At 61.5% G+C, this 55,406-nt stretch carries 56 protein-coding genes (1 of these 56 running past the window's edge); 29 read left to right on the forward strand and 27 right to left on the reverse strand.

All coding sequences use genetic code 11. The features are described 5' to 3' along the window. Positions 1 to 171: 171 nt before the first annotated feature. Entirely contained in the window at positions 172 to 990 is an 819-nt protein-coding gene (locus tag ACZZ0Q_RS15930; protein ID WP_463541626.1) for a substrate-binding periplasmic protein, read from the reverse strand. Between the two features lie 162 nt (positions 991 to 1,152). Next, complete coding sequence (gene moaA / locus ACZZ0Q_RS15935; RefSeq protein WP_463542309.1) at positions 1,153 to 2,157, reverse strand: GTP 3',8-cyclase MoaA; 1,005 nt, start codon at positions 2,155 to 2,157, stop codon at positions 1,153 to 1,155. Positions 2,158 to 2,460: 303 nt separating this feature from the next. On the opposite strand from moaA, the gene ACZZ0Q_RS15940 reads away from it, so the two are divergent. Beyond that, positions 2,461 to 3,099 (forward strand): TetR/AcrR family transcriptional regulator, encoded by a 639-nt coding sequence (locus ACZZ0Q_RS15940; protein WP_463541625.1) that lies wholly within the window; start codon positions 2,461 to 2,463, stop codon positions 3,097 to 3,099. 194 nt (positions 3,100 to 3,293) lie between these two features. Here ACZZ0Q_RS15940 and ACZZ0Q_RS15945 read toward each other — a convergent pair whose 3' ends face one another. Continuing rightward, entirely contained in the window at positions 3,294 to 3,725 is a 432-nt protein-coding gene (locus tag ACZZ0Q_RS15945) for a GlcG/HbpS family heme-binding protein (protein ID WP_122451365.1), read from the reverse strand. A gap of 327 nt (positions 3,726 to 4,052) precedes the next feature. Here ACZZ0Q_RS15945 and gcl point away from each other — a divergent pair, with 327 nt between their 5' ends. From gcl to ACZZ0Q_RS15975, 6 genes are all read left to right on the forward strand, one after another. Continuing rightward, the gene (gene gcl / locus ACZZ0Q_RS15950) at positions 4,053 to 5,828 is read left to right on the forward strand and encodes a glyoxylate carboligase (protein ID WP_463541624.1); all 1,776 of its coding nucleotides are present in this window, start codon (positions 4,053 to 4,055) and stop codon (positions 5,826 to 5,828) included. Between the two features lie 160 nt (positions 5,829 to 5,988). Then, complete coding sequence (gene hyi / locus ACZZ0Q_RS15955) at positions 5,989 to 6,771, forward strand: hydroxypyruvate isomerase (protein WP_463541623.1); 783 nt, start codon at positions 5,989 to 5,991, stop codon at positions 6,769 to 6,771. 11 nt (positions 6,772 to 6,782) lie between these two features. Then, complete coding sequence (locus ACZZ0Q_RS15960; protein ID WP_122451362.1) at positions 6,783 to 7,673, forward strand: 2-hydroxy-3-oxopropionate reductase; 891 nt, start codon at positions 6,783 to 6,785, stop codon at positions 7,671 to 7,673. A 239-nt stretch (positions 7,674 to 7,912) separates the two neighbouring features. After that, positions 7,913 to 9,187: a glycerate kinase type-2 family protein gene (locus ACZZ0Q_RS15965; protein ID WP_463541622.1), complete on the forward strand. Its 1,275-nt coding sequence runs from the start codon at positions 7,913 to 7,915 to the stop codon at positions 9,185 to 9,187. Next, complete coding sequence (gene pyk / locus ACZZ0Q_RS15970; RefSeq protein ID WP_463541621.1) at positions 9,184 to 10,629, forward strand: pyruvate kinase; 1,446 nt, start codon at positions 9,184 to 9,186, stop codon at positions 10,627 to 10,629. Before ACZZ0Q_RS15965 ends, pyk begins: the two co-directional genes overlap by 4 nt. Before the next feature lie 252 nt (positions 10,630 to 10,881). After that, on the forward strand, positions 10,882 to 11,778 hold the full coding sequence (locus ACZZ0Q_RS15975) for an urea transporter (RefSeq protein WP_463541620.1): 897 nt from the start codon (positions 10,882 to 10,884) through the stop codon (positions 11,776 to 11,778). Positions 11,779 to 11,961: 183 nt separating this feature from the next. On the opposite strand, the gene ACZZ0Q_RS15980 is transcribed toward ACZZ0Q_RS15975, so the two are convergent. The 6 genes from ACZZ0Q_RS15980 to dinG all read right to left on the reverse strand — a co-directional run bounded on the left by ACZZ0Q_RS15980 (position 11,962) and on the right by dinG (position 20,456). Beyond that, the gene (locus tag ACZZ0Q_RS15980; RefSeq protein WP_122451358.1) at positions 11,962 to 12,426 is read right to left on the reverse strand and encodes a glycine zipper 2TM domain-containing protein; all 465 of its coding nucleotides are present in this window, start codon (positions 12,424 to 12,426) and stop codon (positions 11,962 to 11,964) included. A 102-nt stretch (positions 12,427 to 12,528) separates the two neighbouring features. Continuing rightward, complete coding sequence (gene pdxH, locus ACZZ0Q_RS15985) at positions 12,529 to 13,176, reverse strand: pyridoxamine 5'-phosphate oxidase (RefSeq protein WP_463541619.1); 648 nt, start codon at positions 13,174 to 13,176, stop codon at positions 12,529 to 12,531. Between the two features lie 48 nt (positions 13,177 to 13,224). Continuing rightward, a complete protein-coding gene (locus ACZZ0Q_RS15990) occupies positions 13,225 to 14,202 on the reverse strand; it encodes an OmpA family protein (RefSeq protein ID WP_463541618.1) in 978 nt (325 codons plus the stop codon). 231 nt (positions 14,203 to 14,433) lie between these two features. After that, positions 14,434 to 15,582: a serine hydrolase domain-containing protein gene (locus ACZZ0Q_RS15995; RefSeq protein ID WP_463541617.1), complete on the reverse strand. Its 1,149-nt coding sequence runs from the start codon at positions 15,580 to 15,582 to the stop codon at positions 14,434 to 14,436. A 99-nt stretch (positions 15,583 to 15,681) separates the two neighbouring features. Next, on the reverse strand, positions 15,682 to 18,252 hold the full coding sequence (locus ACZZ0Q_RS16000) for a beta-agarase (RefSeq protein ID WP_463541616.1): 2,571 nt from the start codon (positions 18,250 to 18,252) through the stop codon (positions 15,682 to 15,684). A 59-nt stretch (positions 18,253 to 18,311) separates the two neighbouring features. Beyond that, entirely contained in the window at positions 18,312 to 20,456 is a 2,145-nt protein-coding gene (dinG, locus tag ACZZ0Q_RS16005; RefSeq protein WP_463541615.1) for an ATP-dependent DNA helicase DinG, read from the reverse strand. A 101-nt stretch (positions 20,457 to 20,557) separates the two neighbouring features. Here dinG and ACZZ0Q_RS16010 point away from each other — a divergent pair, with 101 nt between their 5' ends. After that, positions 20,558 to 21,022, forward strand: a complete 465-nt coding sequence (locus ACZZ0Q_RS16010; RefSeq protein ID WP_463541614.1) for a DUF2269 family protein — start codon at positions 20,558 to 20,560, stop codon at positions 21,020 to 21,022. 82 nt (positions 21,023 to 21,104) lie between these two features. On the opposite strand, the gene ACZZ0Q_RS16015 is transcribed toward ACZZ0Q_RS16010, so the two are convergent. The 4 genes from ACZZ0Q_RS16015 to ACZZ0Q_RS16030 form a co-directional block, all read right to left on the reverse strand. Next, positions 21,105 to 21,884 (reverse strand): collagen-like protein, encoded by a 780-nt coding sequence (locus ACZZ0Q_RS16015; protein ID WP_463541613.1) that lies wholly within the window; start codon positions 21,882 to 21,884, stop codon positions 21,105 to 21,107. After that, positions 21,877 to 22,215: a DUF1145 domain-containing protein gene (locus ACZZ0Q_RS16020; RefSeq protein ID WP_463541612.1), complete on the reverse strand. Its 339-nt coding sequence runs from the start codon at positions 22,213 to 22,215 to the stop codon at positions 21,877 to 21,879. The genes ACZZ0Q_RS16015 and ACZZ0Q_RS16020 overlap by 8 nt, the downstream gene beginning before the upstream one ends. 142 nt (positions 22,216 to 22,357) lie before the next feature. Next, complete coding sequence (locus ACZZ0Q_RS16025; RefSeq protein WP_463541611.1) at positions 22,358 to 23,020, reverse strand: OmpA family protein; 663 nt, start codon at positions 23,018 to 23,020, stop codon at positions 22,358 to 22,360. Between the two features lie 184 nt (positions 23,021 to 23,204). Beyond that, complete coding sequence (locus tag ACZZ0Q_RS16030; RefSeq protein ID WP_122496753.1) at positions 23,205 to 23,903, reverse strand: PA1041 family peptidoglycan-binding anchor lipoprotein; 699 nt, start codon at positions 23,901 to 23,903, stop codon at positions 23,205 to 23,207. Positions 23,904 to 24,034: 131 nt separating this feature from the next. Here ACZZ0Q_RS16030 and ACZZ0Q_RS16035 point away from each other — a divergent pair, with 131 nt between their 5' ends. Then, positions 24,035 to 24,532, forward strand: coding sequence for a DUF6231 family protein (locus tag ACZZ0Q_RS16035; RefSeq protein ID WP_463541610.1), 498 nt, complete (start codon positions 24,035 to 24,037; stop codon positions 24,530 to 24,532). Positions 24,533 to 24,537: 5 nt separating this feature from the next. Further along, positions 24,538 to 25,032 (forward strand): YchJ family protein, encoded by a 495-nt coding sequence (locus ACZZ0Q_RS16040; RefSeq protein ID WP_463541609.1) that lies wholly within the window; start codon positions 24,538 to 24,540, stop codon positions 25,030 to 25,032. Positions 25,033 to 25,122: 90 nt separating this feature from the next. On the opposite strand, the gene ACZZ0Q_RS16045 is transcribed toward ACZZ0Q_RS16040, so the two are convergent. Then, on the reverse strand, positions 25,123 to 25,683 hold the full coding sequence (locus ACZZ0Q_RS16045) for a hypothetical protein (protein ID WP_463560745.1): 561 nt from the start codon (positions 25,681 to 25,683) through the stop codon (positions 25,123 to 25,125). Positions 25,684 to 25,827: 144 nt separating this feature from the next. On the opposite strand from ACZZ0Q_RS16045, the gene ACZZ0Q_RS16050 reads away from it, so the two are divergent. From ACZZ0Q_RS16050 to ACZZ0Q_RS16065, 4 genes are all read left to right on the forward strand, one after another. Then, entirely contained in the window at positions 25,828 to 26,322 is a 495-nt protein-coding gene (locus ACZZ0Q_RS16050) for an LEA/WHy family protein (protein ID WP_463541608.1), read from the forward strand. A gap of 7 nt (positions 26,323 to 26,329) precedes the next feature. Beyond that, the gene (locus ACZZ0Q_RS16055; protein WP_463541607.1) at positions 26,330 to 26,536 is read left to right on the forward strand and encodes an SEC-C metal-binding domain-containing protein; all 207 of its coding nucleotides are present in this window, start codon (positions 26,330 to 26,332) and stop codon (positions 26,534 to 26,536) included. A gap of 311 nt (positions 26,537 to 26,847) precedes the next feature. After that, entirely contained in the window at positions 26,848 to 27,495 is a 648-nt protein-coding gene (locus ACZZ0Q_RS16060; RefSeq protein ID WP_463560747.1) for a glutathione binding-like protein, read from the forward strand. Positions 27,496 to 27,591: 96 nt separating this feature from the next. Continuing rightward, on the forward strand, positions 27,592 to 30,120 hold the full coding sequence (locus ACZZ0Q_RS16065) for a penicillin acylase family protein (protein ID WP_463541606.1): 2,529 nt from the start codon (positions 27,592 to 27,594) through the stop codon (positions 30,118 to 30,120). Between the two features lie 377 nt (positions 30,121 to 30,497). Here ACZZ0Q_RS16065 and ACZZ0Q_RS16070 read toward each other — a convergent pair whose 3' ends face one another. Together ACZZ0Q_RS16070 and speE are read right to left on the reverse strand one after the other, a co-directional pair. Continuing rightward, positions 30,498 to 32,591, reverse strand: coding sequence for an LTA synthase family protein (locus ACZZ0Q_RS16070; protein ID WP_463541605.1), 2,094 nt, complete (start codon positions 32,589 to 32,591; stop codon positions 30,498 to 30,500). Between the two features lie 220 nt (positions 32,592 to 32,811). Next, positions 32,812 to 33,672 carry a polyamine aminopropyltransferase gene (speE, locus tag ACZZ0Q_RS16075; RefSeq protein WP_463541604.1) on the reverse strand — a complete coding sequence of 287 codons (861 nt, stop codon included), beginning with the start codon at positions 33,670 to 33,672 and terminating at the stop codon, positions 32,812 to 32,814. Between the two features lie 195 nt (positions 33,673 to 33,867). Here speE and ACZZ0Q_RS16080 point away from each other — a divergent pair, with 195 nt between their 5' ends. Beyond that, positions 33,868 to 34,758: a DNA-3-methyladenine glycosylase family protein gene (locus tag ACZZ0Q_RS16080; RefSeq protein WP_463541603.1), complete on the forward strand. Its 891-nt coding sequence runs from the start codon at positions 33,868 to 33,870 to the stop codon at positions 34,756 to 34,758. 3 nt (positions 34,759 to 34,761) lie between these two features. Continuing rightward, complete coding sequence (locus ACZZ0Q_RS16085; protein WP_463541602.1) at positions 34,762 to 35,235, forward strand: methylated-DNA--[protein]-cysteine S-methyltransferase; 474 nt, start codon at positions 34,762 to 34,764, stop codon at positions 35,233 to 35,235. Between the two features lie 11 nt (positions 35,236 to 35,246). Here the strand turns inward: ACZZ0Q_RS16085 and ACZZ0Q_RS16090 are convergent, their stop codons facing one another. The 7 genes from ACZZ0Q_RS16090 to aroC form a co-directional block, all read right to left on the reverse strand. Then, complete coding sequence (locus ACZZ0Q_RS16090) at positions 35,247 to 35,438, reverse strand: PLDc N-terminal domain-containing protein (RefSeq protein WP_122451337.1); 192 nt, start codon at positions 35,436 to 35,438, stop codon at positions 35,247 to 35,249. Positions 35,439 to 35,541: 103 nt separating this feature from the next. Beyond that, on the reverse strand, positions 35,542 to 35,763 hold the full coding sequence (locus ACZZ0Q_RS16095; RefSeq protein WP_463541601.1) for a hypothetical protein: 222 nt from the start codon (positions 35,761 to 35,763) through the stop codon (positions 35,542 to 35,544). A 92-nt stretch (positions 35,764 to 35,855) separates the two neighbouring features. After that, on the reverse strand, positions 35,856 to 36,539 hold the full coding sequence (gene mtnC, locus ACZZ0Q_RS16100; RefSeq protein WP_463541600.1) for an acireductone synthase: 684 nt from the start codon (positions 36,537 to 36,539) through the stop codon (positions 35,856 to 35,858). 155 nt (positions 36,540 to 36,694) lie between these two features. Continuing rightward, the gene (locus tag ACZZ0Q_RS16105; protein WP_122451334.1) at positions 36,695 to 37,240 is read right to left on the reverse strand and encodes a 1,2-dihydroxy-3-keto-5-methylthiopentene dioxygenase; all 546 of its coding nucleotides are present in this window, start codon (positions 37,238 to 37,240) and stop codon (positions 36,695 to 36,697) included. Next, entirely contained in the window at positions 37,237 to 37,872 is a 636-nt protein-coding gene (locus ACZZ0Q_RS16110) for a methylthioribulose 1-phosphate dehydratase (protein ID WP_463541599.1), read from the reverse strand. Before ACZZ0Q_RS16110 ends, ACZZ0Q_RS16105 begins: the two co-directional genes overlap by 4 nt. Then, entirely contained in the window at positions 37,869 to 39,065 is a 1,197-nt protein-coding gene (locus tag ACZZ0Q_RS16115; protein ID WP_463541598.1) for an MFS transporter, read from the reverse strand. The genes ACZZ0Q_RS16110 and ACZZ0Q_RS16115 overlap by 4 nt, the downstream gene beginning before the upstream one ends. Before the next feature lie 58 nt (positions 39,066 to 39,123). Beyond that, positions 39,124 to 40,215 (reverse strand): chorismate synthase, encoded by a 1,092-nt coding sequence (aroC, locus tag ACZZ0Q_RS16120; protein WP_463541597.1) that lies wholly within the window; start codon positions 40,213 to 40,215, stop codon positions 39,124 to 39,126. 130 nt (positions 40,216 to 40,345) lie between these two features. Here aroC and ACZZ0Q_RS16125 point away from each other — a divergent pair, with 130 nt between their 5' ends. Together ACZZ0Q_RS16125 and ACZZ0Q_RS16130 are read left to right on the forward strand one after the other, a co-directional pair. Next, a complete protein-coding gene (locus ACZZ0Q_RS16125; protein ID WP_463541596.1) occupies positions 40,346 to 41,302 on the forward strand; it encodes an alpha/beta hydrolase in 957 nt (318 codons plus the stop codon). 97 nt (positions 41,303 to 41,399) lie between these two features. Beyond that, on the forward strand, positions 41,400 to 42,218 hold the full coding sequence (locus ACZZ0Q_RS16130; protein ID WP_463541595.1) for a hypothetical protein: 819 nt from the start codon (positions 41,400 to 41,402) through the stop codon (positions 42,216 to 42,218). A 170-nt stretch (positions 42,219 to 42,388) separates the two neighbouring features. Here the strand turns inward: ACZZ0Q_RS16130 and prmB are convergent, their stop codons facing one another. Continuing rightward, positions 42,389 to 43,303 carry a 50S ribosomal protein L3 N(5)-glutamine methyltransferase gene (gene prmB / locus ACZZ0Q_RS16135; RefSeq protein ID WP_463541594.1) on the reverse strand — a complete coding sequence of 305 codons (915 nt, stop codon included), beginning with the start codon at positions 43,301 to 43,303 and terminating at the stop codon, positions 42,389 to 42,391. Positions 43,304 to 43,485: 182 nt separating this feature from the next. On the opposite strand from prmB, the gene ACZZ0Q_RS16140 reads away from it, so the two are divergent. The 6 genes from ACZZ0Q_RS16140 (at position 43,486) to ACZZ0Q_RS16165 (ending at position 46,921) form a co-directional block, all read left to right on the forward strand. Continuing rightward, positions 43,486 to 44,079, forward strand: coding sequence for a cysteine hydrolase family protein (locus tag ACZZ0Q_RS16140; RefSeq protein WP_463541593.1), 594 nt, complete (start codon positions 43,486 to 43,488; stop codon positions 44,077 to 44,079). Positions 44,080 to 44,187: 108 nt separating this feature from the next. Continuing rightward, positions 44,188 to 44,508: a hypothetical protein gene (locus ACZZ0Q_RS16145; RefSeq protein WP_122496719.1), complete on the forward strand. Its 321-nt coding sequence runs from the start codon at positions 44,188 to 44,190 to the stop codon at positions 44,506 to 44,508. A gap of 70 nt (positions 44,509 to 44,578) precedes the next feature. After that, positions 44,579 to 45,136: a Smr/MutS family protein gene (locus ACZZ0Q_RS16150; RefSeq protein ID WP_463541592.1), complete on the forward strand. Its 558-nt coding sequence runs from the start codon at positions 44,579 to 44,581 to the stop codon at positions 45,134 to 45,136. An 88-nt stretch (positions 45,137 to 45,224) separates the two neighbouring features. Next, positions 45,225 to 45,770, forward strand: coding sequence for a GTP cyclohydrolase I FolE (gene folE, locus ACZZ0Q_RS16155; RefSeq protein WP_122451324.1), 546 nt, complete (start codon positions 45,225 to 45,227; stop codon positions 45,768 to 45,770). A 209-nt stretch (positions 45,771 to 45,979) separates the two neighbouring features. Further along, positions 45,980 to 46,456: a bacteriohemerythrin gene (locus ACZZ0Q_RS16160; RefSeq protein ID WP_463541591.1), complete on the forward strand. Its 477-nt coding sequence runs from the start codon at positions 45,980 to 45,982 to the stop codon at positions 46,454 to 46,456. Between the two features lie 93 nt (positions 46,457 to 46,549). Then, entirely contained in the window at positions 46,550 to 46,921 is a 372-nt protein-coding gene (locus ACZZ0Q_RS16165; protein ID WP_463541590.1) for a glutathione S-transferase N-terminal domain-containing protein, read from the forward strand. Between the two features lie 9 nt (positions 46,922 to 46,930). Here the strand turns inward: ACZZ0Q_RS16165 and ACZZ0Q_RS16170 are convergent, their stop codons facing one another. The 3 genes from ACZZ0Q_RS16170 to ACZZ0Q_RS16180 are packed head-to-tail and all read right to left on the reverse strand — an operon-like array spanning position 46,931 to position 48,890. Then, positions 46,931 to 47,164 carry an anti-sigma factor family protein gene (locus ACZZ0Q_RS16170; protein ID WP_463541589.1) on the reverse strand — a complete coding sequence of 78 codons (234 nt, stop codon included), beginning with the start codon at positions 47,162 to 47,164 and terminating at the stop codon, positions 46,931 to 46,933. Next, positions 47,158 to 47,769, reverse strand: a complete 612-nt coding sequence (locus ACZZ0Q_RS16175; RefSeq protein ID WP_463382173.1) for an RNA polymerase sigma factor — start codon at positions 47,767 to 47,769, stop codon at positions 47,158 to 47,160. Before ACZZ0Q_RS16175 ends, ACZZ0Q_RS16170 begins: the two co-directional genes overlap by 7 nt. Further along, positions 47,769 to 48,890: a beta-ketoacyl-ACP synthase III gene (locus ACZZ0Q_RS16180; protein WP_463541588.1), complete on the reverse strand. Its 1,122-nt coding sequence runs from the start codon at positions 48,888 to 48,890 to the stop codon at positions 47,769 to 47,771. Before ACZZ0Q_RS16180 ends, ACZZ0Q_RS16175 begins: the two co-directional genes overlap by 1 nt. Positions 48,891 to 49,126: 236 nt before the next feature. Between ACZZ0Q_RS16180 and ACZZ0Q_RS16185 the strand changes: the two genes are divergently transcribed. The 5 genes from ACZZ0Q_RS16185 to ACZZ0Q_RS16205 form a co-directional block, all read left to right on the forward strand. After that, on the forward strand, positions 49,127 to 50,383 hold the full coding sequence (locus tag ACZZ0Q_RS16185) for a serine hydrolase (protein ID WP_463560750.1): 1,257 nt from the start codon (positions 49,127 to 49,129) through the stop codon (positions 50,381 to 50,383). A 284-nt stretch (positions 50,384 to 50,667) separates the two neighbouring features. After that, positions 50,668 to 51,414, forward strand: a complete 747-nt coding sequence (locus ACZZ0Q_RS16190) for a gluconate 2-dehydrogenase subunit 3 family protein (RefSeq protein WP_463541586.1) — start codon at positions 50,668 to 50,670, stop codon at positions 51,412 to 51,414. Positions 51,415 to 51,420: 6 nt separating this feature from the next. Continuing rightward, positions 51,421 to 53,184, forward strand: coding sequence for a GMC family oxidoreductase (locus tag ACZZ0Q_RS16195; protein ID WP_463560752.1), 1,764 nt, complete (start codon positions 51,421 to 51,423; stop codon positions 53,182 to 53,184). Beyond that, a complete protein-coding gene (locus ACZZ0Q_RS16200; RefSeq protein WP_463541584.1) occupies positions 53,181 to 54,401 on the forward strand; it encodes a c-type cytochrome in 1,221 nt (406 codons plus the stop codon). Before ACZZ0Q_RS16195 ends, ACZZ0Q_RS16200 begins: the two co-directional genes overlap by 4 nt. A gap of 190 nt (positions 54,402 to 54,591) precedes the next feature. Next, positions 54,592 to 55,406 carry the 5' portion of an enoyl-CoA hydratase/isomerase family protein gene (locus tag ACZZ0Q_RS16205; RefSeq protein WP_463541583.1) on the forward strand. The gene runs 7 nt beyond the window's last position, so 815 of the gene's 822 nt are visible here — the first part of the coding sequence; its start codon is at positions 54,592 to 54,594; its stop codon lies beyond the right edge, outside the window.

The raw sequence follows: 55,406 nt of genomic DNA on the forward strand, positions 1-55,406 counted from the left end.
GTTGTTGGCCGATGTGCCCGTTTGGGCTTCATCGACCGCTCGCAAAAATGGACGTGACCCGTTGCGTAAAGGTTCAGGCCATTCGCCGACCGGTACGCGCGGAAGGCAACCGACGACCGCGCTAAAACGCAGGCGCAGCGCGGCCTCTAACCGCTTGTCAGGGCCGCAGGTTCACGGCGCCGGTTTGGCTTTCTGACGCTTGAGAAAATCCACTTTCCACTGTTCCAGCCCCATGAATTCCGAGTCGAGATTGGCCTCGACCTGGTACTTGTCTTTGAGCGCAGCGATAGCCTCGTGTTGCTCGGCGAGGAACTGGTCAAAGCGCTGAATCAGCTCGGGATGCTTGCTGCTCGACAGGTGAAAGGTGCCGCGCGTGTACGGCAGCTTGGAATCGAACACCAACGCACCGGGACGGGCGCGAATGTTGTCGAGGTAATAGGTGGCGACCACCACGTTGAAGTAGGCGCCATCGGCTTCTTTTTTCAGCGCCAGCTTGATCATCGCGGGCAAATCGTCGCCCTCAATCAGGCGCGTTTGCTTGGCCTCGATGCGGGTCTGATAGGCCCACGGCGTCCAGCCGTTAACGATGGCCAGCCGCTGCAAGGTAGCGACGCCCTGCCCTTGCTGCTTGGGCGGCACCAGCACGCCGTCCACGTAATTCACCACGGCCTGGCTATAGCGCAGGGTTTTGCCGGCCTTTTGCTCCTGCGCCCAGGTGCTGTTGTCCGGGTACTTGAAATCCACTTCACCCTGCAGCAACGCCGGCAGCAAACGCTCGACCGGCAACGGCCGGTACTCCAACTGCACGCCGGCTTTGGCGGCAAACAGGTCAAGCACTTCCCGGGCAAAGCCGGAATAGTTGCCCTGTTTGTCGGTGGCGTAGTGCGGCAAGAACGGCGTGTTTTCCACGCCGACCACGTAGGTTTGGGCGTGGGCGCTGGTAGTGATTAATAGCGCGGCGATGGCGGTGCAAACGAGCTTCGGTTTCACGGCAGTTTTCCTGTTTTTGTTTTTGTGGAAGGGACGGCACCCTGCGCGCCAGCAGGATCAATGGTGTTTCCAGGAATCGAGGCTAAAGCCTCTCCCACAAAGTCAGCTCGGGCCTGTAGGAGAGGCTTCAGCGTCGAGCTTTTCATTTCCCGTATTGGCAGTTCAGCCGCCAGTCATGCTCATAAACCGCAGCACTTGCACTTGCTCGGCTTGGTCGAAGTGATGGCGTTCGGGCTTGAGTTGCAGGGCGCTAACCAGCGCCTGACGCAAGCGCTCGCTGTCGCCGGGATGGGCACGCATGAGGCCTTTCAAATCGAGGGCGCCTTCGTGACCGAGGCACAGCACCAGCTTGCCCTCGGCGGTCACGCGCACACGGTTGCAGTCGCCGCAAAAGTTGTGACTGTGCGGCGAGATAAAACCGACCTGCGTGTCGCTACCAACCACCTGCCAATAGCGCGACGGCCCGCCGGTGACGCGGCTGCTGCGCAACAGGGCGAAGCGCTGTTCGATCAGCGCGCGCACCTGGTCGCTGGAGCAAAAGGTCTGTTCACGTTGATGGCTGGTGACCGAGCCCAACGGCATTTCTTCGATAAAACTGATGTCCAGCCCGCGCTCGACGGCGAACTGCACGAGGTCATGCACTTCGTCATCGTTGCGCCCGCGTTGCACCACGCAGTTGAGCTTGATGCGCGCGAAGCCCGCCGCCCGCGCGGCCTCGATGCCGGCGAGCACGTGTTCCAGCGCGTCGCGGCGGGTGAAGGCGGCGAAACGCTCGCGCTGCAACGAGTCGAGGCTGATGTTCAAGCGCTTGACGCCCGCCTCACGCAGCGGCTCGGCGAGGTGGCCGAGCTGCGAGCCGTTGCTGGTGATGGCCAAATCTTCCAGCTCGCTCCGTGCGCCGAGGCGTTGTAGCAGACCGAGTACCCCCTTGCGCACCAGCGGTTCGCCGCCGGTGATGCGGATGCGTTTAACGCCCAGCCCGATAAACGCGTCGGCCACGGCGTACAGCTCTTCGAGGGTAAGAATGTGCGCGCGCGGGGCGAACTGCATGTCTTCGCTCATGCAGTACGTGCAGCGAAAATCGCAGCGGTCGGTAACCGACAAACGCAGGTAGGTGATGCGCCGCCCGAAGGGATCGACCAGGCTGGCGTCAGGTGCAAGCGGCAAGGACACGACGGATCTCCAACTGCTCAGGGAGCCGAAAAAGGGGACGTAAGAATTAGCTGACCACAAAGTCAGAAATGTACTCAAAAAATGCTGATTGCGTATACAAGAATTTTGCTCAGCCGATGTTTTGTAGGAGCTACCTTGGTAGCGAATGGGCTCTCGCGCATATCAATGTTTTCAGGGTTCGCGAGCGAGCTCGCTCCTACGTCCTGTGCATGATTGAGCCTCGCGCAAACGCGGTGCTACCATGCCCGACCACTCAGCAAGCCCATCGATGCGGTGCCACAGCAAAAGAGTCTTTAGATGACCAGTATCCGTGAGCGCAACAAAGAGTTGATTCTGCGCGCAGCCAGCGAAGAGTTCGCCGACAAAGGCTTCGCCGCCACCAAGACCAGCGACATCGCCGCCAAAGCGGGCTTGCCCAAGCCCAACGTGTATTACTACTTCAAGTCCAAAGAAAACCTGTACCGCGAGGTGCTCGAAAGCATCGTCGAACCGTTGCTGCACGCCTCGCAGCCATTCAACGAAGGCGGCCAACCGGCCGATGTGCTGCGCGCCTACATCCGCTCGAAAATTCGCATTTCCCGCGACCTGGCCTACGCCTCGAAAGTGTTCGCCAGTGAAATCATGCACGGCGCCCCACACCTGTCCGCCGAGCAAACCGCGCAACTGAACGCCCAGGCCAAGCACAACATCAGCTGCATTCAAGCCTGGATCGACCAAGGCCTGATGGCCAAGGTAGACCCGCACCATTTGCTCTTCAGCATCTGGGCCGCCACGCAAACCTACGCCGATTTCGACTGGCAGATTTCCATCGTCACGGGCAAATCCAAGCTCAACGACGCCGACTATGAGGCGGCGGCCGAGACGATTATTCGGATGGTGATTAAAGGGTGTGAGGTGAGTGAGGGGGCTGGGGCTAAGGTTAAGGTGGTTGGGTAAGGCGGTTTTTCTGTACAAGCCTTAACTGTGGCTTCGCTGAGTACTTTGCTCGCCTTAAGATTCTGGATTCCCGCTTTCGCGGGAATGACGGAGTTGTAGGTAAGGTCACCGTCATTCCCGCGCAAGCGGCGGTCCGACGATTCGGGATCCAGAGTTTCGGACCAATCACCGCTCCCTAATCAACCAATACCCTCCTACCCAATATCCGCCTGCAACCCCGCCGCCAACACCCCCTTCACGGCACATTGCTCATCAATGTCCGACGTATCACCACTAATCCCCACCGCCCCAATCACCTGATTATTCGCATCGCGAATCAGCACGCCGCCTGGAGCCGGAATGACGTTGCCGTTGGCCAGCGTGTTCACAGCGGCAATAAAGCTCGGCCGTTGCTGCGCGTCATTGGCGATCTGCCGCGAGGCCTTGCCAAGCGCCACCGCGCCCCAGGCTTTGCCGATGGCAATTTGCGGGCGAAGCATGCTTGAGCCGTCTTCGCGCAGCAGCGAAATCAGATGCCCGCCAGCGTCCAGCACCGCAATGGTCAGGGGCGCTGCCGAGGCCGCGCGGCCTGCGGACTGGGCTTGTTCGGTGATCTGGGTGGCGAGTTGCAGGGTTAAAGCGCTCATGGGGTAAGTCCCTTCTTGTAATTGAAAGCGTACGGAACACATCACCGGAGCACGCAAACGCACCCGGCGGTGCAATCGAAAGACGGCTTAACTATCGCAGGCAAAACAAAAAACGCAAGCTGTTGATACAATCTCATCCTATTTTGTATACATACACCTTTACCCAATCCCACGCCGCCCCTGAAACCCGCGCTAAAACAGGCGTTTTAAATCTGTCTCGCCTCGCAGCGCTTTGCCCGCGAAAAAATGTTGACCTTAAAGTCATGCCCTGAATAGAATCCGCCACAGCAAGTTGTATACAATTTAAGAACAAAAGAGGCACAACAAATGGCCAAAATGAGAGCAATCGAGGCAGCAGTCCTCGTTATGCGCCGCGAAGGCGTCGACACCGCGTTTGGTATTCCCGGCGCCGCCATCAACCCCCTGTACGCCTCGCTGAAAAAAGTCGGCGGCATCGACCACGTTCTGGCTCGCCACGTGGAAGGCGCTTCGCACATGGCCGAGGGTTACACCCGCACTAAAGCGGGCAACATCGGTGTGTGCATTGGCACCTCCGGTCCTGCCGGCACCGACATGGTCACTGGTTTGTACAGCGCCAGCGCCGACTCCATTCCGATTCTGTGCATCACCGGCCAGGCGCCGCGTGCCCGTATGCACAAGGAAGATTTCCAGGCCGTCGATATCACCAGCATCGTCAAGCCAGTGACCAAGTGGGCAACCACCGTCATGGAACCGGGCCAAGTGCCGTACGCGTTCCAGAAAGCCTTTTATGAAATGCGCAGCGGCCGCCCAGGCCCCGTGCTGATCGACCTGCCGTTCGACGTGCAGATGGCTGAAATCGAATTCGACATCGACGCCTACCAGCCGCTGCCGCTGAGCCGCCCTGCCGCCAACCGCGCCCAGGCCGAAAAAGCTCTGGCGCTGTTGAACGAGGCCGAGCGTCCACTGCTGGTAGCCGGTGGTGGCGTGATCAACGCCGATGCCAGCGACAAGCTGGTCGAGTTCGCCGAATTGGTCGGCGTGCCGGTGGTTCCAACCCTGATGGGCTGGGGCACCATTCCAGACGACCACCCGCTGATGGTCGGAATGGTCGGCCTGCAAACCTCGCACCGCTACGGCAACGCCACGCTGCTGGAGTCGGACCTGGTGTTCGGCATCGGCAACCGTTGGGCCAACCGCCACACCGGTTCGGTGGATGTGTACACCGAAGGTCGCCGCTTTATTCACGTGGATATCGAGCCGACGCAAATCGGTCGCGTGTTCAACCCGGACCTGGGCATCGTTTCCGACGCCGGCGCCGCGTTGGATATGTTCATCACCGTGGCCAAGGAATGGAAAGCCGCTGGCAAGCTGAAAAACCGTGCCGCCTGGCTGGATTCCTGCCACCAGCGCAAACGCACCCTGCAGCGCAAAACCCACTTCGACAACGTGCCGGTTAAACCGCAGCGCGTGTACGAAGAAATGAACGAAGCCTTCGGCAAAGACACCTGCTACGTCAGCACCATCGGTCTGTCGCAAATTGCCGGCGCGCAGTTCCTGCACGTGTACAAGCCGCGTCACTGGATCAACTGTGGCCAGGCCGGCCCGCTGGGCTGGACCATTCCTGCTGCCCTGGGCGTGGTGAAAGCTGACCCAAGCCGCAAAGTAGTCGCGCTGTCTGGCGACTATGACTTCCAGTTCATGATCGAAGAGCTGGCCGTGGGCGCGCAATTCAACCTGCCGTACATCCACGTGGTGGTGAACAACTCCTACCTGGGTCTGATCCGTCAGGCACAGCGCGGCTTCGAGATGGATTACTGCGTGCAGCTGGCCTTCGAAAACATCAACGCGCCGGAGCTGAACGGTTACGGCGTGGACCATGTGGCCGTCGCTGAAGGCCTGGGTTGCAAGGCCATTCGTGTGTTCGAGCCGAACGAGATTCAGCCGGCCCTGCGTCAGGCGCAAGAGTTGATGGCACAGCACCGCGTACCGGTGGTGGTGGAAATCATTCTGGAGCGCGTGACCAACATCTCCATGGGCACCGAGATCAATGCCGTCAACGAGTTCGAAGACCTGGCGCTGACCGGCTCGGATGCGCCGACCGCGATTTCGATGCTGGACTAAAAGCGGCCCTCTCCCCCAGCCCCTCTCCCGCGAGCGGGCGAGGGGAGACAAGCGCGACCGCGAAACAACCACCGATCAATCCCCTCGCCCGCTTGCGGGAGAGGGTTAGGGAGAGGGGCCGTTGCTCTTGCCTTCTCCCAGCCAAATCGAGGAGTGCCCCATGCCACGCTTTGCCGCCAACCTGTCCATGCTGTTCACCGAAGTGGACTTCCTGGACCGTTTCGACGCTGCCGCCCAAGCCGGTTTCAGCGGCGTTGAATACCTGTTTCCGTACGACTTTGCCCCCGAAGAAATCAAAGCCCGCCTGAACACCCACAAGCTTGAGCAGGTGCTGTTCAACCTGCCCGCCGGTGACTGGGCCAAGGGTGAGCGCGGCATCGCCTGCCACCCGGATCGCGTTGAAGAATTCCGCGCAGGCGTGGACAAAGCCATCGCCTACGCCAAGGTACTCGGCAACACGCAAATCAACTGCCTGGCCGGCATCCGTCCGCAAGGTCCGGATTGCGCCACGGTTGAGCAGACCTTCGTAGACAACCTGAAATACGCGGCTGAAAAGCTGCAAGCCGCCGGTATCAAGCTGGTCATGGAAATGATCAACACCCGCGACATTCCCGGCTTCTACCTGAACACCACCAAGCAGGCGCTGGCCATTCGCGACAAGGTCGCCAGCAGCAACCTGTTCCTGCAGTACGACATCTACCACATGCAAATCATGGAAGGTGACCTGGCCCGCAGCCTGGAAGGCAACCTGGCCGCGATCAACCACGTGCAGCTGGCCGACAACCCCGGCCGCAACGAGCCTGGCACGGGTGAAATCAACTACCGCTTCCTGTTCGAGCACCTGGACCGCATCGGGTATCAGGGCTGGGTTGGCTGTGAATACAAGCCTGCCACCACCACCGCCGCCGGCCTCGGCTGGCTCAAGACTCATAACGCCATCTAAGGAGCATTCCCATGGCTAAAATCGGTTTTATCGGCACCGGCATCATGGGCAAACCCATGGCCCAAAACCTGCAAAAAGCAGGTCACACCCTGTTCTTCTCCGAGCACTTCGACAAAGCCCCGGCCGACCTGCTGGGCGACAACGGCGTTGGCCTGGCCAACCCGAAGGAAGTGGCGCAGGAATCCGAATTCATCATCATCATGGTGCCGGATACCCCGCAGGTTGAAGACGTGCTGTTCCGCAAAGACGGCGTGGTCGAAGGCGTTGGCGCCGGCAAAGTGGTCATCGACATGAGCTCGATCTCCCCTACCGCCACCAAAGCCTTCGCCGAAAAAATCAAAGCCACCGGTGCTGCCTACCTCGACGCTCCGGTGTCTGGCGGTGAAGTGGGCGCCAAAGCGGCCACCCTGTCGATCATGGTCGGTGGTTGCCCGAATGCCTTCGAGCGCGTGCTGCCGCTGTTCCAGGCCATGGGCAAAAACATCACCCGCGTGGGCGGCAATGGCGACGGTCAGACCGCCAAAGTGGCCAACCAAATCATCGTTGCCCTGAACATTCAGGCCGTTGCCGAAGCCCTGCTGTTCGCCGCCAAGAACGGCGCTGATCCGGCCAAGGTGCGTGAAGCGCTGATGGGCGGTTTCGCCGGTTCGAAAATTCTCGAAGTGCACGGCGAGCGCATGATCAAAGGCACCTTCGACCCAGGCTTCCGCATCAGCCTGCACCAGAAAGACCTCAACCTGGCCCTGGCCGGTGCCAAAGAGCTGGGCCTGAACCTGCCCAACACCGCCAACGCCCAGCAAGTGTTCAGCACCTGCGCCGCCATCGGTGGCAGCAATTGGGACCACTCGGCGTTGATCAAAGGCCTGGAGCACATGGCCAACTTCTCGATTCGCAAGGACTAAGCAATACGTGGGTTGGGCTGGTCTGCTTGGTGATCCTCATCGTGGCCCCCGCTCGTTGGTTCGCCAACGGACCGTTCCAACCCACGCCCCTTTTCGACCTGCCCGGTAAGCGGTGTCACGGCCTGCAAGCCGGGTGGGTCGATTTCAGTCCACAGCCCTTGTGCCCGTATAGGCACAGCGAGGCCTGCGGACTGCAATCGACCTGCACGCATAACAAGAAACGAGTTGGAGTAGTCCTGATGAACCTCGACCCCAAGAGCCTGCTGCGCGACCTGTTCGCCACCGCCATCGACGCCGCCCACCCCCGCCAGGTATTGGCCGACCACCTTCCCGCCGACCGCAGCGGCCGAGTGATTGTCATCGGCGCCGGCAAGGCGGCGGCGGCCATGGCCGAAGTGGTGGAGCGCGAGTGGCAGGGCGAGGTGTCCGGCCTGGTGGTGACGCGCTACGAGCACGGCGCCAACTGCCAGAAAATCGAAGTGGTGGAAGCCGCGCATCCAGTGCCGGACGACGCCGGTGAACGCGTCGCCCGCCGTGTGCTGGAGTTGGTGAGCAATCTGCAAGAAAGCGACCGCGTCATCTTCCTGCTGTCCGGTGGCGGCTCGTCGCTGCTGGCCTTGCCCGCTGCCGGCATCAGCCTGCAAGACAAACAGGCGCTGAACAAAGCGCTGCTCAAATCCGGCGCCACCATTGGCGAGATGAACTGCGTGCGCAAGCACCTCTCGGCCATCAAAGGCGGGCGTCTGGCCAAAGCCTCGTGGCCAGCCAGCGTGTACACCTACGCGATTTCCGATGTGCCGGGCGATGAAGCCACGGTGATTGCCTCCGGCCCGACCGTGGCCGACCCCACCACCTCGCAGCAGGCGCTGGCGATTCTGGCGCGTTACAACATCGACATTCCCGCCAACGTGCGCGACTGGCTGCACAGCCCGGCATCGGAAACCGTGAAACCCGGCGACCCGTGCCTGGCGCGCAGCCACTTCCAATTGATCGCCACGCCCCAGCAGTCGCTCGACGCCGCAGCCGCCAAGGTTGAAGCCGCCGGTTTGCCGGTATTGATTCTCGGCGACCTGGAAGGTGAGTCACGGGAAGTGGCCAAGGTGCACGCCGGCATCGCCCGGCAGATTCAACTGCACGGCCAGCCGATCAAACCGCCGTGCGTGATTCTGTCGGGCGGCGAAACCACTGTGACCGTGCGCGGTAACGGGCGTGGCGGACGCAACGCCGAGTTTCTGCTGAGCCTGACCGAAAGCCTCAAAGGCCTGCCCGGCGTGTATGCACTGGCCGGTGACACCGACGGCATCGACGGCTCCGAAGACAATGCCGGCGCGCTGATGACGCCCAGCAGCTACGCCCGCGCCGCCGCGCTGAACCTTTCGGCCAGCGATGAGCTGGATAACAACAATGGCTATGGCTACTTCGCGGCCCTGGACGAGCTGATCGTCACCGGCCCGACACGGACCAACGTCAACGATTTTCGCGCCATTCTGATTCTTGAGAAGCCTGCCCAATGAGCCTGCCTAGCCCTAACGAAAAGAAACCCAACGCTGACAAGAAAGTAAAAATTCTCGCCACCCTCGGCCCAGCTGTGCGCGGCGTTGATGACGTGCGGCATCTGGTCGAAGCCGGGGTCAACCTGTTCCGCCTCAACTTCAGCCACGGCGAGCACGCTGACCACGCCGAGCGCTATCAATGGGTGCGCGAAGTGGAGCGCCAGCTGAACACGCCCATCGGCATTCTGATGGACCTGCAAGGGCCGAAGCTCCGCGTGGGCCGGTTTGCCGCCGGCAAGGTCAACCTAAACCGTGGTCAGGCGTTCCGCCTCGATTTGGACACCACGCCCGGCGATGAACGCCGGGTCAATCTGCCCCACCCGGAAATCATTGAGGCGCTGGAGCCAGGCATGAGCTTGCTGCTCGATGACGGTCGCCTGCGTCTGGAAGTGACGCGCAAGCAGAACACCGGGGTCGACACCCTGGTGAGCGCCGGTGGCGAGCTGTCGGACCGCAAAGGCGTGAACGTGCCGGAAGCCGTGCTGCAACTGAGCCCGCTGACGAAAAAAGACCGCATCGACCTCGACTTCGGCCTGCAACTGGGCGTGGACTGGGTGGCGCTATCGTTCGTACAGCGCCCGGAAGACATCGTCGAAGCCCGCGAGCTGATTCAGGGCAAAGCCTTCCTGATGGCGAAAATTGAAAAGCCCTCGGCCGTGCAACACCTCGAAGCCATCGCCCAACTGTGCGACGCGATCATGGTGGCCCGTGGCGATTTGGGCGTGGAAGTGCCAGCCGAGAACGTGCCGCGCATTCAGAAAGACATCATTCGCACCTGCCGCCAGCTGGGTAAACCGGTGGTGGTGGCCACGCAGATGCTGGAGTCGATGCGCTTCTCCCCGGCCCCGACCCGCGCTGAAGTCACCGATGTCGCCAACGCCGTGGCTGAAGGTGCAGACGCAGTGATGCTGTCGGCCGAAACCGCCTCGGGCGACTACCCGCTCGAAGCCGTAAGCATGATGAGCAAAATCATCCGCCAGGTTGAAAACGGCCCGGACTTCCAGGCCCAGCTCGACGTCAGCCGCCCACAAGCCGAGGCCACCGCCTCGGACGCCATCAGCTGCGCCATTCGCCGAATCAGCGGCATTCTGCCGGTGGCGGCACTGGTGAACTACACCGAATCCGGCAGCTCCAGCCTGCGCGCCTCCCGCGAGCGACCGAAAGCGCCCATCCTCAGCCTGACCCCCAACATCCAGACTGCCCGCCGCCTCTCCGTGGCCTGGGGCATTTACTCGGTGGTGAACGCACGGTTGAGCAAGGTCGAGGAAATCACCACCACCGCATTGGAAATCGCCCAGGCGACCAACATGGCCAAGCGTGGGGATACGGTGGTGATTACGGCGGGGATGCCGTTTGGGCAGTCGGGGACGACGAACAGTTTGAGAATTGAAACCCTTCTCTAAGCCTGACTATTCGCAAAAGCGAGGGTTTCGGGGCTAGAGCCAGGCAAGGCGAGACCCTGCGAAGCAGCGCAGCGTAGTCAACTACGTGAGCAGCGCACGCAGGGTCTCAACGCAGCATGGCCGACGACCCGGAAGCCGGACAGGAAAAAGCAAATCCCATCTGGTTCATGCCAGTTTGGCGTTCGTCGTGCCCTCGTCGAACGCCTTTTTTTTAAGCCAAGGAACCCTGTAGGAGCGGCTGACGTAACGACCATGCCCCACTTCACCTACGGCAAAGCCCTGCTCCACGGCTGCAGCCAAATCTTCCTGCAACAGCACGCCCTCTTCGGCGTGCTGTGTTTGCTCGCCATTGCCGTCGGTGCGCCGCACTTGCTGGGCGGCGCCTTGCTCGGTGGTTTCGCCGCCACATTGGCAGCGCGGCGGCGCGGTTATGAGCTCGCCGATATCAACGCCGGCCTGTACACCTATAACGGCGTGCTGCTGGGCCTGATGCTGTGCAACCGCTTCGCCTGGTCGGCGCTGCTGCCGTTGTTGATCATCGCCAGCGCCGGCGCGTCGAGCCTGGTGTTGAACCGGCTGATGCGCGGCAGCCGTCAGCGTCAGTGGTTGCCGGCCTTTACCGCGCCCTTTGTGGGGCTGAGCTGGTTGGTGCTGAATTTGCTGCCCGTGACCCTGACGCCGCCTTTGCAAGCGACTGTGCCGAGCATGGTCACGCTGGATGCGCCTGGCATTGGCGCGGCGCTGTTAAGAGGCATCGGTCAGGTGATCTTTTTAGGCGAGCCGCTGGCGGGCGCCATTGTGTTGATCGGTCTGTTTGTCGCCAGCCGCCGTGCCGCGCTGTGGGCGCTGGCGGGCTCGGCCATCGGGCTCGGCGTGGCGCTGCAACAAGGTTGGAATAACGAACACGCGCTGAATGGGCTGTACGGCTACAACGGCGCGTTGGTGGGGGTGGCGCTGAGTCAGGTGTATCGAAACCTAGCGGTGATCGTGCTGGGTATTTTGCTGGCGTTGCCGTTACAACCGGGCTTCGCGGCGTTCGCGCTGCCGGAGCTGACGGCGCCGTTTATTTTGGCCTGTTGGCTGGTGCAGGCGACGCATCGGACGTTGCAGCGTGGGGCGGAGGATTCGCGGCCGAAGCGGCTTCTTTAACGGCGACCCTCTCCCCTAGCCCCTCTCCCGTAAACGGGCGAGGGGAATCTAATCACCGATGCGCGTGACCCTCCGCGTTCAAGCGCCCTCTCCCGCTCGTGGAAGAGGGCTGGGGTGAGGGGCCGCGAATCTGGCGCCCACAAAAAAGCCGGCCCTGAGGCCGGCTCTTCATTACCGCTGCAATCAGTGCGCGACGCGGCTGGTGCCGTTGACGCTCATGATGCGAACACGTTCGCCGACGCGGAAAATCTCGTTTTCCTGCACTTCCTGCACATAGGCGCGCATGCTGCCGTCGTCTTCGCGAACGGTGATTTCCACACCTTGCGCGCGGGTCAGGCCTTCTTCAGTTACCGAACCCAACAGCCCGCCGGCAACGGCGCCGATTACCGCCGCAACGATGCTGCCGCGACCGCCGCCAACGGTGCTACCCGCAACACCACCGACCACGGCACCTGCGCCGGCGCCGATTGGCGTTTTAGTGCCTTCGATTTTGACCGGACGCAGCGATTCAACGGTGCCCATGCGTACGGTTTGCACGGTGCGCGCTTCATCACGCGAGTAGGAGTCGCCCGTCAGACTGGACTGGCAACCGGTGAGTGCCAGGGCCGCAACCGTGAACGACGCGACTAACAATAAAGACTTACGCATAACGGTACCTCCGGGAGATGACAGGCCATTAGACAGCGCCGCTCAAGGCGATGTCACGGGCGCCGCACAAGATTAGCTCCTGATTGAGCTGAACGGTCCAAATCAGGGCGCCAAGCGCTCACGCAACCACGTGCCGTTGTCTAGACGATAGTTCAAACGGTCATGCAGACGACTGGCGCGGCCCTGCCAGAACTCCACGCGCTCGGGCACCAGGCGATAACCGCCCCAGTGCGGCGGGCAGGTGGGCGCTGAATCCAGAAAACGCCGTTCGGTTTCCGCCAGCAGCTCTTCAAGCTCGCCACGGTCTTCGATCACCCGGCTTTGCGGCGAGGCCCATGCGCCCAAACGACTGCCCAGCGGACGAATTTGAAAGTAGGCGTCGGATTCCTCCGCGCTGACCTTTTCCACCCGCCCCTCGATGCGTACCTGACGCTCTAGGGTCGGCCAGAAAAAGGTCATGGCGGCGAACGGACGCGCCGCCAGTTGCTCGCCCTTGGCACTTTCGTAGTTGGTAAAGAAGGTAAAACCCTGCTCATCGACGCTTTTTAGCAGCAGTACTCGGCAATGCGGGCGGCCGTCGGCGTCGACGGTGGCCAGGGTCATAGCGTTGGCTTCCACTGGCAATTGCTCGGTGCTGCGCGCATCGGCGAACCATTGCTGGAACAACGCCACGGGCGCGTCCGGGGCTTGCGCCTCGGTGAGCCCGTCACGGGTGTAGTCACGGCGCATATCGGCCAAATTAGCGGTCATCACGCGGCTCCTTGAGTGTTAACAAGCGGCGGACACAGACCACCCAGCTCAGTTCTTCGCCTCGGCGGCTTTGTCCGGGTTGGCAGCCTGCCCTGGATTATTCTGCGCCACTTTGACCGAAGTCGACTTTGCCGTACTTGGCTTGTCAGCGGCCTTGGCAGCCGGTTTAGCGGCCGGCTTTTTAGCGGCAACGGCTGGCTTGGCAGCGGGTTTCTTCGCCGCCGGTTTGGCAGCAGCTTTCGCGGCGGGCTTAGCGGCGGTTTTACCCTTGGCTTTGGCGGGAGTCACGGCCGGAATCGGGTCGTTTTTCACCAGGGTTTGTACCGCAGGAACCGGGTCGGGCTGGTTGTACTTGGCCAGCAGCGCGCTCATGGTGTCTTGCGGCGTCAGCATGATTTCCACGCGGCGGTTAAGGGCGCGGCCTTCCGGGCTGTCGTTGGCAGCACGCGGCAGAACGGAGCCAAAACCGCGCACCATCAGGCGATCATTTTTCAAACCGCTCAGGCGGAAAATGGCGGTGACGGCGCGGGCGCGGTCCAGGCTCAGCTCGCGGTTACGCGCTTCTTCGCCCGACGGATCGGCATGGCCAAGAATCAGCACGGCCACTTGTTTGTCGTTTTCCACCAGCTTGGCAACGCGGCTGATCGGCCCCAGCGTAACGGGCATCAACATGCTCGGGCGGTCGGGGTTGAACGAGGAATCCACCGGGGCGGAGACCACCAGCAGGTTCTCACGACGCTCCAGTTCAAACTTGCTGCCCTCAAGCGCAGTGCGCAGGCGCGGCTCGTATTGGTCCATCCAGGCCTGGGTGATTTTCGGGTCGGGCATGACCACGACGTCGGCCTTTTTCTGTTTGTCGTCATCGCCAAACGGCCACCACCAATGACCGCCCGAGGCAGGCTTTTCAGCACTGGCCACGGGAGCGTTGGCAGCGGGGGACGTTTTGTCGGCGTTTTCAGGGGAAGAAGCACAACCAGCGAGAGCGGCGCACAGCGCCAGAGCAGCAGCAGACTTGGTAGGAAACATTGGAACCTCAAAAACACAAAAAAAAATAAACTCAAGAACCGCACAGCCCACGCTTTCTGCTTTGGAGAGCGCTATGGCCGGACTGGCTCGCGTAGCTGGCTGTTTCTAGCGGACAGCCATGGCAACGGTGCAGCGGCAAAGGTGATCACAATTGACGAGCCCACTCCTCCCTGACAGGGCACGCCCCCACTGTAAGCAGCTTCGTTTAACAGCCTGTGCACCGGGGTAAAACTACAAACATTCACCCAGCGTGCGCGCCAAATTTTGCGCCCGTGGGTCCATCAATACGTAGGGCCCGAGGGAATTGGTGACGAAGCCGAAAGCAACCTTACACGCAGGATCGGCAAAGCCGATAGAACCTCCCGCGCCGGGATGACCAAAGGCACGTGGGCCCAGACCGTAGGTGGCGTTCGGCACATCGGGCTGGTCGAGCATGCAACCCAGGCCGAAGCGTGTTTGCGTGAGCAACGTTTTGTCTTCACCCACGCTGTGTTCGCGGGTTAATTCGGCGAGCAATTGGCTGTCGAGCAACTGGCCGTTGAGCAAGCCGGTATAAAAGCCCGCCAGGCTGCGCGCGTTGCCGTGGCCATTGGCCGCCGGTTGCTGCATGCGCCGCCATTCCGGCTTGTTGGTGCTGGTCATGATCGACGGCGGATTGGCGAAGGCGCGCGTGGACATGGACGCCGGCTCGCTCATCATGGTTTTCAGCAAGCGCTGCGCCGAGGCGTCGCCGAAGTTGCCTTTGCTGCGGGAAATTTCCGCAACGCGGTAGAACTCCTCATCGGCCAGGCCGACGTGGAAGTCCAGCCCAAGCGGCTTGGCGATGCGGTCAACAATCGAGTCACCGGGGCCTTTACCTTCCACACGACGCAGCAGTTCGCCCACCAGCCAGCCGTAAGTAATGGCGGCGTAACCGTGGCCTTCGCCCGGCGTCCACCACGGTGTTTCGGCGGCCAGGGCGGCGGTCATGGTGTCCCATTCATACAGCGCTTGCGGCGGCAGCATCTCGCGCACTGCCGGCAAGCCGGCGCGGTGGCTGAGCAGTTGACGCAAGGTGATGTGTTCTTTGCCAGCGGCGGCAAACTCGGGCCACACCGTGGCCACGGGTGCGTCGAGCGAAAGCTTGCCCTCCCCCACCAGTTGTAGCGCGGCAACGGCGGTAAAGGTTTTGGTGCAGGAAAACAGGTTGGCGATGGTGTCGGTGTTCCAGGCTTGCTCACCGGCTTTGTCGGCGGTACCGCACCAGATGTCGATCACGGTTTCGCCGTCGATCTGAATACACAGGGCGCCACCTCGCTCCTGGGGATCGGTGAACAGCGCCGCGAAGGCGTCTTTCACCTGTTCAAACTTGATATCGAAATAGCCTTGAACTTGCTGCACGTTCAACTCCTCAGGCAGACGCAACGGGAAAGGCGTGTGCACCGTTCAGTGTGCAAACGCCCGCCCCTGCAGGGAACCATCCGAAAATCGGGCTATGCCTCAGCCGTGATTGCCACCGGCGCCGCCACCATGGCCGCCGCCAGCACCAGCGCCGGCACCGCCACCTGGGCCGCCGTGGCCTTCGCCACCTTTGCCCTCGCCGCCTTTACCCTTGCCCTCGCCGCCTTTGCCATCGACGCCTTTGCCGCCGCCGTCAGGCTTGGCAGGTGCCGCTTCAGCTGGCGCGGCCGGGGCTACCGGTTTAAGCACGGCCTTAAGCGCCTCGACGTTGGCGTTGCGCACTGCTTTCACGAAGCCGTCGAACGGGCGATCGGTGATTGCCACCAGGCCGAAGTGGCCGTTTTCGCCGTCCAGCAAGCGACCGGTCACTGGTTGGTCGAGGTATTGGAACAGGTGGGTGCCGACGATCATTGGCTCCTTCACCGCTTCCTCAACGAAATGGGCATACGCAGGGCCGCGCTGCTCTTCGTTGTACACCTCGCTGACGCCACCCCAGAACGGGCCACGGTCGCGAGAGCCAAAGTGGAATTCGGTGACCAGAATCGGTTTATCCAGGGCTTTGAGCGCGGCGAAGTCGTAACCGTGCTGCGGCTCTTTGGTATAGAAGTTGAAGCTCAGCACGTCGCAATACTGCGCGCACGCGGCCACCGCTTCCGGGTTGCTGGCGGCAAAGCGACCGCCCAGCAGCAGGTGGTTCGGCGCGTGCCAGTTCAAGGCATCGTCGATGGTCTTGAAGTAGGTGTCGGCGAACAGGCGCTGGAACTGCTGCATGTCCTGCTCGATCGCCGGGTGTTCCGGGTTCGGACGTGGCGCCTGGAAACCGGGGTCTTCCATCAATTCCCACGCCGGCAGCTCAATACCCCAGGCTTTCGACAGGCCGTCCTGGTTGCGGTACTTGTCGCGCAGCATTTTCAGGAACGCGCGCTTGGCCGGTACGTCGGTGGTCAAATTCAGGGTGCCGTAGGCCAGCGCGTAGCGGGCGTTCGGGTCGTTGGCCGGGCCGGCCCAGGCCAGTTCGTTGTCGGCGAAGAAGCCGATCAACCAAGGGTCATCGCGATGGTCGCGGGTGGCGATGGCCACGGCACGCTCGGCTGCCATTGCGAAGCGCGGGTCGAACGGGTCAGGCATGCCGCCCCACCAATCCACGCCGGTGCTGATGGTTTTGTAATCGCCACTGATCGACAGCGGCAAGGTGTACGGCATGCGCTTGGCAGCCGCCAGCGATGGATCGCTCCAGTTGCCGACGGTGTTGAAGCCCCACGCTTGCAGGCGGTCCAGGGTGTTGTGGGTCCAGCGCGCGCTGTCGAAACTCTTGGTCACGCACATTTCTTCGGCCACTGCCGGCGCGGCTGGAGGCGCGGCCACAACAGGCGGCGCAACTGGCGCGACGGCGGTGGTTTCAGCGGTGTTGGTGGTGTTGGCGGCGTTCGCTTCAACGTCGGCGGGCACTTCGCTTTCTTCGTCGTTCACCACTTGCGCGGTGCTCTTGTCAGCGACCTCGGCGCATTTTTGTTGCGGCCAGGTGCGCTGAAGGTTGGCGCGGTAGAAGTCGAACCAACGACCTTGGTCGAAGTTGCGGCCTTTGGCGGCGCCGGTGTCGGCACGGCTGCTGCTGCCACCGTAATAAGCGGCCAGCGGATCGCCCTCTTTGGGCAGGTCGGTGAACATGTTTTCGCGACCTTCCACGTAGGTCGCGCTGTTGCCCGCGCTCACGGTATTTACGCCGAGGGAATAGAACGGATGACCTTCGGGCGTGACCATAAACCAGCGGCCGTCACGTTTTTCCGTGCGGAAGAAGCCCGACGCTTCAAAGGTCGGCCCGCCGAGCAAGCCGCCGTACTGGTCCGTTTCGCCGCGTTTTTCCAGCCAGCTTTTCAGCTGCACGGTTTCTTTGGCCGCAGCGGCTTTGAGCTGCTCGTCACTGCCAACTTTTTCTGGCCACTGACCACGGGTGTATTGGCCATAGGCGTCCACGATGCCGGTGTACAGCTGCTTGGCGGTTTCATCGCCTTCGCGCACGCCGAAGCGGCCGAGCAGAATGCTCTGCGGCACGTCCGGCCGGCTCATATAAATGCCAACGGCGGTGACCTTGCTCAGGTCCAGATCGCCTTCAACGGTATCGGCCAGAATCACCCGCTGGCCGTCCACGGTCCATGGCATTGCCGGCGCGGCGCGCATGCCTTGGCTGCGCGGCGAGGTCGCGTGCAATGGAATCAACAGGTTCTGCGCCGGGCCGGCCGGCAGGGCAACACGGCTGGTGAGCACCTTGCCGTCGCTGCTTTCCATGCGGATGTCGAGGGTCAGGGCCCAGTCCATGGCGTTCTGAATACGCAGGGTCATGACATTGGCTTTAGACCAATCCCACACGCCGCTTTGCGGGGTCAGGCGCAGGTTGGGGTTGTCGGCGGGGCTGAAGGTCACCCGCCGCATCGGCTCGCTCTCGGCGGCCAGTTCAGCCGTCAGCGAAGGCAAGTTGGCGTTCTGGGTCTGCACCTGCACCACATCGGCGGGGCTGACGAAGTTGAATAGCGTCTGTTGCTCGGCGGCCAGCGCCAACGGGGGCGCGGTAACCATCAAGGCGAAAATACCGGGCAGTGAACGGCGGATCATGTGACGGGCTCTCCTGAACAACCAGCCAATAGACAGCGGACTTTTGATTTGATGCTGTCTTATGAAATTTCTCGGCGAAACGGCGGCAAGGCGTTAAGAATCGCCTTGCCATAGCGTTGGGTTACAACGCGTCGATCCAAAAGCGTAATAGTGCCGCGATCCGCCTCGGTGCGCAGTAGACGACCGCACGCTTGCACCAAACGCAGTGAAGCATCGGGCACGGCAATTTCCATAAACGGGTTACCGCCGCGCGCTTCAATCCACTCGGCGAGCGCAGCTTCTACCGGGTCATCGGGCACGGCGAAGGGGATTTTGGCGATCACCACGTGCTCGCAATAGGCGCCGGGCAAATCCACCCCTTCAGCAAAACTGGCCAGCCCGAACAGCACGCTGGCTTCGCCGTCATCGACGCGCGCTTTGTGCTTGTTCAGGGTTTCCTGCTTGGACAGATTGCCTTGAATGAATACGCGCTTGCGCCACTCGCGGTCCAGGCCGTCGAACACGTCCTGCATCTGTTTGCGCGAAGAGAACAGCACCAGCGTGCCGCGCGAGCCTTCAACCAAACCCGGCAGCTCGCGAATGATCGCCGCCGTATGGGCAGCGGCATCGCGCGGATCGGCTTTCAAATCCGGCACGCGCAACACACCGGCGTCGGCGTGCTGGAACGGGCTCGGCACCACCGCCGTCACCGCCGCTTTCGGCAAGCCGGCGCGCATCCGGAAACGGTCGAAGGTGCCCAGCGCAGTCAGCGTCGCCGAGGTCACCAGCGCGCCGTAGGCGACGTTCCACAAATTGCGCCGCAGGGTTTCTGCGGCCAGGATGGGGCTTGCGTTTACTTCGATGTCGAACATGGCGCCGCCTTCGGCCAGGGTCAGCCAACGCGCCATGGGCGGGCTGCTCTCCGGGTCTTCGGCGGTAAAGGCCAGCCACAACTCCCAGTTGCCCTGGGCGCGAGCCAGCAGGCTGCCGAACAGCGGATACCACTCTTCGGCCTGATGACTGGCGATGCCGATGGACGCTTCGCCGTCCATGGATTTTTTCAGCAATTCGGTGAGGCCGGTGAACAGGTCGGTCAGGCGCGAAAAGCCTTTCTTCAGCTCCACGCCCATCTCGGTCAAATGCTCCGGCACCACGCCGCCTTCAAAGCGATGACGCGGGCGCTCGCGGCCTTCCATGTCTTCGCCGGCCTTGAAGTCGGCCAATTGTTCGCAGGCGTTGAACATGAATTGCTGCTGGGTGCGAATCTCGCGGGCCAGAATCGGCACCTGCTCGATCAGGCGGCCGAGATCACCCGGAAGCGGGTTTTGCGCCAGCAATTTGGTCAGATTCTTCGCCGTCAGCTCCAGCCAATCCGCCGTGGAACGCAGACGGGTGTAATGGGCAAAGTGGCCGATGGCTTTGTCGGGCAGGTGATGGCCTTCGTCGAAGACGTACAGCGTGTCGCGCGGATCGGGCAGCACGGCGCCGCCGCCGAGGGCCAGGTCGGCCAGGACCATGTCGTGATTGGTGACGATAACGTCGACCTTGCCCATGCCCTCGCGGGCCTTATAGAAGGCGCAGGTCTGAAAGTTCGGACAATGGCGGTTGGTGCACTGGCTGTGATCGGTGGTCAAGCGCGCCCAGTCGGCGTCTTCCAGCGCTTCGGACCAGCTGTCGCGGTCGCCGTCCCATTTGTTGCCGGCGAGCTTTTCGACCATTTGCGTGTAGAGCTTCTGGTTGCCCTGGTCGACCTCGATTTTGAAGCCTTCTTCGGCAAACAACGCGGCGGTGGCGTTTTGCGACTCGCCTTCCTGCATCAGAATGTCGAGCTTGGACAGACACAGGTAACGGCCTCGGCCCTTGGCCAAAGCAAAGGTGAAACTCAGGCCGCTGTTGCGCATCACCTCGGGCAGGTCCTTGAACACGATCTGCTCTTGCAAGGCGACGGTCGCGGTGGCGATAACCAGGCGTTTGCCGGCTGCTTTGGCCAGGGGAATGGTGGCCAGGCTGTACGCCACGGTTTTACCCGTACCGGTGCCCGCCTCGACCGCCACTACCGCGGCGTCGCTGCTGCGCCGGCCTTCGTCGTCAACCTTGATGGTGCCCAATACCTTGGCGATCTCGGCAATCATCAAACGCTGGCCGTAGCGAGGCTTGAGCCCTTTGGCTTCGAGAAAGCGGGAATAGGCGCCCTGGATCTGGGACTTGATTTCAGTACTGAGCAATGGCGGGTTCTGCGAGATAAGCGAGCTGGATAAATTTTCAGTGGTCAAACTGGCCGGCTATGATAGCGCGCGTTTTGCCAACCGCCGACCGGAGATTGTGAATGACTGTTTATGCCCTGCTCTACGCCCTGCATGTTCTGGCTGCCGTTGTTTGGGTAGGCGGCATGTTCTTCGCCTGGATGGTGCTGCGCCCGGCCGCCGTCAGCGCACTGGACGCCCCGGCGCGGCTGCGCTTGTGGAGCGCGGTGTTTCCCCGTTTCTTTCTATTCGTCTGGCTGTGCGTGTTGCTGTTGCCGATCAGCGGCGTGGGCATGCTACAGCTGCATTTTGGCGGTTTCGAGACGGCGCCTAAATACGTGCAGGTAATGATGGGCTTGTACCTGGCGATGCTGGCGTTGTTTATCCGCGTTCAGGCGCTGCAGCTTCCGGCGCTCAAGCGCGCGGTGGCAGCGCAAGACTGGCCGGCCGGTGGCGAGGTACTCGGCAAGATTCGCCGGCTGGTGGGGTTGAATTTGTTGATCGGGATTGTGGTGGTAACGGTGGCGGCTACGCGGGCGAGCTTTTAAAAGCATTGCGGCTAATCGGAATGCCGCCCAGCCGCTCCCACAGGATCTAAAACTGTGGGAGCGGCTTTAGCCGCGATGGGTTTTACTGGATACGAATCAGATTGAAACTACCCGCTGGCCCATCGCTGCCCGGCTTACCCGGCTGGCCTGGGCGACCCGGCTCTGCACCGTCGGCGCGATACACCAGGCAGCCTTTCGACGCCCCGCCCTTGCCGCCTTTGCCGGCTTCCCCAGCTGCGCCACCCAGGCCGCCGTCAACTTTCACGGTCACCACACTTTCCGCAAAGCTAGCCGGCACTTCCAAGCGCACCTGGCCGCCGGGCGCACCGGCCAGGCCATCGCCGCCGTTCTGGCCGTCGTAACCGCGCCCGGCCTGGCCCCACATGCAACCGCCCTGCTTGCCGTCGGCGCCTTCCAGGCCTTGATAACCGGGCCTGCCGATGCCGCCGCGTACGTCAATGGTCAGCGCGCCAATGGTGGCTTGTTCCAGGCGAATGGTCAGATTACGGCCCGGCGTGGCGGGTTTTTCAAAACTGCCGCTGGCGCCCCGGCCGTTGATGTGGCTGCCGGTTTCCAGCTCGGCATGACGCGCTTCCAGCCGAAACGGTTCGGCGCTAGGGGCAACCGAGATGTGCGCGTCACGTCCCATGTGCAGGTGGCCAACACGAATTTCGCTAACGGTGGGCGGCACGAACAAGGTGGCCGACTCGGCGATGTCGAGTCGGTCCAGCGACAAAATGCTGGTGGCGGTCGGCAAACGCAGCAGGGAGTGGGGCGCAACGTTTACTTCCACGTCGGCCTGGGCCAGGGCGCTGAGTAAAACCAGGGGCAGTACGCTGACGGCGAGAAGACGCTTATGCATGTTCCACCTCCGCTTTGCCCGGTTCTTCAACAGCCGGCACAGCGACCGACTCCGGTTGTTCGAGCACGGCGGCCGGTTCCGGATGAGCGACGCCGTAGAGGTGAAAAATGCCAAACAGCAGTACCTGGATACGGTGCGAGGTGAGGTTGTCGAGGCCACGCAAGCGGTTGCCGAAGATGGCCAGCTCTACTACGTGCGCCAGTAGCACCACTCCGCCGAGCACATTGAGCAAGACGTCCATGGGTTTGTTCAGCGGGCTCACAAGGTTGGCCAGCACCAGCAACCAAAACACCGCCACTGCGGTCTTGCCCACCTGCAAAAACACCTTCATTGCACCGTCCCCTTGTTATTTTTTCTCGTCGCGCACCTTAACCGCATGCAGGCGACTGACACTAGCGTACCGATGAAAAACCGGCGCAAAAAAACGGAGGCACCAGGCCTCCGTTTTTCACTTCTCGGTGCACGCAACGGCCTTAGCGGCTGACGTGCAACTCCACGCGGCGGTTCTGCGCGCGGCCTTCGTCACTTGCGTTATCGGCCACCGGCTGGCTTTCACCGTAGCCGACAATCGACAGTTTCTGCGCCGGTATACCTTGCGCCGTCAGGAAGTTGGCCACGCTTTGCGCGCGCCGTTCCGACAGGCTTTGGTTGTACGCATCGCTGCCTTTGCTGTCGGTATGGCCGGCCACCTGCACACTCACCAGGTTGGCACCCGTTAGGCGTTTGCTGATTTCCATCAGGGAGTGTTTCGCGCTTTCGCTCAACTCGGCAGAGTCGAAGGCAAACAGCACGTCACCCGCGTCGCTCAGTACGATGGTTTCGTTCTTGGCGGGCTCGGGGGCTGGTTCTGGGGGCGGTGCCGGGGTTGCCGCGGGGTATTGCGGCAGTGGGCAGCCACTGTTGTTTACCGGGGTGTTGGCGGGGGTGTCGGCGCAGACGTCGCGACGGTCATGTACGCCGTCTGAATCGTCGTCTCCATCCAAGGCATAGCAAATCAAACCAAACACGGTGCAAATGGGCCAATTTCCCTGGTTAAGCGGGGCGTCTCCGTTACTTGAAGTCGACGAGCAACCAGACAGAACACTGCTGACCAAGAGAAGAAGGGGTACCGTGACCCGAAAGGATAGGGTTGGCATTTTTTTTAGTCTCCTGAGTCGCCGGCGGGTGCCGGCTCCAGAAGTAAAGACCAGCCCCGCGCAATAGGGTTGGCATTATTTATTGCGCCATTGCCGTTTGGCCTGTTCTGACCTGAGCAATGCCTTGGATAAGATGAACGTCCGCCTACCGTGCCCTGCAGGGCAGGACACGGTAGCGACGGGTTTAGCGGTGAATCTTGATTTCCACGCGACGGTTCAACTGACGGCCTGCGTCGGTTTTGTTGTCCGCTACGGGCATGCTTTCACCGGCGCCTACTACGTCTACGACGTTGTTAGGCGACACGCCATTGGCCACCAGATAATCCGCCACCGATTGCGCGCGGCGCTCGGACAGCTTCTGGTTGTAAGCGTCCGAACCGACACTGTCGGTATGCCCGCTAACGGTCAGCTTGGCGTTCGGGGCTTCGCTCTTCAGGCGTGTGGCAATGGTGTCGAGTTTGGTTTTGTCGGTGGCGGTGAGCTTGGCCGAGTCGAACTCGAACAGCACATCACGCACCACGATCACTTCGTCCTCAACCACTACGACTTTCTCAACCACTTCTTCCACAACCGCTGGCGGTGGGCAGCCATTGGCATCCACTTGCGTGTTAGGCGGTGTGCCGGGGCACTTGTCGCGGCTGTCTGGGACGCCGTCGCCGTCTTCATCGCCGTCGCCATGGCTCCAGCAATAACCGGCGGCCAACGCGGCGCCGCCTAACGCGCCCCAGCCTGCCCAGGACGAACTTTCAATGGCGCCCAACGCGGCACCACCTACACCACCAACCGCTGCACAGGTTGGCCAATCGGTTTTCTGTAAACCGGCACAGCCGGTCAGCAACGTACTTAATAGAATCAGGGGTACTGCAGTCCGTTTGATGCTCATATGCACAGTCTCCTCATGGGATCGGCGTAAACCGACACTCAGGGAGTAAAGACGGCACTTTTAGAATTCGCCAGCACTAGGCCATATCGCTGCATCAAGCTAGGCTTGTCGCTCATGTTCGAGGATTTTCGATGACTGAAAGCTTTTCTGCGCGCACCCCTCAACAGGCTGTTGCCGCCCTGCTGGACCGCTACGCGCCAGCCCGTTTGCTGGTCGTCGGTGCCAACGATTTTCCCGCCGTGCAAGCGTTCCAACAGGCCCACCCTGACAGCGTGTGCGCCTTTGCCCCAGCGGGCCCGCTGCCTGCCGAGTTGGCCGCGCAACGCTTCGACCTGGCATTGATTGCCGACTGCCTGGAACACCTACCCAAACGCACCGGCCTGGAACTGCTGGGCGGCATTCGCAATCTCAATGCCAGTCGCCTGGCCGTTTTGGTCGACTTGCCCGCCTGCGGATTGCTCGACACCGACCTGTTCGCCCTGGCCCTGCAAGCCAGCGAACGCTTCCAGCGCGACGCCCAGGTTCTCACCCTGTTCACCTACGACTTGCGTGAGTACAAACAGGTGCCGGACTGGCTCAACGCGAAGTTCTGGGCCAATCCGGAAAATTTTGGAAAGTACTGGTGGTAGCGTTCATGCCTGCTTCGCCAACAACACAAGCCCCCGACACCGCCTGCCCCTGCGGCAGCGGCAATTTGCTCAGCGCCTGCTGCGGCCATTACCACGACGGCACGCCAGCACCGAGCGCCGAAACCCTGATGCGCTCGCGCTACAGCGCCTATGTGCTGGGCCGCATCGACTACCTCAAAAGCACCACCCTGCCCGCCCAACAGGCCGCGCTCGACACCGAAGCCATGCACGTGTGGAGCGCGCAAAGCACCTGGTTGGGCTTGGAAGTGGAAAGTGCCGAAGTGCACGGCGGCAAACCCGAGCACGCTTTTGTCACCTTTACCGCACGCTGGCACGACGGCACTGGCGAACACGCGCACCGGGAACGGTCGGGGTTTGTGCAAAACGACGGGCGTTGGTATTTCATCGACAGCACGGTGCCATTGAAGGCGACACGCAATGATCCGTGTCCGTGTGGCGGGGGTTTGAAATTCAAGAAGTGTTGCGCGGGTTTTGTTTAGCGAACGCGGATAACGATCAACATCATCGAGGCTGAAGCCTCTCCCACCAGGCAACGATTTAGCGTGGGAGAGGCTTCAGCCCCGATGCTTTTATTCCTGCAACTTCAAATGCGAAATATCTGGCGGCGGCCCGGCCGGGGCGGTTTTGGCCTGGCCCATATCGCTGCCCGCTGGCGCCAGGCTGAACTGGCTGAGGTCAACCTTTGGCGCGACCGGCTCTGGCTTCTGATCTTGTAAATCGACACCGACCGGCGCGATGCCGAAGTCGGGTGCTTCCACGTCGCTGAACGCGGCCATGTATTCGTCACGCGGGGCGACGACCAGGGGTTTGGGCGTACCAGCAGAAGCGGCGGACGCTACCGGAGCGGGCGCTGGTGGCTCGTAGGGTGGCGGCGGCGCCATTTCGACTTCTTCAATCTCGACGTCCATGTTGCAGACCTCGACCACCGCACCAGCGCGCTCGATGGTCGCCCGGTATTTTTCTGCGGCGGCTTCGTCGAGGTTGTTCTTGATCACCAGGCGGCGCCCGGAAAACAGCAAGGCAATGCGCTGGGCATCGGCCTGGAACAGCTTGGCCATGTTGGCTTTCACCAGATCCAACTGTGCGCCTGGCACCAGTTGTCCGGAGAAAGCAATCTCGTAACGGCTCATCGTCACACTCCTTTCCGAGGCGGCCTGTCCGAGGCGGGTCCGCGTTTCACACGCGATCAAGTATGGCGTAGATTTTTTTATATAAACAACACGTTGCCCGGAACCTGCGGCTTGCGACACACTCGGGCAACTAGGGAGTTCGCCATGCGGCAGCACGCCATGCGCAGCACACACATCGCCATCATTGTTTTGCTCAGCCTGGCCTCGGGCTTGAGTGGGTGCTCGTGGTTTGCCGGCGACCTGCAAGACCCCACGGTGCAGTTGCAAAAAGTCGATGTGATCAAAGCCAAACTGGTGGAGCAGGAATTTCTGCTGCACCTGCGCCTCGACAACCCCAACGACCGCGATCTGCCCATTCGAGGCATGACGTTCAGCCTGTACCTCAACGACATCAAACTGGCCGACGGCGAGTCTGACGTGTGGGCCACCGTGCCGGCCAACGGCCACCGGCGCATCAAGATTCCGCTGCGCACCAACCTCTGGCGCAACCTCAAGCCCATTGCAAAAATGCTGGAAAAACACGACCAGCCGATCCGCTACCGCTTCTACGGCGTGGCCGAAACCGGCGTGTTGTTTGGCGCGAGCGTGCACCTGGAACGAAATGGCGAGATAATTCCCGGCGATTTTATTCCGGAGTAAGTCTGCAATGAGCCAAGAACCCCACGTCCACGGTCCTGACTGCAACCACGACCATGATCACGACCATCACCACCACGACCACGGTCACGTGCATGGCCCGGACTGTAACCATGGGCACCAGGAGCCGGTGCGCAATGCGTTGAAGGATGTGGGTCGTAATGATCCGTGCCCGTGCGGGAGCACGAAAAAATTCAAAAAGTGCCACGGGGCGTAAGTAACCGATCGGCTGCGCGTCGGCCTGGCTGCGTTAAAAAAACGTTTTGAATGCTCATGGGCTCCAGCCCACTGCGCTTCAAAACGTTTTTTTGCCTTGCCAGACCTAGCTCGCTCGATCTTGAGCTTCGGTGCCTGTTGAAGATCAAGGGCATCGAGGCTGAAGCCTCTCCTACAGAGGTGATTTTGATGGTGTAGGAGCGGCTTCAGCCGCGAATCCCTGCAAACGCAAAACACAGCCGCTGCGCTGTGTGCTGAACCTTCCCCGCTTCCCTTCAGTCAGTTAACTACACGTCTTAACGGAGCTTTCCGATGATCGATCTGTATTACTGGACCACGCCCAACGGCCACAAGATTTCGCTGTTCTTGGAGGAAGCCGGGCTGCCTTATAAGGTGCATCCGATCAACATCGGAAAGAACGAGCAGTTCGCGCCGGACTTTTTGAAGATTTCCCCTAACAACCGCATTCCCGCCATCGTGGATGACGAACCCGCTGACGGCGCTGAGCCGCTGTCGGTTTTTGAGTCGGGGGCGATTTTGTTGTACCTGGCCGAGAAAACCGGCGCGTTTATTCCCGCCGATTTGCGCGGCCGTCAGGAATGCCTGCAGTGGGTGTTCTGGCAAATGGGTGGCCTGGGGCCGATGGCTGGGCAGAATCATCACTTCAATATGTTCGCGCCGGAAAAAATCCCCTACGCGATGAAGCGTTATGTGGATGAAACCGCGCGGCTGTATGGCGTGCTGAATAAGCAGCTGGAAGGCCGTACGTTCATCTGCGGCGATGAGTACACCATCGCCGACATGATCAGCTACCCATGGATCGTGCCCCACGAGCGCCAGCAGCAGAACCTCGACGACTTCCCCAATCTGCAACGCTGGTTCAACGCCATCAAGGCGCGGCCGGCGACAGTGCGTGCCTATGCATTGGCCGAACGGATCAATCCGCAGCCGAAAAAATAACGCCCGCCCAACGCCCGTGGTCGCTTGCGCGGCGGCGGGCGCCTCACTAACGTAGCGCCTGCCGTTTTTTATTGATTCTTGCAGGAGCTTCACACCATGGCGTCGCCATTCTTCACGCGTCTCACAGCTGCCGCCGCCCTGGTGGGCGCCGTGAGTCTCAGCGGGTGTCAGAGTTGGCTCGACAGCCACTACGCCGACAGCCTGCCGCCCACCACTGGCATTCAGCCGGTCAAGGGTCTGGCGCAAAGCGTGTCGATCCGGCGCAACGCCATGGGCATGCCGCTGATTGAAACCACCACCTTCCACGACGCCCTCTTCGCCCTCGGCTATGTGCATGCCGGCGATCGCCTGAGCCAGATGGTGGGCATGCGCCTGATGGCCGAAGGACGTTTGTCGGAAATGGTCGGGCCGGGCGCCCTGGAAATCGACCGCTTTATGCGCGCAGTAAACCTCAAGCAAAGCGCCGACGTGTTGTACAAAAATGCCTCGCCGCGCATGAAGAAGTTCTTCGAGGTGTATGCCCGCGGGGTCAACGCTTACCTGTACCGCTACCAGGACAAACTGCCGATGGACCTGGCCGAGTCCGGGGTGAAACCGGCGTATTGGAAACCGGAAGATTCGGCGCTGATTTTCTGCCTAATGAACTTCGGCTTGTCGGTAAACCTGCAGGAAGAAATCGCCTCACTGGCGCTGGCGCAAAAAGTCGGCAGCGACAAGCTCGCCTGGCTGACGCCCACCTACCCCGATGAACCTTTGCCGTTCGAGGAAGCCGACAAGCTCAAAGGCCTGGCGCTAAGCGGGCAAATTCAGGGCTTGGGCGCGCTCGGCAAGGTCACCGAACAAATTGCCGGGTTGGACATGCTCGGCGTTGCCGCGTCCAACAACTGGGCCATCGCGCCGCAGCGCAGCCGTGGCGGTAAAAGCTTGTTGGCCAACGACACGCACCTGCCGATTTCCATGCCCTCGGCGTGGAACTATGTGCAAATCCGCTCGCCGAAATTCCAGGCCGCTGGCGTCTCGATTGCCGGTGTACCCGCCGTGGTCGCTGGGTTCAACGGCAAGCTGGCGTGGGGCATGACCATGGTCATGGGCGACAACCAGGACCTGTTCCTGGAGAAGATCAAACGCCAGGGCAGCCAGGTGCTGTACGAGGCCGACGGCAAGTGGGTGGCCGCCAAGGTGCGCCAGGAAACCTTCTTTATCAAAGGCCAACGCCCGGTGCGCGAAGCCATTTATGAAACCCGCCACGGCCCGCTGCTCAACAGCGTGCTAGGCGAGCGCAAACATATGTTGCAGCCACTGCAAATCAGCAGCGGTTACGGCCTGGCGCTGCAAAGCGCGTCGCTCGATGGCGACAAAACCCTGGATGCGTTCTTCAACCTGTCGCGTGCGCAGTCGGTAGACCAAGCCTTCGACGCCACGCGTGAGATTCGCGCCATCCCGCTGAACCTGGTGTTTGCCGACGCCCAGCATATTGGCTGGCAAGTGACCGGCCGTTACCCCAACCGCCGTGCCGGTGTGGGCCTGCTGCCATCGCCGGGCTGGAATGGTCAATACGACTGGGACGGTTATGCCGACCCGATGCTGCACCCCTACGATCAGGACCCTGCGCAAGGGTGGCTGGGCACCGCCAACCAACGCACCATTCCCCGTGGCTACGGCATGCAGTTGTCCAATTCTTGGTACTACCCGGAACGTGGCGAGCGCATCGCCCAGTTGGCGGGCGCCGGCAAGCACGACGCGAAAAGCATGATCGCCATGCAGTACGACCAAACCTCGCCGTTCGTGGCCAAGCTGCAAGGCATGCTCGAAGCGCCGGGCATGGCCCAGCCGCTGAAAAAAGCCATCGACGCCCTGCCCGCTGCCGACCGCGCCAAAGCCCGTGAAGCGTATAGCCGCCTGATGGCGTTCGACGGCAACCTGCGCGCCACGTCAGCCGACGCCGCGCTGTACGAAGCCTTCCTGCAAGAAAGCATGCGCCAGACCTTCCTCGACGAACTCGGCCCGGACACCAGCGCCGCGTGGAAAGCGCTGGCCGATACCACCGACCTCTCTTACTCGGCTCCGGCTGATCATTTGCTCGGCCGCGACGACAGCCCGTTCTGGGACGACGTAAAGACGCCGCAAAAAGAAGACAAGCCCGCGATTCTGGCGCGCAGCTTGGCGGCAGCGGTCGCCCTGTGTGAAAGCAAACTGGGCGCCGACCGCGCGGCCTGGCAGTGGGGCAAGCTGCACAGCTACACCTTCGCCACCGACTCCACGCAAATGGCCAAGTACATGAGCGGCAGCGACGCCACTGGTGTGAATGCCATCAAGGGTTATCTCGACCGCGGGCCGTACGCGGCTGGCGGCGACCACACCACCTTGAACGCGGCGGCGTACCACTGGGGCAAAGACTTCGATACCTGGCTGATTCCGGCCATGCGCATCGTCGTCGACTTCGCGCAACAGGAACCGATGATGGGCCTGAACAGCACCGGCCAATCCGGCAACCCGGCTAGCCCGCACTATGCCGACGGCATTGATGCCTGGTTGAAAGGCCAGTACATGACGTTCCCGTTCCAGTCGCAAAACCTGGACAAGGTGTACGGCACCAAACGGCTGATGCTTACGCCGGGCAAGTGAAGAACTTTCGTCGGGGCTGGCGGAACTATTCGTACAGCCGCTGACTCAGAGAAAGTGGACTTACTCCATAGATCTTTTTAGGGCACCTTCGGGTGCCCTTTCTTTTGGTTGGTAGAAAGTCGAAAACAGGTTTGGAGCCCACGCACGGTTGAACTTTGCTGGGCGGCGTTGTTCAGACCTTATGCATCGTTTGATTCTCCGGGCGCCATTTAAGGCGCCTATTTTTTTGCCTGCGATTTGGTGGTTTGCTTGGCGCGACCAGGTATTGCATCGCCCAAAAAGCATCGCGGCTAAAGCCGCTCCTACAGGTTGTATTAATTCCTGTAGGAGCGGCTTTAGCCGCGATTGGACCTGGCCTGAAAACTAATTAGCTACGATCAATCCGGGTCTTTATCCGGCATCCCGTCCACGACACCGGCGGTGTTGTCCAGCAGGCTCTTGGTGGCGGTTTGCAGGAAGGCTTCCAGCTGTTTTTTCAGCTCAGGATCGATGTCGCCCGGCACGCGGGTGGCGCTGGCTTTGGCGCCGAGCTGGTAGTCGTACAGGCGCGGTTCGAAGCCTTTGGGTTGGATCAGGATGCGCTCCGGCGTAACGATGGCCACGGTCTGCTCGCCGCCCGAGGGCTTGATCACACCGATGCCGTGGTCGCCTTCTGGCAAGGTCAGCAGGTCGCGGCCCCAGCATTGGTGGCGCACCTGGCCACCGAGGCGGCCCATGATGGTCGGCACGATGTCGATCTGGGTGCCAACGGTGTGGCGCAGCGGACCGAATTTTTCCTGAATGCCTGGGCCGATCAGCAGCAGCGGCACGTTGAAGCGGAACAGGTCCATCTCGGTTAGTTGCTCGTCACTGCCGAAACCGTGGTCGCCAACAATCACAAACAGCGTGTCTTTGAAGTACGGCGCTTTACGCGCTTTTTCAAAGAACTGGCCCAACGCCCAATCCGAATAACGCATGGCGGTGAGGTGCTCGTCCGAGCTGCTGCCGGTGTTCACCCGTTCAACCGGCAAGTTCGCCGGCAACGCGTACGGCGTGTGGTTGGACAAGGTTTGCAGCAGCGCATAGAACGGCTTCTGGCCGAAGTTGGTGGTCAGCTCTTTGGCGCCACGGTCGAACATGTCTTGGTCAGACACGCCCCAGGTCGGGTCCATAAACACCGGGTCGACGAAGTCTTCGCGACCAATGAAGTTGGTCATGCCCTGGTTGCTGAAGAATCCGGACTGGTTGTCCCACTGGAAGTTGCCGTTGTAGACGTATAGGTTGTCGAAGTCGCGGGCATCGAGCAGTTGCGGCAAGCCGGAGAATTTGTGGTTGCCCTCGGGCATGCGCATCAAATACTCGAAGCTCGGCAGGTTGGGGAAGCACGCCATGGTGGCGAACATGCCCTGGTGGGTATGGGTGCCGTTGGAGAAGAAACGGTCAAACAACACGCCCTCCTTGGCCAGCTTGTCGAATTCCGGGGTGATGTTCAGCGGGCTGCCGAGGGCGCCGACGAAGTGGCCGGCGAAGCTTTCCATCAGAATCACCACCACGTTTTTCACACCCGGCAAGGTGCCATCGGCCGGCGGCGTGAAGTCTCGACGGATCGCGGCCTTGTCGGCATCGACCAGCACGTCGTGGGGGGTGAGGATCATCTTGCGCACGATGTCCTGCGCATCGCCGTCCGCCATGGTGGATTTCCAGGCGTTCTGGCGATGGGACGAGAAACTGGCCGAGGCCGCAGACACCAGCGTCAACGTGCCGTTAAGGCCCAGTTGGTTAGCGAACATCGACTCGGTGGTATAGGCGTCGCCCCAGCGCAGCGGTGGGCCTTGCTGCAAGGTGCCACGGGCGGCCAATACGGCGAGCACCAGGCACAACACGAACGCTACGCCCCGCAGCGGCCATGAGGTGCGGCTTTGCGCGGTGGCATCCACCAACGCGGTTTTGCCACGACGGCTGAGCAGGTCCAGGCCTTTGAACAGCTTCCACAGCAGCCACGTCGCCACCGCCCACGCCAGCAAGTAACGACCCACCGGGAAACCGTTCCAAAGCATGCTCAGCACGGTTTTCGGGTCTTCCTGGAAGTATTGGAATACGAGGCTGTTCAGGCGCTGGTGAAACTCGCGGTAAAAGTCCAACTCGGTCAGGCCGAGGAACAGCGTGACGCTGGCGAAGAACGTCAGCCATACGCGCATCCAGCCTCGGCGGGCCATGGCGGCCGGAATCAGGATCGCGATCAGCAACGGCGCACAGGCGTAAACGATCACTCGCAGGTCAAAGCGCATGCCGTTGAAAAACGCTTCGGCGAAGGTGGCCACGGTGTCCTGACCGATCAGCTCGCGGTTGTACACCAGCAGCGCCACGCGCAGCAGCGTGTACATCACCAACAGCGCAAAGGCGCTGGAGAAGGTGAAAAGCAAATGGCTTTTCAGCGTAAAAGGGCCGCGCGTAGAAACGGAAGAACTGCTGAGAGCGTCCGATCGTGCCATGTGTCCGAAACTCACTGGTTAGACATGCGTGAAAAAAAGGGTGACGAAGAATACTCCGCCGCCCCGCCAGAAGCGAAGCCGCGAATAGTCGGCGAGCGAATGTGAAAATTTCGTTTAGAAACTGCCTGATGAGGTCCTGTTGGAGCGGCTTTAGCCGCGATGCTTTTTGGCCATCAACCGCATCGCGGCTAAAGCCGCTCCTACAGGGTTCAGCGGAAGATCAGGCGTTATCGGCTTTGCCGATGGCTTCCAGCACGTATTGCGGCAGGGCGAAGGCGCCCAGGTGCACGTCGGGGTTGTAATAGCGGGTCACAATTGCACTGGCGGCGAAGCGCTGGCGCAGGGTGTCCAGCGGCAGGTCGCGCAGGCCCGGTTGCGTTGCGCCCCAGGCGAAGGTCATGGCGCCGCCAATATAGGTGGGCACCGCTGCCGTGTAGAAATGCCAGTCGGCGAACAAACCGTTCATGCGCCCGGCTGTGTTTTGCACGCCATCAAGCTGCATAAAGGGTGTGCCGTTCTGGGTCACCAGAATGCCGCCCTCGTTCAGGCAGCGGCGGCAGGCTTGGTAGAAGTTTTCCGAGAACAGCACTTCGCCCGGGCCGATCGGGTCGGTGGAGTCGGAAATGATCACGTCGAATTTTTCCGTGGTGGTGGCAACGAAGCGCATGCCGTCGTCGATCACCAGGTTCAGGCGCGGGTCGTCGTAGGCGCCGTTGGAATGGCGCGGCAGAAACGCTTTGCACATGTCCACCACCGTGCCGTCGATCTCGACCATGGTGATGTGCTCGACACTGCGGTGTTTGCTCACTTCACGCAGCATGCCGCCGTCGCCACCCCCGATGATCAGCACCCGGCGCGCCGAGCCGTGGGCCAGAATGGGCACGTGGGTGAGCATCTCGTGGTAGATGAATTCGTCGGCTTCGGTGGTTTGAATCACGCCGTCCAGGGCCATGACGCGGCCCATGCGCGGATTCTCGAAAATCACCAGATGTTGGTGTTCGGTGCGCACTTCGTGCAGCAGTTTGTCCATGCGAAAACGTTGGCCGTAGCCTTCGTAGAGGGTTTCCTGATAGTCGCTCATGGCGTTGTTCCTCTGCGCCGCGCCGTGAACGGGCGCGGAAAAAATCGGGGCTGAAGCACGTCGGCTCCAGGCGAGCGGCGCATTCTACGTGGCCGGCCATGACAGGTCGAACCTCTCTCGCAGTCGCCCCTGCTACTAATTCAACAGCAAGAACGGGAGAGACAGGCGCGCGGCCGAGTCGCTATCGTTACGGCCATGAACACATCGTCCAGCCCTCTGCTTCTGCCCTACGTGCCGCCATGGAATTGGCAGCAGTTCCACGCCTACTTCGCCCTGCGCTGCCTGCCGGATATGGAGCGGGTGAGTGCCAATGGTTACGTGCGCACCGTTCGGATTGGCGAAACCACGGGCTGGTTCGCCCTGCGCCATATGCCCGAACACGGCGCGCTTGAGCTGACCGTAAGCCCATCCGCCACGCCCCTGACGCCCCTGCTCAGCGCGCGGGTGCAGCGCATGTTCGACCTAGACACCGACACCAGGTTAATCGCCCAGCACCTGAGCCAGGATGCCCAATTGGCAGCGCTGGTCGCCCGCTATCCCGGCCTGCGCATTCCCACCGCCTTCGATCCGTTCGAGCAAGCGGTGCGCGCCATCGTAGGCCAGCAGGTGACGGTGAAAGCTGCCGTGACCATCGTCGGCCGCCTGGTAAAACGCCTGGGTGATGAACTGATCGACGCACCAGTAGACGGCCCCAACCGTCTGTTCCCCACGCCACAGGCCATCGCCGAGGCGGACCTGGCGGGCATCGGCATGCCCGGCAAGCGGGTCGCCACCTTGCAAGGTTTCGCCCGTTCCGTGTGCGACGGGCGCCTGGCGCTGCATGCCGATGATGGCGTCGACGATTTGATCGAACGCTTGCGCGCCCTGCCCGGCATCGGCCCGTGGACCGCGCAGTACATCGCCTTGCGGGCTTTTGGCGTAGCGGATGCCTTTCCCGCCAGCGACCTGGGGCTACTGAAAGCCAAACTCTGGGGCAGCGCCGGCATCACCGCCCCGGCCCTCACCGCCCAGGCCGAAGCCTGGCGACCGTGGCGCGCCTATGCCGCCATGTACCTGTGGCAAAGCTACGCCGAACCCGAGGAATGACCGATGCACTACCGCTACCACGACAGCCCCATCGGTCCGCTGCTGATTGCCGGCGATGAGCAAGGCTTGCGCCTGCTGCATATGGACGGCGCACAGCCGTGGCAGCTGAACGAAAACTGGCAGGCTGCGGATGCAGAGTTGGATGAGGTGTGCCGGCAGTTGGACGACTATTTTGCCGGCCGGCGTCAGCGGTTCGAGCTGCGGGTGGCACCGCTCGGCACGCCGTTTCAGCAGGAAGTATGGAAGGCGTTGCAGGCGATTCCGTTTGGTCGCACCTGTAGTTATGCCGACCTGGCGCAGCGCATCGAGCGCCCGTCAGCGGTGCGTGCGGTGGGCGCCGCCAATGGCGCCAACCCGATTGCCGTGGTCATTCCCTGCCACCGCGTGATCGGCAGCAACGGCACCCTCACCGGCTATGCCGGCGGCCTGGAGCGCAAACAGTTGCTGCTGCAACTGGAGGGTGCCTGGTTGTTGTAGCGGGTGCAGCGTCAGATGCGCACGTTGCCGCGCGGCCCGGCAATGGCCCAGATAATCAGGCCCAGCACCGGCAGCAGCACAATCAACAGCACCCACAGCACTTTCATGCCGGTCTCGGCGCCGCTTTTCAGCACGTTGATGATTGCCCAGATATCCAGCGCCAGAATGATCAGGCCGATCAGGCCATTAAAACCAGAACCCATGGTGATACTCCTTAGTGGGATTGCTCTTCTAGGATAGTCGGCCGCAGGTTAGGTTCAGGATTTGTGCCATCACTGTGATTGCGCTCGCGCTTATGGCGGCGGCCTACGGTCGGCGCGCAACCCCAGCGCGCGGCCCCATCACATACCAGTTGAAAAACCCCAGCAGCGGAAACAGCACCAGCAGGCTGATCCACAGCACTTTCAGTTGCCGGGCCAACGGGCTTTTGACCACGTGGTAGCCGGCCCATAAGTGCAGCGCGACCAGCACCGCCAGGGCGGCGAAGAACCAGTAGCGGTAGGCGTAGTAGTCGAAGTCCAGAAACATGGCGTTTCCCGTCGCGACAGGTGTTCTCTAAAGAGCCTGGCGGGGGCGACGAGGTTCCGCCTTTGTCGCGGCGCCGCCGGTTAGTAGGCGTTTCAGTAGGCGTTGAGGTCGATCAACGCGAAGCTGGCCAGCGTCTGATGGCCGCGCAATTCGCCGCCTTCACGGGCCAGGCCGCAGGTTTGCAAACCGGCCGCCTGGGCGGCGTCCAGCTCTTCAACGATGTCAGACAGAAACAGCACTTCATGCGCTGGCACGCCAATGCTGGCGACGATGGTGCGGTACGACTGGGCCTCGCGCTTGGGCCCCGACGTGGTGTCGAAGTAGCCGGAAAACAGCGGCGACAAATCTCCCGCGACCGAACAGCCGAAAATCAACTGCTGCGCCTGAATCGAGCCGGATGAGTACACGTAAAGCGCGTAGCCCTCCTCCTTCCAGCGCTTCAAGGCTTCAACTGCATCGGGGTAAACGTGCCCTTTGAGCAGACCGGCCTTATAGCCTTCAGCCCAGACCATGCCTTGCAGCGCCTTGAGCGGCGTGGCTTTGCGGTCTTCGGCGATCCACTGCAAGAGAATGTCGATCACGCGGGCCACATCAGCCTGCGGCTCGCCGCTTTGCTCGCGCACCGCGTTTAGTTGCTCGGCCACTTGCGGTTGCTGGGCGTTGAGTAAAACGAACTCCGGCAAGTGCTCGGCGGCGAAGGGGAACAGCACATCAAAGACAAAACTCACCGCGCTGGTGGTGCCTTCGATGTCGGTGAGGATGGCTTTAATGGGCATGGGTGGTGTTCCTTTCGAATTCGAACAAACATCTACAACAAAACATACGTCATCCTCGCGCACGCGGGGATCCAGAATTTTCGCCATTACATATATTCTGGATTCCCGCTTTCGCGGGAATGACGGTGGGCGGGTTTGCGACGGGCGCGGGCGTTTCAGTCTTCCAACCGCGGAAACCGGCTCGCAATATCCTCGCCAGTAAACTTCGCCACCCAACCTTCAGGGTTGTTGAACAGGCGAATGGCGATAAAGTGCGGGTGCTCGCCCATATCAAACCAGTGCCGCGTGCCGGCCGGCACGGAGATGAGGTCGTTCTTTTCGCAAAGCACGGCGTACACGTAGTCGTCGATATGCAGGGTGAATAATCCGCGTCCGGCCACGAAAAAGCGCACTTCGTCTTCGGCGTGCTGGTGTTCATCGAGGAACTTGGCGCGCAGTTCGGCTTTTTGCGGGTGGTCGGCGTTGAGGCTGATGACGTCGACGGTGACGTAGCCGCGCTCGTTCATCAGCGCGTCGATTTGCGGCTTATAAGCGGCGATCACTTCATCCTGGCTGGCGCCCGGCTTGATCGGCGCCACGGCTTGCCAACGCTCGAAACGCACGCCCACCGCGGCCAGGGTGCTGGCGATGTCTTCGAGGTGGTTGAGCACTTTGTTGGGGATGTCCGGCGTGGCGACGGAAAACACACTGAGGCTGCTCATGGCGCGGTTCTCTCTGTAGACGTGAGGCCAAACGCGCGCATTTTCAGCTCGCACTCGAACAGGAATTCAAACGCTTCGATCTGGCGCAACGCGTCGTTCATGCGCGCGCCCCAGGTGTACAGGCCGTGGCCGCGAATCAGGTAGCCCACGCAATCGGGGTGCTGCTCGAGCCAGGGCTGAACCTTGGCGGCCAGGCGGGCGATGTCTTGGTCGTTGTCGAAAATCGGCACGCGCACTCGTGACTCGTGGGTGGCGATGCCGCTGAAGGCTTTTTGCAGTTCGTAGTCTTCGAACACCAGCTCGCTGGCCTCGGTGGCGCGTGATAGCACCGTGGCGTTAACCGAATGGGTGTGCAGCACCGCGCCAATATCGGCGCGCCATTGGTACAGCTGGGTGTGCAACAAGGTTTCAGCCGAGGGCTTTTTGCCGGGTTCCAGGGAGTTGCCGTGCAGGTCGGTGGCGAGCACATCCTCTGGGCCTAGCTGGCCTTTGTGCTTGCCGGAAACGGTGAGCAGCGCCTCAGTGGCCGAGAGCCGCGCCGAGTAGTTGCTGCTGGTGGCCGGCGACCAGCCGCGACCATAAAGAAAATGTCCTGCCGCGATAATCTCGTCGGCCAATTGTTGCCGGCTCATGCCCGCTCCTCTTCCAATGCGGTGGGTGGCTGTGCGCCGTCGCGGGCGTTGTCGCTTGGCAGACGCAGCGCAATGATAACGGCGGCCGCCGTGGCCGCAACACTGGCGAGGGCAAACGTCCAGGCCGGGCCCAGCGTGTTCCAGCTATACCCCGAATACAGCGCCCCGCACGCACCGCCGATTCCCGCCAGTGCGGCATAAAGCGCCTGGCCCTGGCCTTGTTGGTTGGCGCCGAAGCTGCGCTGCACGAAATGAATGGCCGCCGCATGAAAGCTGCCAAACGTGGCGGCGTGCAGCACCTGAGCCAGCACCAGCACGGGCAAGTGCTCCGCAAAATTGCCCAACAGCAGCCAGCGCAAGGCAGCCAACAGGAAGCTGGCCGTTAGTACCTGGCGCAAGCTGAAGCGCTGAAGAATGCGCACCATCACTAGAAACACCAGCACCTCGGCGACCACGCCCAAGGCCCACAGCTGGCCGATAAACCCACGGGCGTAACCCAGCGCCTCCAGGTGCAAGGTGAGAAAGGTGTAATACGGCCCATGGCTGAGTTGCATCAGACCGATGCACAGGTAAAACGCCAACACGCCCGGCTGGCGCAATTGGGCGAGGAAGCCCCCGACGTTGACGTGACTGTCGCGCGCATACGGCTGGGCGTTCGGCACCCAGTAACTGCTGACCACGATGCCGGCCATGATGGCCACCAGCGCCCAGGGATAAATGTCCAGGCTCAGCCATTCGAACAGCTTGCCCAGCGCCGCCACGCAGACGATAAAACCGATGCTGCCCCACAGGCGAATCTGGCTGTAACGCGCGGCTTGCTCGCGCAAATGGGCCAGGGTGATGACTTCGAATTGCGGCAACACGGCGTGCCAGAAGAACGCGTGCAGCGCCATGATCAGCGCCAGCCAGGCGTAGCTTTTGCTGATGAAGATCAGGCTGAAACACAGCAAGGTCGCGGCGGCGCCAAAGCGCACGATGGCCAGGCGTTTGCCGGTTCGGTCGCCGATCCAGCCCCATAAGTTGGGCGCCACGCAGCGCATCAGCATGGGAATGGCCACCAGCTCGCCAATGCGCGCCGGGGAGAACCCAAGGTGATGAAAGTACAGCGCCAGAAACGGCGCGGTGGCCCCAAGCAGGGCGAAGTAGCAGAAGTAGAAACTGGATAACCGCCAGTACGGCAGTGGGCTGGCCATCACGCCTACCCCGCCACGCCCAGTGCGCCCAGACCGGGCGCCAGGGCAACAGGCGAAATCACAGCTGGCCCAGCACCGGGGTGCTGACGTGTACGTCGGCGTTCTGCCCACGGTTACGCAGCAGGTGGTCGAGCAACACGATAGCCATCATCGCTTCAGCAATCGGCGTGGCACGAATGCCCACGCACGGGTCGTGACGGCCTTTGGTGATGACATCTTGCGGCTGGCCGGCGACGTCCACCGAGCGGCCCGGCGTGGTGATGCTGGAGGTGGGTTTCAGCGCCAGGTGCGCCACGATGGGCTGGCCCGACGAGATGCCGCCAAGAATGCCGCCGGCGTTATTGCTGAGGAAACCTTCTGGCGTCAACTCGTCGCGGTGCTCGGTGCCGCGCTGGGCAACGCAGGCGAAACCGGCGCCGATTTCCACACCTTTCACCGCGTTGATGCTCATCAGCGCATGGGCCAGGTCGGCGTCCAGGCGGTCGAAAATCGGCTCGCCCAAGCCAGGCATCACGCCAGCGGCCACCACGGTAATTTTCGCGCCGACCGAATCCTGATCGCGGCGCAGCTGGTCCATATAGGCTTCCAGCTCCGGCACTTTGCTGGGGTTGGGGCAAAAGAAGGCGTTGTCTTCGACGCTGTCCCAGGTTTGGAACGGAATCTCGATGGGGCCGAGTTGGCTCATGTAACCGCGCACCTGAATGCCAAAACCGGCCAGCACCTTCTTGGCGATGGCACCGGCTGCCACGCGCATGGCGGTTTCGCGTGCCGAGCTGCGGCCGCCGCCACGGTAGTCGCGTACGCCGTATTTGTGGTGGTAGGTGTAATCGGCGTGGGCCGGGCGGAACAGGTCTTTGATCGCCGAGTAGTCTTTGGACTTCTGGTCGGTGTTGCGAATCAGCAGGCCAATCGGCGTGCCGGTGGTTTTGCCCTCGAAGACGCCGGAGACGATTTCAACTTCATCGGCTTCCTGGCGCTGCGTGGTGTGGCGGCTGGTGCCGGGCTTGCGGCGGTCGAGGTCGATCTGCAGGTCTGCTTCGCTGAGCTCAAGGCCGGGTGGGCAGCCGTCAACGATGGCCACCAGGGCCGGGCCATGGCTTTCGCCAGCGGTGGTGACAGTGAACAGCTTGCCGTAGGTGTTGCCGGACATGCAGGGGCGCTCCGCGAAATCAGCCAAAATAAGCGCCGAGGAGTATACCCGCGCCACGGGGCCAGTTCATCCTCGAACCTTATTCCATCTGCCGCGTCCAAACGGCTACCTCCCGCTATGTAGCCTTCCTATGCCGCGCGCGTTTGCCTTGCTGCTGTTACTGCTGTTGCCTGCCGTGAGCCCGGCGCAATCGTTCACCGTACTGCAACGGCCGCTGACCTTGACCACAGCCGAAGGCCAACTGCACGGCACCCTGCTGCTGCCCAAAACCGAGGTGCCGGTGCCGGTGGTGCTGCTGATTGCCGGCTCCGGGCCCACTGACCGCAACGGCAACAACCCCGAGGGCGGCAATAACGACAGCCTCAAATTGCTGGCCCAGAACCTCGCGCAGAACGGCATCGCCAGCCTGCGCTACGACAAACGCGGCATCGCCGCCAGCCGCCCCGCCACGCCGGATGAGCGCGACCTGAGCGTCGACAAATATGTGCAAGACGCGGTGGGCTGGAGTAGCACGCTTCGCCAAGACAAACGGTTTTCTACCCTGACGCTGATCGGCCATAGCGAAGGCGCGCTGATCGCCAGCCTTGCCGCGCCTAAGGCCGGGGCCGATGCCGTGGTGTCGATTGCCGGCACCGGGCGGCCCATTGACCAAGTGATCAAAGAACAACTGCGCGAACGCCAGCCCGCCGCCTTGCTGCCGCAAAGCCTGTGGACCATCGACCAACTCAAAGCCGGCCAACCGGTGCCCCACGTGCCGGAGGCGTTGCAGGTGCTGTTCCGTCCCAGCGTGCAGCCCTACCTGATGTCCCTGTTCCAGCAGGACCCGGCCGGCGCCTTCGCGCGGCTGACCATGCCGGCGTTGATCGTGCAGGGCAGCCACGACATGCAGGTTGAAGTGAAGGATGCCAACGCATTGAAAGCCGCCAAGCCGGACGCGCAACTGGTGGTGATCGAGGGCATGAACCATGTGCTGCGCATCGTCGCCAACGAGCCGAAGGCGCAACTGGCGTCTTATAACGATCCAAAACTGCCGCTGGCCCGCGAGCTGACCCGCCGTTTGGTCGGCTTCGTGCTCGCCGTTCACTAGTAGCACTGCGCCAGCCTCAAGCGGCGCACGCCATAGCCGATAGAAACCCAGACGAGTACGCTTCTGCGTACCGCAACCACGGCTTTGGACCACGCGCATGGCAGACACCGACATCGAACAACCCGCGCCGCTTTCTGAGGAAACGCCCTCCGAAGAAACCGCCGTCAGCGAGGTCAATGCGGGGCTCCCGCACCCGTGGAACGCCCTGCCCGACGACCAACTGCGCCTGCTGCGCTTGGCGCCCCTGCCCGCCGACCGCTACACCGGCACCCGTCCCTTGCGTTTTGTGCAGCTGGGGCGCCTGGCCCGCCACAGTCCCGACCTGAGCTTTTTGCGCCTGACCATCAGCCTGCCCGGCATCATGACCCGCAAGGGCGACAACGTGCTGGAAGTGTGGATTGACCACCGGCTTAAAGAAGTGCGCTTCGGCCCGGACAAAGGCATGCGCCTGGAACCGATCAACCGAGGCCTTGGCCGGTTCCTGCTGGCCCAAGGCATCGCCTGGGCCCAACAGCGGTGCGCGCACTACACCGTGGAAGGCGGCGCGCTGGGGATAAAAGACGTGCTCAGCGAAGATGCCCGTTTACGCCGCGACCATTTCCTCAAAGCCCAGGGCTTCGACATTGACTACGCCGACGCTCAACAGGCCAAAGCCACCTACTCCGCGCCGCGCGTGAGCTCGCTGCGTGGCGACTGGAACAAGGAAAAGGTGCAAAGCATCGAACTGATGGACGCCGCCGCGATGCTCGAACACGCCGACCACAGCCTGCGCGAGCAGGACGTCAAATTGCTTAAACAGCAACAGCGCATCGACAGCCTGCGCCGCGAAGAAGGCACGCAACGGTTCACCATTGCGTGCCTGGTGGCGTTTTGTGTGTTTCAGGCGGGGTTGTTTATTTGGATGGCGTCGAGGTAACAAACTCAACAGCTTTGCACCCCTCGCCCGCTTGCGGGAGAGGGGCTGGGGGAGAGGGAAGCGGCGGACTCGGTCTCAGCTAAAAGCCCCTCTCCCGCCCTTCGGGCACCCTCTCCCGCAAGCGGGCGAGGGGACAAGTCCGAAACCGCGCAAGGCGTTAGAGGCGGACTTCAAACCCGCTCTGCAAACAACCCCTGATGCCGCCGGCACTGCTCCGCCGTCAACAGAAACACGCCATGCCCGCCGTTGGTGAACTCGGCCCAGGTGAAGTCCACTTCCGGGTACAGCGCTTCCACGTGCACCTGGCTGTTGCCGACTTCCACGACTAGTAAACCCTGCTCGGTCAAATGGTCAGCCGCTTCGGCGAGCATGCGGCGCACCAGGTCCAGGCCGTCGTCGCCGCAGGCCAGGCCAAGCTCCGGTTCGTGGTGGTATTCGGCGGGCATGTCGGCGAAGTCTTCGGCGTCGACATAGGGCGGGTTGGAAACAATCAGGTCGAAACGCTGCCCCGGCAAACCGGCAAAGCCATCGCCTTGCACGGTGAATACGCGCTCATCCAGGCCATGACGTTCGATATTCTGGTTTGCCACTTCTAGCGCTTCGAACGACAGATCCGCCAACACCACTTCAGCGCCAGCAAACTCATAGGCGCAGGCAATGCCGATGCAGCCTGAGCCGGTGCACAGGTCGAGAATGCGTGACGGGGTCGCGGCCAGCCACGGACTGAAGCGCTGTTGAATCAGCTCGGCAATCGGCGAGCGCGGAATCAACACGCGTTCATCAACCATAAATGGCAGGCCGCAGAACCAGGCTTCGCCCAGCAGATACGCAGTGGGAACGCGCTCTTCGATGCGTTGTTTGAGCAAGGTGTGCAGGTAGTCGCGCTCGTCGTCTTCGAGGCGGCAGTCGAGGTAGGCGTCGGCCACTTCCCATGGCAGGTGCACGGCGCCGAGCACCAGCTGCCGCGCGTCGTCCCAGGCGTTGTCGGTGCCATGACCGAAGAATAATTCTTCGGCGTGAAAGCGGCTGACAGCCCAACGAATGTGGTCACGCAGGGTACGCAAACGGGAGGTCGAAACGGTCACAGCGGCATCTCCAAAGTCGAGGCCGGCAGTTTAGCCGAAGGCGCTGGCGGCTCGGTCGCTTTCTTGCCATCGGCGCACGCGGCGCAAAATCGGCCCATAGCACAGACGTACAAGTAAATGGTTCACACGCACCGCCTGTGGGGTGACAATGACGCCCATTCGCGTCTGTCAGGAGCCACGACATGTCCCAACCGCAAACCTTACTCCAGCTCACCGGCCGCAGTTATCCGCCGGCCAGTTTGAGTAATGCCTGCCTGCTGATTATCGATGCGCAAGAGGAATACCGCAGCGGCGCCATGCCCCTGCCCGGCCTGGACGCGGCCATTGCGCAGATCGCCAGCCTGCTCGACACCGCCCGCGCCAACGGCACGCCTATCGTCCATGTAAAGCACCTCGGCGTGCCCGGCGGCTTCCTCGATCCACAAGGCCCACGCGGCCGGTTCATGCCTGAACTAGCACCGCTGCAAGGCGAGACCGTGGTGGAAAAACGCCTGCCGAACGCCTTCTCCGGCACCGACTTGCACGCTCGCCTGGAGGCCATCGGCCGTCTGGATCTGATCATTTGCGGCTTCATGACCCATTCCAGCATCAGCACCACTGTGCGCGCCTGCAAAGACTATGGTTACCGCTGCACCCTGGTCGACAGCGCTTGCGCCACGCGCGACCTGCCGTACGGCGAGGGCGTGATCAGTGCCGCCGAGGTGCACCGCACCGAAATGGCCATTCTGGCGGACAACTTTGCCGCGCTGGTCAGCCACGCCAAGGCTTTAATCTAAGCCTGTTTCACCACGCCGAACCGGGCGCGCGCTTATTCCAAGGGCCCGGTGAGTGAACCTCGACCCCGTGCACCGGTCATACCGCCGACACCCTGAAAGGAAAGCGGAATGAAATTGTCTGATGGTTTCGATGCCCGACGCCTTCGCCCACGCGGCCCCGGAAGCTGGCGCTGGCGCTTCGCGGCTGCCCTTTCGGCGCTGTTCGCCGTACTCGGAATTTTGCTGGCCATGGCCGGCGCCGCCACGCTGCTGGGTCGGCCACCGGCCCTTGGCGGCTTGAACGACACGCCCGGCAGCGCCACCGTCATCCTGGTCTTCGGCTTGGTGTTGCTCTGGCTCGGAATTGCCGCGTGGCGCCGCTGCCGCCGCCGTCTTCGTCGCCCAAGCGACCTGGCATTGGCTCCGCACTTGATGAAAAAACACGACTGATTCGCCGGGGGGTTGTTCGCCCCAAGTGGCGAACGGATGGGTAAACTAGGCCCATTCGCGGAGACCTCCCATGCAAGACGACGACTTTTCCCTCTTCAAAAACGAAACTCGCGGCATCAAACCTCTCCAGCACGACCGTGCAGAAACCGGTAAACCCAAAGCGGACCGCGCCCGTGTGCAGGCCCTGCGCCAGGCCGCGACCATTTCCGAAGGCGTCACTCGTGTTGATGGTTTGTCTGACCAGTTCGTTATCGACGTCGGCGCCGAAGACCCGCTGTACTGGGCACGCGACGGCGTGCAAGACGGCCAGATGCGCAAACTCAAGCTGGGCCAGATCAGCTTCGAAGGCAGCCTGGACCTGCACGGCATGAATGTCGAAAAGGCCCGCGACACGCTGTGGGAATTTCTCGCCGAAGCCAACAAGCTGGAAATCCGCTGCGTACGGGTCACTCACGGCAAAGCGGTGCGCATGGATGGCAAGCGGCCGATGATCAAGAGCCACGTCAACACCTGGCTGCGTCAGCACCAAGGCGTGCTCGGTTTTGCCTCGTGCCTGGCGAAACACGGCGGCACCGGCGCTATCTACGTGCTGCTCAAACGCACCATGATGGATGGCCGCGACGAGTAGGACGCTTCTCATGGAGTGCTTGCAAGCGGCAGTGCCGCGCCCTACCCTGCGTCTTCTGCTTACTGCCCCCATGCCTTACAGGTAGATCATGTCTCTGGAACAGAATTACACCGCGATCCTCAGCCAACTGGGTGAGGACGTTTCCCGCGAAGGCCTGCTCGACACGCCCAAGCGTGCCGCCAAAGCCATGCAGTATCTTTGCCGCGGTTATGAACAGACCCTGGAAGAAGTCACCAACGGTGCCCTGTTCAGCTCCGACAACAGCGAAATGGTGCTGGTGAAAAACATCGAGCTGTACTCGCTGTGCGAACACCACCTGCTGCCGTTCATTGGCAAAGCCCACGTGGCCTACATTCCCAGCGGCAAAGTGCTGGGCTTGTCGAAAGTGGCGCGCATCGTCGACATGTATGCCCGCCGCCTGCAAATTCAGGAAAACCTCAGCCGCCAGATTGCTGAAGCGGTGCAAACCGTCACTGGCGCCTTGGGCGTGGCCGTGGTGATCGAAGCGCAGCACATGTGCATGATGATGCGCGGTGTCGAAAAGCAGAATTCCTCGATGGTGACGTCGGTGATGCTCGGCGAGTTTCGCCAGAACGCCGCTACCCGTAGCGAGTTCATGGGCTTGATTCGCTAAGCCGCGCCCTACGAAAAAAACCGGCCACTGTGCCGGTTTTTTTGTGCCACGAATTCGCGTCGCGGCCATGTGGTACTTCGCAAATCTCTAGGAAACTTCCTACAAACGTAATCGGCTTTGATGTAAGTCAGGCCCGTTCCTAAAGCCGCTCACTAGCCTTGGCGCATCCGCTCGCACGCAGTCGGGCAGCACGCTAAGGACGCAATCGCATGGCTTATTTAGTCTGGCAGGAAGACCTCAACACCGGCATTCAGATCATCGACGACCAACACAAACGCATCGTCGCCATGATCAACCAACTGATTCACGCCGACGAAAACAATCACAGCCGCGAAGAAGTCGGCGAAGTGCTCAGCGAGTTGGTCGACTACACCCTCTCGCATTTCGCCTTTGAGGAGGCGCTGCTGGAAGAAGCCGGCTATGCCTTCACCCGCCCGCATAAACGTGTGCATGAAATTTTTACCGACCGGGTCAGCGAGTTCAACTTGCGCTTTCGCGCCGGCGAGGACGTGACGCAGGAGTTGATCAATCTGTTATCACGCTGGTTGTTCAACCACATCCGCAACGACGACAAGGCCTACGCCCAGACGGTGAAGAACAACATCAACGCCCTGGTGGACAACAAACACAGCGGCGGCTGGCTGTCGCGCTCGTTCAGACGCTTTTTCGGCGAAGCCCATGCCTGATCGGCGGCGCAGCTAAATGCCCTCGGGCTAAGGCCAGGGCGCACGCATTCAGGTAAGCTCCGCCCTCGAATTTTCAGCCCTGAGGGTGTTCTGGTGCTTATCAAAGCGTTACGGGTTGGCTTGGGCCAGCTCATCGTGTTCATCGACTTCATTACCCGCCCGCGCAAACAAAAGCGCACGCCCGAGGCGCAAGCCCAGGTAGCCCAGGCGACATCGGCGATGGCGTTGTATCAGTTCCAGGCGTGCCCGTTCTGCGTACGCACCCGCCGCACCATGCACCGCCTGAACTTGCCGGTTGAGTTGCGTGACGCCAAGAACAATGAACAGCACCGCCAAGCGCTGTTGGCCGGTGGCGGCGCGATCAAAGTGCCGTGCTTGCGTATCGATGAAAACGGCGGCACCACCTGGATGTATGAATCCAAGGCGATCATGCAGTACCTGGAAGATCGCTTCGCCACCGTATAAATAGAAGGCTTACTCGCCCTTTTGTTGCAGCTCGGCCAGGCGTTGCGCCAGGCTGTCGAGTTCTGGAATCGGTGCATCTGGCAAATCGCGCAATACCGCTCGGGTAAGGCGCATCTGCCGGATAAACCGACGGCAATTGGTACAACTGGCCAGGTGCAGGCGCACGGCAATGCGTGAGCGCAGGCGCAATTGCCCGTCGAGAAAATCACTCGAATGGGCGACCAGTTCTTTACACGTCAGCAATGCCCCGTCTCCTCGAAATGCTCCAGGGTGGCAAACACCTTTAGCCGTGCGCGATGCAACAGCACCCGTGCATTGGAGAGCGAGATGTCGAGAAGATTACAAATCTCCTCCAACTCCAGCCCCTGCCGTTCGCGCAGGTTGAGCACGCTGCCTTGCAAATCCGACAGGCTCGCCAGGGTTTTTTCCAGGCATTCGCGCAGCTCGTCTTCGGTTAGCAACGCCTCCGGCGAATCCTGATGCCAGTTGTGCGGTGCCAGCAGCCAGTGGCCGTCTTCGGCGAAACGACCGTCGTCGATGCTGCCATGTGGCGATGGAATATCGTCCAGCAGCACTTCGCGGCGGTTGTGTTTAAGGCGGGTTTTGGCCGTGTTGGCGGTGATGGTCAGCAGCCAGGTTTTCAGGCTGGAACGCCCTTGGAAACCAGCCAGGTTGCGAACCACCGCCAGCCAGGCGTCTTGCACCACTTCATCGGCATTACGGCTGCCGACAATGGCGTAGGCCACCGCGCGCATCGCGCTCTGATAGCTGGCGACCAACTCGCGAAAGGCCAGTTGGTCGCCGGCCAGCAGGCGCGGCAGTAATTGCGCGTCGGGCGGCGCGCTCATCAATGCTTACGCAGAATCACGCTGCCAATGGAGTAACCGGCGCCAAACGAGCTGAGCACACCGAGGGTGCCGCTTGGCAGGTCGTCCTGGTTTTTGTGGAAAGCGATTACCGAACCGGCCGAGCTGGTGTTGGCGTAGGTGTCGAGAATCACCGGCGCTTCGTCCGGCAAAGCGTCGCGGCCCAGCAGCTTCTTGGTAATCAGCAGGTTCATGCTCAGGTTGGCCTGGTGCAGCCAGAAGCGCTTCACGTCAGACACCTGAATGTCGTTGGCGGCCAGGTGCTCGCCCACCAACTCGGCCACCATCGGGCACACGTCACGGAATACCTTGCGGCCTTCCTGCACGAAGAGTTTGTCGCGCTGGCCAATGCCCTCTTCCGCAGCGCGGTTGAGGAAGCCGAAGTTGTTGCGGATGTTGTTGGAGAACTGAGTCAGCAGCTTTGTGCTGACGACGTCGAACTGGTAGGCCGAAGTAGCCAGATCGGCACGTTCCACCAGCACGGCGGTGGCGGCATCGCCAAAGATGAAGTGGCTGTCGCGGTCGCGGAAGTTCAAGTGGCCGGTGCAGATTTCCGGGCTTACGACGAGAATCGCGCGGGCTTGGCCCAGTTGAATGTTCTGTGTGGCGGCCTGAATGCCGAAGGTGGCAGACGAGCACGCCACGTTCATGTCATAGGCGAAGCCGGTGATGCCCAGCGCGGCTTGCACTTCGATGGCCACGGCCGGGTAGGCGCGCTCCAGGTTCGAGCAGGCAACGATCACACCGTCGACATCCGCCGCCGTTTTGCCGGCGCGTTGCAGCGCTTGTTCAGCCGCCGCTACACCCATCTGGCAGAGAATGCCCCACTCTTCATTGGAGCGTTCCGGCAGGCGCGGGGTCATGCGTTGCGGGTCGAGAATGCCTTCTTTGTTCATCACAAAGCGGCTTTTGATACCGGAGGCTTTTTCGATAAAGGCACTGCTGGACTCGCTCAGCGCCTCGACTTCGCCGCGTTCGATGGCGGCAGCGTTGTCGGCGTTGAATTGCCGCACGTACGTATTAAAGGACTCCACCAGCTCATCGTTCGAAATGCTGTTTTCCGGGGTATATAGGCCGGTACCGCTGATGACGACGTTATACACGGTCGATCCTCTTGCAACGTTATTGATCGGAATGGCGGCTATTGTGCCCGAAAAGGACTACAAATCCCCAGCGATACCGGCAGACGTTCGTCACCGGCGACAAGGCACACAACCGCGTCTGATACAGCAAGGGCCGTCTTCGGCAAACGCACCGGGAACGGCCGGAAGCGTCAGCTTAAATAGCGCTCAGCCCCTATGGTTGACTGGCTCCTTATTGCCGACGGAGCGCCTTACCCATGACTGCCAATGCCGATTACCCCGCCAGCTGGCGGGAAAAAATTCGAAATGAGCTGCGCTTTTCGGTGGCCAACGGTTTACCCGGCGCGGTGCTCGCCGCCCATTGCAAGGGCCGAGCGGTGCTGGTCGAGGCGTACGGTCAGCAGCGCCGCTACGACGAAACGACGCTGATGCCGACCCCCGAACCCATGCGCGACGACACCCTGTTCGACCTCGCCTCCCTGACCAAAATTTTCTCCACCACCCTGGCGCTGATGCGTCTGGTGGATTCAGGAGTTGTCAGCATCGACGCGCCGGTCTGCCATTACTTGCCAACCTTCAGCGGCGGCAACAAAGCACAGGTCACGGTGCGGCACTTGTTGCAGCACCGTTCGGGCCTGCCCTCGTCCTTCCACTTTTACGACCCCAAGCAGGTACCCGCCCCGTTTTATTCTCAGAGCCGTACGCAAACGTGCTGGCTGCTGCCACTGGTACCGCTGCTGCATGAGCCCGATAGCGTGACGCTTTACAGCGACGTCGGTTTTGCCGTGCTGGGTTTGATCATCGAAACAGTGACTGGCCTTCGCCAAGATACCTACGTCCACCAACACATCTATGCACCGCTGGGCCTGCAAGACACCGGCTACAAAATGCTCAAGCGCGGCGTCGATCAAAACCGCTTCGAAGCCACCGAACGCTGCGGCAATACCCGTGATGGACACGTCTGGTTTCCCAACATTCGCACCCACACGCTGCAAGGCGAGGTGCATGACGAAATGGCCTACTACGCCATGGGGCAAGTCTCAGGTCATGCTGGACTGTTTTCCACCGCAGCCGACCTCAGCGTATTGAGCCAACTGGTGCTCAACGGCGGCAGCCTGGGCGGTTACCGCCTGTGCTCGGCGCAAACGGTGCAGATGTTCACCCAAACGCTAAATGCCGACGCCGCATACGCACTGGGTTTCCAGGTGCCAACAGCCAGCACGCAGCTAACTTATGGCGTGCTGCTGCCGGCCGCTGGCAACGCCGTGGCGCACACCGGCTGGACCGGAAAGTGCGTGGTGATCGACTTCGCCCACCAATCGATCTTTCTTTTATTAACCAACAAAAAACACAGCCCCGTGCTGGTTTTGCCAAACGGCGACAGCAACCACTTCGCGGGCGACTTGCTGCCCAGCGCTTTGTACGGCGCAACCGTGCAGCTGTTTTACGCCGGGCTGCTGGCCGTTCAAGCGGCTCGCCTTGAAGCCGCGGACACAATGTCGGAATGCGTCTAGCACGCGGATTGTTACCCCAGCCGCAACAGATATTTACGCGGATAAAACCTGCAACAATTTGTAATGAACCGTAGTCTAAAAAACCGCGCGGACAAGACGACCGTGGATAACGCCTGCCGTTAATCCGCATCCGGGGCCGTAAACGGCCACCTTTCGCACCCTCGCTTCGCTCGCCAGACCTTGTGGTCCGGCTCGCAAAAAACCCGTGAACTGAAAACGGCAGGCCCGCCTCTACCAAGCTGTTACCCCAGCACCCGAGGCGCGCGCTGCGTCAGGAGCCCTGCATGACTGAGCAATCCAAAGGCTTCACCCGCCGGCAGTTGTTGAAAACTTCCGCCACCTCTCTGGCCATTGGCGCCGCCGCAACCGCCCAGGCGGCCACCGTGATTGGCACGCCCAAATGGCTGCCCTTCGACCACAACGGCCCGCTGCATTACGACAGTCCGGGTTGGCAATTTTTTACGCCAGAGGAAGTGGTTGAGCTCGAAGCAATTGTTGAGCAGCTAATTCCTGCCGACGAGTTGAGCGTCAGCGGCAAAGAGGCCGGCTGCGTGGTGTTTATGGACCGCCAGATGATGAGCGACTACGGAGACTTCGGCCGCCTCTACATGAAGGGCCCCTTCACCCCCGGCACGCCGGCGCAGGCCGATCAATCGCCGCTAGTACCGCGCGAGCGTTACCGCATCGGCCTGGCCGGGCTGAACAAATATTGCCAGGCCACCTTTCAGAAAAAATTCAGCGAGCTGCCACCGGAGCAGCGCGACAAGGTGCTGGTCGACTTGGAAAAAGGCGCCATCACGCTCGAAGGCATCGAAGCCAAAGCGTTCTTCCAGCAAGTGCTGGATAACACCATGGAAGGCTTTTTTGCCGACCCTATCTACGGCGGCAACCGCGACATGGTGGCCTGGAAAATGATCGGCTTCCCCGGCGCGCGCTACGACTACCGCGACTACGTGGGGCTGCATAACCAGAAGCTGAACCTCACGCCGCTCTCGATCATCGGCAGCTCCGCCTGGAATAAAAAGGGTTAACTCATCATGGCTAAAAAACTTCCTTCCACCGATGTGGTGGTCGTCGGCCTCGGCTGGGCGGGCTCGATTATCGCGAACGAACTGGCAGACACCGGGCTTAACGTCATCGGCTTTGAACGTGGCCCGTGGCGCGACACAGCCAGCGACTTCAACCTGGCCCACGCCACCGACGAATTGCGCTACAGCCGTCGCCAGGAACTGATGCTGCGCACCAAGCAAAATACTTGCACGATGCGCAATAAAGAATCGGAAACCGCGCTGCCCATGCGTGTGTGGGGCTCGTTCCACCCCGGCAACGGCACCGGCGGCGCCGGCAACCACTGGGCCGGCATCACCTTCCGCTTCCAGCCTGAAGAATTCCGCCTGGCCAGCCACTTGAAAGAACGCTACGGCAAGGAAGTTCCCGCAGAGCTGACCCTGCAAGACTGGGGCACCACGTGGGAAGAAATGGAACCGCACTACGACGCCTTCGAGCGGTTGGCAGGCGTGTCCGGCAAAGCCGGAAACCTCAACGGCACCCTGGTCGAAGGCGGCAACCCATTCGAGGGCGCCCGCTCCAAGGAATACCCGAACCCGCCGACCGCGCAAACCTACGCACCGACGCTATTCGCTGAAACCGCAAAAAACCTCGGTTACAAGCCCTTCCCGGTGCCTTCGGCACTGGCGTCGCAGGCTTACACCAACCAATTAGGCGTCACCATGGGGCCGTGCACCTTCTGCGGCTTCTGCACCAACTACGGCTGCGCCAACTATTCCAAGGCCAGCGCCATCGTCAACGTGCTGCCAGCGCTGATTCGCAAGCCCAACTTCACCGCCAAAACCAACTCCGAAGTGCTCAAGGTGGTGATGGACAGCACCGGCACCCGCGCCACTGGCATCATTTATGTCGACTCCAGTGGCGAAGAATGGGAACAGCCGGCCGAGATCGTGGTGATCGCCGCGTTCATCTTCGAGAACGTGCGGCTCATGCTGCTTTCCGGCATCGGCGAACCCTACAACCCCATCGCCAACACCGGCACCACCGGCCGTAACTTCGCCTACCAGACCGCCAACAGCGTGCGCATGTTCTTCAACGACAAGAACTTCAACCCGTTTATTGGCGGCGGCGCCATTGGCATGGGCATCGACGAATTCAACAACGACAACTTCGACCACTCCGGCCTTGGCTTCGTCGGTGGCGGCAGTACGCGCGTCACCCCGATTGGCGCCCCGCCCATCGACTCACGGCCGGTGCCGCCGGGCACGCCGAACTGGGGCGCGAAGTGGAAAAAAGCCACGGTGGAGAACTACCTGAGCACCATGTCCATCGGCTGCGAGGCCAGCAGTTACACCACGCGCAACAACTACCTGTCGCTGGACCCCAACTACACCGACCCGCACGGCCGACCGCTGCTGCGCATCACCTTCGACTTCCCGGAAAACGACCTGAAAATGGCGCAGTACTGCACCAACAAAGTCGTGGAAATTGCCAAGGCCATGAACCCGCGTGAATTCGTTCCGGCACCGAGGAAGGGGCCGTGGTCGAACACCTCGTACCAGTCCTCGCACATCGTCGGCGGCTTCATCATGGGCGCCGACCCGAAGAACAGCTCGGTCAACAAGCACCTGCAAGTGTGGGGCGTGCCCAACCTGTTTGTGGTCGGCTCGTCTGCCTTCCCACAGAACCCCGGCTACAACCCCACCGGCACCGTGGGCGCGCTGGCCTTCAAAGCGGCGGACGCCATTCGCCGCCTGTACCTGAAACGCCCTGGGGAGATGATCAGCGTATGAAAACTTTCATTTCCCTGAGCGCCTTTGCCCTTTTCGGCCTGAGCCTCAGCGTCCACGCTGCCTCTGGCGCCGACTCGTACAACATGGTGGAGAAAGGCCGCTACCTCGCCGTGCTCGGCGACTGCACCGCCTGCCACACCGTGCCGGGCAAACCGGCGTTTTCCGGTGGTGTGTCGATTGAAACGCCGTTCGGCAAACTGGTCGGTGCCAACATCACGCCCGACCCGGAAACCGGCCTGGGCCATTGGAATTTCGACGACTTCCAGGCCGTGATGTCCGAAGGCCACAGCCGCCGCGGCAAACGCCTGTACGGAGCCATGCCCTTCACCGCGTACACCAAGGTCACGCGCGAAGACAACCGCGCCCTATGGGCGTACCTACGGACCCTGGAGCCGGTGAACAACCCGGTTGAAACCAACCAACTGCCCTTCCCCTTCAACGTGCGCACCAGTCTCATTGGCTGGAACTGGCTGAACTTCACCGCCGGTGAGTTCGTGCCCAACGCTGAAAAAACGCCGCAGTGGAACCGAGGCGCGTATCTGGTGGAAGGTCTTGGTCACTGTGGCACCTGCCACACGCCAAAAAACATCATCGGCGGTGACGATAATGACCAGTTCCTCGCCGGTGGCGATTTGCAGGGCTGGATCGCGCCGGACATCACCTCCAACCCGCAAAGCGGTATTGGTAAGTGGAGCAACGAGGACATCGTCGAGTACCTGAAAACCGGCGCCAACCGCTTCGACATCGCCTCCGGACCGATGGCCGAGGCGGTGGAAAACTCGACCCAGCACTGGACCGATGAAGACCTGATGGCGGTAGCGGTGTACCTCAAAGATGGCAAGAAACCGTCGCCAGCGCCGCAGCCGATAGCGGCCGATGACCCGGCGATGGTAGCGGGTAAAGCGTTGTACGCCGACCGCTGCTCCGCCTGCCACGTGCCGAACGGAGAGGGCATTAAAACCCTTTTCCCAAAACTGGCCGCCGCGCCATTGGTTAACAGCACCGACCCGACCTCGCTGATTCGCGTGGTCCTGGCCGGCAGCCGTGCCGGTGGCACCGAAGCCGCACCGACCGGGCCCGCCATGCCGGCGTTCGCCTGGAACCTTACGGACGAAAACGTCGCCGACGTGCTGACTTACGTGCGCAACACCTGGGGCAACGCCGCGCCAGCGGTGACGGCGGGCGAAGTGAGTAATTTGCGAGAGAACTTGCAGTAACCGCATAACGAGACCCTGTGGGAGCGGCTTTAGCCGCGATGCTCTCGAAAAGCATCGCGGCTGATCGGACTGCCGCCCAGCCGCTCCCACAAGCACACGCACCCGTTATGCCCTGCATCACCCAACTGGATAGTCCTTGAGCCGCGGCCCCGCGCCGCGCCAACCTGCTGCCATCCCCAAGGAGACCAGCATGAGCGACTACCGCACCCTCACCCGCCACGATGCCAACGGCGTGGCCACCCTCGAATTTGATCACCCGCCCATCAACCTGATGGACCGCGACGTGATCATCGACCTGCTAAAACTGGCGAAAAGCCTGGAAGCCGATAAAGCCACCCGTGTGGTGCTGTTTCGCAGCGCCAACCCGGAATTCTTCATTGCGCACTTTGACCTCGGCAGCCAACTTAATCAGCCAGCGCCGCCGCTGCCCGAAGGCCAGGCCAGTTTGCTCAGCGCCCTGTTCACGCGCTTTAGCCGCCTGCCGCAAGTGACCATTGGCGAACTGCGCGGCCGTGCGCGCGGGGCCGGCAGTGAATTTTTGTTGGCGCTGGACATGCGCTTTGCCTCACGCGAACACGCCCTGCTGGGCCAGCCAGAAGTAGCCGTCGGCTTGTTGCCAGGGGCTGGCGGCACGGTGCGGTTAACGCAACTGGTCGGACGCGGCCGCGCTCTGGAAATTTGCCTGGGCGGCGCCGACTTCGACGCTGACACGGCCGAGCGCTACGGCTGGATCAACCGCGCCGTTCCCGACGCGGACCTCAGCGCCCACTGCGAAGCGCTGGCGCAACGCATCGCCAGTTTTCCTGCAGCGGGCATTGCCCATATCAAAGCGGTGGTCGAACAGGTGAGCGCTGCACCGGAGGCGGCGCTGGTAGAAGAATCGCAACGCTTCGGCGCCGACATGAACGCACCGGCCACGCTTGAGCGCGTGCAATGGATGATGGAAAACGGCGGGCAAACGGACAGTGAGATGGAGCGCGAACTGGGTGCCCATCTGGGGAAATT

This window comes from Pseudomonas sp. AC070 (genome assembly GCF_979258635.1).

Bases quoted from the DNA above. Each gene is read 5' to 3' on its own strand.
- ACZZ0Q_RS16175 (WP_463382173.1), bottom strand. From the start codon at position 47,769: ATGAGCGCGCCGCCCGACGCGCAATTACTGCCGCGCCTGCTGGCCGGC.
- ACZZ0Q_RS16015 (WP_463541613.1), bottom strand. From the start codon at position 21,884: ATGCATAAGCGTCTTCTCGCCGTCAGCGTACTGCCCCTGGTTTTACTC.
- gcl (WP_463541624.1), top strand. From the start codon at position 4,053: ATGGCCAAAATGAGAGCAATCGAGGCAGCAGTCCTCGTTATGCGCCGC.
- ACZZ0Q_RS15975 (WP_463541620.1), top strand. From the start codon at position 10,882: ATGCCCCACTTCACCTACGGCAAAGCCCTGCTCCACGGCTGCAGCCAA.
- folE (WP_122451324.1), top strand. From the start codon at position 45,225: ATGTCTCTGGAACAGAATTACACCGCGATCCTCAGCCAACTGGGTGAG.
- ACZZ0Q_RS16010 (WP_463541614.1), top strand. From the start codon at position 20,558: ATGACTGTTTATGCCCTGCTCTACGCCCTGCATGTTCTGGCTGCCGTT.
- mtnC (WP_463541600.1), bottom strand. From the start codon at position 36,539: ATGCCCATTAAAGCCATCCTCACCGACATCGAAGGCACCACCAGCGCG.
- pyk (WP_463541621.1), top strand. From the start codon at position 9,184: ATGAGCCTGCCTAGCCCTAACGAAAAGAAACCCAACGCTGACAAGAAA.
- ACZZ0Q_RS16160 (WP_463541591.1), top strand. From the start codon at position 45,980: ATGGCTTATTTAGTCTGGCAGGAAGACCTCAACACCGGCATTCAGATC.
- ACZZ0Q_RS16200 (WP_463541584.1), top strand. From the start codon at position 53,181: ATGAAAACTTTCATTTCCCTGAGCGCCTTTGCCCTTTTCGGCCTGAGC.
- ACZZ0Q_RS16105 (WP_122451334.1), bottom strand. From the start codon at position 37,240: ATGAGCAGCCTCAGTGTGTTTTCCGTCGCCACGCCGGACATCCCCAAC.
- ACZZ0Q_RS16125 (WP_463541596.1), top strand. From the start codon at position 40,346: ATGCCGCGCGCGTTTGCCTTGCTGCTGTTACTGCTGTTGCCTGCCGTG.
- ACZZ0Q_RS16110 (WP_463541599.1), bottom strand. From the start codon at position 37,872: ATGAGCCGGCAACAATTGGCCGACGAGATTATCGCGGCAGGACATTTT.
- ACZZ0Q_RS16045 (WP_463560745.1), bottom strand. From the start codon at position 25,683: ATGAGCCGTTACGAGATTGCTTTCTCCGGACAACTGGTGCCAGGCGCA.
- pdxH (WP_463541619.1), bottom strand. From the start codon at position 13,176: ATGACCGCTAATTTGGCCGATATGCGCCGTGACTACACCCGTGACGGG.
- ACZZ0Q_RS16040 (WP_463541609.1), top strand. From the start codon at position 24,538: ATGCCTGCTTCGCCAACAACACAAGCCCCCGACACCGCCTGCCCCTGC.
- ACZZ0Q_RS16085 (WP_463541602.1), top strand. From the start codon at position 34,762: ATGCACTACCGCTACCACGACAGCCCCATCGGTCCGCTGCTGATTGCC.
- ACZZ0Q_RS16140 (WP_463541593.1), top strand. From the start codon at position 43,486: ATGTCCCAACCGCAAACCTTACTCCAGCTCACCGGCCGCAGTTATCCG.
- ACZZ0Q_RS16145 (WP_122496719.1), top strand. From the start codon at position 44,188: ATGAAATTGTCTGATGGTTTCGATGCCCGACGCCTTCGCCCACGCGGC.
- ACZZ0Q_RS16090 (WP_122451337.1), bottom strand. From the start codon at position 35,438: ATGGGTTCTGGTTTTAATGGCCTGATCGGCCTGATCATTCTGGCGCTG.
- ACZZ0Q_RS15940 (WP_463541625.1), top strand. From the start codon at position 2,461: ATGACCAGTATCCGTGAGCGCAACAAAGAGTTGATTCTGCGCGCAGCC.
- ACZZ0Q_RS16150 (WP_463541592.1), top strand. From the start codon at position 44,579: ATGCAAGACGACGACTTTTCCCTCTTCAAAAACGAAACTCGCGGCATC.
- aroC (WP_463541597.1), bottom strand. From the start codon at position 40,215: ATGTCCGGCAACACCTACGGCAAGCTGTTCACTGTCACCACCGCTGGC.
- ACZZ0Q_RS15945 (WP_122451365.1), bottom strand. From the start codon at position 3,725: ATGAGCGCTTTAACCCTGCAACTCGCCACCCAGATCACCGAACAAGCC.
- ACZZ0Q_RS16070 (WP_463541605.1), bottom strand. From the start codon at position 32,591: ATGGCACGATCGGACGCTCTCAGCAGTTCTTCCGTTTCTACGCGCGGC.
- ACZZ0Q_RS16195 (WP_463560752.1), top strand. From the start codon at position 51,421: ATGGCTAAAAAACTTCCTTCCACCGATGTGGTGGTCGTCGGCCTCGGC.
- ACZZ0Q_RS16190 (WP_463541586.1), top strand. From the start codon at position 50,668: ATGACTGAGCAATCCAAAGGCTTCACCCGCCGGCAGTTGTTGAAAACT.
- speE (WP_463541604.1), bottom strand. From the start codon at position 33,672: ATGAGCGACTATCAGGAAACCCTCTACGAAGGCTACGGCCAACGTTTT.
- ACZZ0Q_RS16020 (WP_463541612.1), bottom strand. From the start codon at position 22,215: ATGAAGGTGTTTTTGCAGGTGGGCAAGACCGCAGTGGCGGTGTTTTGG.
- ACZZ0Q_RS16025 (WP_463541611.1), bottom strand. From the start codon at position 23,020: ATGCCAACCCTATCCTTTCGGGTCACGGTACCCCTTCTTCTCTTGGTC.
- ACZZ0Q_RS16000 (WP_463541616.1), bottom strand. From the start codon at position 18,252: ATGATCCGCCGTTCACTGCCCGGTATTTTCGCCTTGATGGTTACCGCG.
- ACZZ0Q_RS15965 (WP_463541622.1), top strand. From the start codon at position 7,913: ATGAACCTCGACCCCAAGAGCCTGCTGCGCGACCTGTTCGCCACCGCC.
- ACZZ0Q_RS16080 (WP_463541603.1), top strand. From the start codon at position 33,868: ATGAACACATCGTCCAGCCCTCTGCTTCTGCCCTACGTGCCGCCATGG.
- ACZZ0Q_RS16030 (WP_122496753.1), bottom strand. From the start codon at position 23,903: ATGAGCATCAAACGGACTGCAGTACCCCTGATTCTATTAAGTACGTTG.
- ACZZ0Q_RS16115 (WP_463541598.1), bottom strand. From the start codon at position 39,065: ATGGCCAGCCCACTGCCGTACTGGCGGTTATCCAGTTTCTACTTCTGC.
- ACZZ0Q_RS15990 (WP_463541618.1), bottom strand. From the start codon at position 14,202: ATGTTTCCTACCAAGTCTGCTGCTGCTCTGGCGCTGTGCGCCGCTCTC.
- ACZZ0Q_RS16095 (WP_463541601.1), bottom strand. From the start codon at position 35,763: ATGTTTCTGGACTTCGACTACTACGCCTACCGCTACTGGTTCTTCGCC.
- ACZZ0Q_RS15960 (WP_122451362.1), top strand. From the start codon at position 6,783: ATGGCTAAAATCGGTTTTATCGGCACCGGCATCATGGGCAAACCCATG.
- ACZZ0Q_RS16130 (WP_463541595.1), top strand. From the start codon at position 41,400: ATGGCAGACACCGACATCGAACAACCCGCGCCGCTTTCTGAGGAAACG.
- ACZZ0Q_RS16035 (WP_463541610.1), top strand. From the start codon at position 24,035: ATGACTGAAAGCTTTTCTGCGCGCACCCCTCAACAGGCTGTTGCCGCC.
- ACZZ0Q_RS16060 (WP_463560747.1), top strand. From the start codon at position 26,848: ATGATCGATCTGTATTACTGGACCACGCCCAACGGCCACAAGATTTCG.
- ACZZ0Q_RS16055 (WP_463541607.1), top strand. From the start codon at position 26,330: ATGAGCCAAGAACCCCACGTCCACGGTCCTGACTGCAACCACGACCAT.
- ACZZ0Q_RS15980 (WP_122451358.1), bottom strand. From the start codon at position 12,426: ATGCGTAAGTCTTTATTGTTAGTCGCGTCGTTCACGGTTGCGGCCCTG.
- ACZZ0Q_RS16065 (WP_463541606.1), top strand. From the start codon at position 27,592: ATGGCGTCGCCATTCTTCACGCGTCTCACAGCTGCCGCCGCCCTGGTG.
- hyi (WP_463541623.1), top strand. From the start codon at position 5,989: ATGCCACGCTTTGCCGCCAACCTGTCCATGCTGTTCACCGAAGTGGAC.
- ACZZ0Q_RS16185 (WP_463560750.1), top strand. From the start codon at position 49,127: ATGACTGCCAATGCCGATTACCCCGCCAGCTGGCGGGAAAAAATTCGA.
- ACZZ0Q_RS16050 (WP_463541608.1), top strand. From the start codon at position 25,828: ATGCGGCAGCACGCCATGCGCAGCACACACATCGCCATCATTGTTTTG.